The organism is Nostoc sp. NZL (assembly GCF_015714705.1).
GTDB lineage: Bacteria > Cyanobacteriota > Cyanobacteriia > Cyanobacteriales > Nostocaceae > Nostoc > Nostoc foliaceum_A.
On sequence record NZ_WBKL01000058.1, the window covers coordinates 1 to 40,409 of the forward strand.

The following is a 40,409-nucleotide window of genomic DNA, read 5'->3' on the forward strand; positions in this document are numbered from 1 at the left end:
AGGACGGCATTCCCAGTCGGAGACTGGGAACGAGACAATATCTAAAAGCTGGTTATAGACTGGTTTTTACGTTAAGTTGACACCAATGGGCACTGCCGTGCCCCTACGGGTGTACCTCACGTAAACGAGAACCGCTATAAACAGATTGCTAATTGTGCAGCTCTCTAGATACAAAGAAGTTACACTTGGTAATTATTTTTTATTAACTGTTTTAAATATTTTAACTATCTGCTTAACTGTCTTAACTGTCCACTTAACTGTCTTAAATGTCTTAACTGTCTTAAATATCGACTTAATTATTTGCTTAACTGTCTTAACTGTCCACTCGGATTGTTTTATCTGCTATTGCATTTTATTGATAAAGCTGACATTATTTGAAAGTATAGTTAAGCATATTGGTTTTAAGAATCTAGCTTACTTAATGAAAATAATGAAAAAAATTAATTAATTTTTGACTTTAATAAATACATTCTAATTTACTATATTTATCTATCGTATTCATTAGATAGCTAGCTATTTATGCCTTGGCGAGTATTATAAATTATCTTATTTTGGAGATTAAAATCTCATGAAAAACCAAGTATATAGCCAATCAGTCCTGACATTTGATGGTCAAGATGATTATATAGATTTTGGCAAAAACGATTTAGGTGGTGTTTTTGCTCAAGGAAGTTCAGCCTTTACGATTTCAGGATGGGTGAATCCTCATCAGCTAACAGATAAAGCTACTACATACGGGACACGCAATGTTTTTTTTGCCCGTTCTTCAGATCGATATAGTGATAATTTTGAGTTTGGCATCAGTGAATCAGGAAACCTAGATATATACATTGATGAGAATGTTGCGAAGGTTATCAAAACTTTTGGCAATGGAGAATTAACTGTCGGACAATGGCACTTCTTTGCCATTGTTTTTAATAAAGGTCAACTAACCATATATCTTGATGAGCATGAGTATTTTGGCTATTTTACAGGTGACTCTTTAAACAAAGCAACTAGTTCTCTGACTCTGGGTGCAACTTTACACAACAACATATATTTCACAGGTCAATTAGCTAACCTTAGTGTCTGGAATTACCCTTGCCCCCCAGTGGAAATCCAAGGGCATCGCTATCAGCCTCTAGTCGGGAATGAACAAGGATTAGTAGCTTACTGGACATTAAACGAAGGACAAGGGGCAACTATAAAAGACCAGACTGAAAATGGTCATGATGGAAAATTGCGTGGCAATCCCAGTTGGGATTTAGCCCAACTTCCATTTGGAATTACACAATCATCAAACGAAGAACAGACAGCCAGTAGTTCCGAGGAAGGAAAACCTGCGGAAACTGTGGTGCTAGAGGAAGAAAACCAGTTGATTGCAGAGGTTGCCTCCGTTGAAGTAACTGCGATCGCCCAAGCCGACTTGCAGCAAGAGTCCGTTGAGGTTCCCCCAATTGTAGAAACTGGCATTCCAGCCCAGACAACGACTGTAAATCCCAAAGAAAAAAAAGGGACAAAGAAGCAAAGCGAGAAATCTGCCAATATTCCAACTCCCCAGCCAAAGGGAGAGAAAGCCGAAACAGCTAAGGAAAGTGAAGTTCCAGCCGATATCCAACAGCAGGAACAACCGCAAACATCAACTCAGGAGCGATCGCAAAAAACTATGAATACAAAAGCCAATCCCAAATATAAAATTCTCGCTATTGATGGTGGCGGTATTCGGGGCATTATCCCAGCACTGATACTAGCAGAAATTGAAAAGCGCACACAAAAGCCCATTTTTAGTTTGTTCGATTTAATTTCCGGCACTTCCAGCGGAGGAATACTGGCACTCGGATTAACTAAACCCCGATTAGATTTAGAAGCAACTGATACTTCGCCCACCGCTCAATATAGTGCTGAGGATCTGCTGCAAATATATCTTGAGTATGGGGCTGAGATATTTTACGAACCATTCTGGGAACAAGTACTCGGTCAGTTAGAGGACATATTCGTCCAACCAAAATATTCTTCTGAAGGCAGAGAAGAAATTATCAGGCAATATTTTGGTGATACTCCTTTAGAAAATAATCTCAAAGAAGTTTTCGTAACTAGCTACGATATCGAGCAGCGAATTCCGATATTCTTTACAAACAAACTAGAAAAACAACAGACAGAATCGAAAAAGTTTCGCAAGTTATGCGGAGGTTTTACGCTTACAGATGCGGCATTGGCAACTAGTGCAACTCCGACTTATTTTGCTCCCCATCGCGTTGCCAGTTCTCATAATACCAACGGCTTTTATACTTTAGTCGATGGCGGAGTAGTCGCTAATAACCCAGCTAATTTGGCTATTTTAGAAGCACAAATTAGCAAACAAGAAAACAAACAAGTTCTGAATACAGAGGATATCTTATTAGTATCCTTGGGTACTGGTTCATTGACGAGTGTCTACCCTTATGACGAAGTTAAAAAATGGGGACTATTGCAATGGGCAAAACCACTGTTAAATATTGTACTTGACGGTGGGAGCGAAGTAGTAGCTGGAGAATTAGAACGGTTGTTTGAGGCTAAGAATAAAGGTAACAAAAACTCTTATTATCGATTCCAAACATTTTTAAAAAGTGAACTCGAAGCGATAGATAATGCCAAGCCAGAAAATGTGCGGCAGTTACAACTTTTAGGTAACACACTGATTCAAGAAAAAACTCAAGAAATCGATGAGTTGTGTAGTATTTTAACAACATAAATCTGAGGTTTTAAGAATAAGTTATGTAAAACAACCAGGTATTGGAGTTATAGCAAAATGGGGTTTTTAAGTAAACCATCTTATCGGATCGTTGCTATTCCTGGAGAAGGGATTGGGCCAGAAGTTGTGCAAGCTTCCTTAAAAATTCTGCAACACGTCGCTAAAATTGAAGGATTTACCTTGCAGGTAGACTATGGCTGGCTTGGTACAACTGCCTTTGAGAAATTTGGTAGTTACTTCCCTCAAGCCACCGCCGAATTGTGCGATGGAGCCGATGGGATTGTATTTGGTGCAGTTACTAAAGGTGGACTGCTAGAACTCCGAAAGCATTTTGACTTTTTTTGCAATCTTCGCCCAATCCGTAGCGTTAAAAGTCTTCTGCATAAATCTAGCCTTCGACCAGAGAAAATTCAAGAACTTGATATTCTCATTGTTCGAGAACTAGTCAGTGGAATCTATTTTGGCCCGTCTGGACGCTCCTCAGACGAACAAGGAAATTACGGGTACCATACAATGCGCTATTACGATGAAGAAATTCGTCGGATTGCTCGCAAGGCTTTAGAACAAGCGCAATGTCGGCGAGGATTACTCACCGTAGCCCACAAAGAAAACGCCTTACCTCATTTGCCTTGGACTCGTTTAGTTCAAGAAGAAGCTACACAGTTTCCTGGCGTTGTTGTCGAAGCCATGCTGGTAGATAACTTAGCCATGCAAATGGTTCTGAATCCCCAACAGTTTGATGTAATTTTGGCGGGGAATCTGTTTGGAGATATTCTCAGCGATATTGGCGGCGCATTAGTTGGCTCCATTGGCTTATTAGGATCAGCGAGTCTTAACGGTAATGGATTTGGTTTGTACGAGGCCATTCATGGTACAGCCCCAGACATTGCAGGTTTAGGAATTGCTAATCCTCTCGGAACCTTGGAAGCCTGTATTTTAATGCTTCAGCAATGGGGGGAAGTGCAGGCTGCTCAACACATTATTGCAGCGCAAGACCGAATTTTGGCTAAGGGATACCGAACAGCTGATTTGTTTACCGAAGGGGAGGAAATTTTAGTTAACACTGCAACCTTAGTTGGCCTTTTGCTTGAAGAACTTTCAGTGGTGCAACATTCTCAATTAGGAGTACTTCATGAGCCACACAAATAATGTTTTGCACCTTGGAGATGATATCAATACCGATGATATTATTCCTGCTAATCGGGCGACCAATGATCACCCCGATCGCTTAAAAAACTATGCTTTAGAACATGTTATTGGCGAAGGTGAACTGCTGAAATACGATGTGATTGAAGCAGGAGAAAATTTCGGGTGTGGTTCCAGTCGAGAAGTTGCCCCCATTGCCCTGCAAGCTGCGGGAATTAAAAAGATTCGGGCGCGATCGTTCGCCGAAATTTTTTATCGTAATAGCATCAATATTGGACTTTCCCTAGAAATTCTGGGAGAAAAACAGGAGAATCCTGTAGTTGATGCGATCGCAGCAGCAGGTGGATTAATGTCTTTTAATCAGCTGCGCCGTCAGGGACAGATCACCATTCCTCGCAGCCTGACACCGCTACGCCCCATGACTTTAGTAGAAAAACTCTTAGCTAAAGCCTCTGGAAACTCCTACGTTCAGCCAGGAGAGGTGGTTTTTGCTCAAGTCGATTTAGCCTTATCCCATGATGCTGTCGCTGGCCCCGTAGCCAAGACATTTTATAAGCATTATGGAGAAGAGGCAAAGTTATGGGACTCCCAACGGGTAGTTTTGGTAGCCGATCACTTTATCCAAGTCAACGACATCCGTGCTGATGACAAAGCTCATATCATGTATGAACAGATGATTGAGTTTGCCAAAGTCCAAGGATGCCACCTGTTTGATGTGGTTTCCCCAGGCGAAGCAGCAGGCATCTGTCATGTTTTACTCCCAGAAAAAGGGTTTGTCCGCCCAGGAATGGTAATTGCCGGTACAGATTCCCATACCTGCACATACGGGGCATTAGGAGCATTTTCCACGGGTGTAGGAACCACCGATATGGCTAATATTTATGCCACAGGAGATATGTGGATTCGTGTTCCTCCAACTCTAGTATTTGAGTTGTCTGGAACCTTGCCTGTTAAAATCAGTGCCAAAGATATTATCCTATTTATCCTGGGAAAAATCGGCTGTGCTGGTGCAACCAGTAAGGTAATGGAGTTTAGAGGCTCAATCCTCGCACAACTGCCATTTGATGAACGGTTAACTCTAGCTAATATGGCTGTGGAGTGTGGTGCAATATGTGGTTTGATTGTTCCTGACGAAGTAACCCGTGATTATCTAAAAAACCGAGTTTCAGAAGAATTTGTAGAGGTTATTGGCGATGCTGATGCTGAGTACGAAAAGGTTTATCAATTTGACCTCAGTGATTTAGAACCGCAAGTTGCACGTCCCCCAAAACCGGATCAAGTAGTTGCCATTAGTCAGTTAGAAGACATTCCCATTACCAAAGCTTTTATTGGCTCTTGTACTGGGGGTAAACTCTACGATTTAGCTCAAGCAGCCGAAGTTTTGAACGGTCGCCAACTGGCAGACGGTGTAAACTTGTTTATTGTACCTGCAACCGTTGAAATCCGAGAACAAGCCCAAGAGTTGGGCTATCTCGACATTTTTGAACAAGCAGGGGCGCAGATTCTCAAGACAGGTTGTGGGGCTTGTATAAATTCTGGGCTTGGGGTTTTGGCAAAAGAAGAAACAGGAATTTATGCAACCAATCGCAATTTTAAAGGACGCAGTGGCGATCCAACGGGCAAAAATTATTTAGCCTCACCAAGAACAGTGGCTATCTCTGCTGTAAATGGAAAAATTAGCGATCGCTTTGATTAAAGACTGAACTATCAGATCGGGTTGAATTTAGAGATAAAACTCAAAAAATATTAACCCAATCTAAGCGCGAATGACTCTTATTGAGCTTAGTCTAGGTTTTGAGAGAGGTTTCTTTATTTACAAAGATTCCATTCTCGTACCCTTCTTAATGTCTTAACCAAGAAAAAAAGGATTTTAGGTAATTACAATGGACGAAATCGTTAAAAAACTTGCTGGTCTAGGTCTTCCTGGGATAATTCTTGTGATTTTAACAGTCACATCAGCAGGTAGTAATGCTGCTATTGTTGCTGCCCTCACAGCCTTGGGAGGGCCCCTTGGCATCGTTGGAGGTATAGGATTGCTTGGTCTGATAACGGTTGTAGGGGATACTGTAGCGGGATATGGAATTGAAGCTGTTCTCAAGGCTATCTATACAGAACGTAGTAAAACTGAATCCGTGAGATTCCTCCTCAAAGAAATTAAAGATTTACCCATTTCAGAGGAGCTAAAACTCAAACTGAAAAATGAACTGAGTCCAGAAATCAATATTGATGTGGAAGAAGTTCAGCCGCCAAAAACAATTGAAATTGTCGAGGAATAATTTCACTATTAGATTCTTTGAAATTCCAGACACAATGGGATTAAATTAAGTGCGATCGCGCTTAATTCATCTCAACGGAAAAATGGCCTCTGAGTCCGATTGCACCGGAGTAAACCCTCACAGGCCATTATTCAAAATCATATATTTGACTATACCGTGAATTCCATATAAAACTCAGCAACATAATGCTTAACTGAACTATATTATTAAATGAAAAGCCCTAAACCCAGACAAAATAAATTTTTCTAATTACGAATTACGAATTACGAACTACGAATTACGAATTACGAATTATGTTTAAACAATATATTCATCAGTTATTTGAAGCCCAGGTTGCACGAACTCCGCAGGCTGTAGCTGTGGAATTTGGACAGAACCAACTGACATACCAGGAATTAAATATTAAAGCTAACCAACTCGCTCATCATTTGCAAAAATTAGGGGTGGGAGCTGAGGTCTTGGTCGGAATCTGCGTCGAACGCTCCCTAGAAATGATTGTAGCTTTGTTGGGAATTCTCAAAGCTGGAGGCGCATACGTACCACTAGATCCCGCTTATCCAGTCGAACGATTGACCTACATGGTGCAAGATGCTCAAATCTCTGTTTTGGTAACACAAGAAAAATGGTCTAGTTTAATATCTGATTATTCAGGCCAAGTAATTTGTTTAGATACTCAACAGGATGAGATTGCTAACGAGAGCGAGTGCAATCTTTTTAACACAGTAAAACCAAATAATTTAGCTTATGTCATCTACACATCGGGATCAACCGGAAAACCCAAAGGGGTAATGATTGAACATCAATCATTGGTGAATTTTACCCAGATGGCGTTGGCTCAATACAAAATCTCCGCGAGCGATCGTATTCTTCAGTTCACCTCGATAAATTTTGATGTATCCGCAGAAGAAATTTATCCGTGTCTTAGTTGTGGTGCAACTTTAGTGCTGCGAACTGAAGAAATGGCGAGTTCCTTATCATTATTTGTACAGAAATCTCAAGATTGGCAAATAACTGTATGGGATTTACCCACAGCTTACTGGCATTTAATAGTAAATGAATTAGTCACTGGTCAAATAAAATTACCCCAATCATTACGCTTGGTGATTATTGGCGGTGAACGGGCGCTACCAGAACAAGTTAAGATGTGGCTCAAGTTTGTAGGCAATTTCCCTGAATTGATTAATTCCTACGGGCCCACTGAAATTACCGTTGCAGCTACAATTTGCACTTTATCAAATTTGAGTGCAACGCAACTAGAGAGAACAGAAACACCTATTGGCAAACCAATGGGGGATAACATCCAAGTCTATGTATTGGATCAAAACCTTCAAACCGTCCCCACTGGAACAATAGGAGAAATATACATCGGGGGTGCTGGACTAGCACGAGGCTATTTGAACCGCCTAGAATTGACCGCAGAAAAATTTATTAAAAATCCTTTTAACAATTCAAAATTATATAAAACTGGAGATTTAGGACGCTATCTACCAGATGGCAACCTAGAATTTAAAGGACGGATTGACAATCAGGTAAAAATTAATGGCTTCCGCATTGAGTTAGAAGAAATTGAATCCGTTCTCAATCAACATCCCCAAATATCTCAAACCGCAGTCATTGTTCGTGAAGACACCCCTGGAAACAAATGTCTGGTAGCTTATGTTGTCCCCTACCAAAAGACGGAGATTAACTGCACAAATCTGCAAAGCTTCTTGAAAAACAAGCTACCTAGCTACATGGTGCCAACAGTCTTTGTTGACCTAGACGCTTTACCTCTCAACCCCAATGGGAAAATTGATCGTCAAGCACTTCCCGCCCCCAAACTTCAAGAAAACTTTGTCGCCCCTCGTAATGCCCAGGAAGAAACTCTTGCAAAAATCTGGTGCCAAGTTTTCGGCTTAGAACAGATTGGAGTCGATGACAATTTTTTCCAGTTAGGTGGTCATTCCCTAATCGCCACTCAAATTCTGTCTCGGATACGGGATGTTTTTCAAGTTGAGCTATCCTTTGGGCAACTCTTAGAAAACCCAACAATCAACGATTTAGTTAAGATTATTCTCCAGCACCAGCAATTAAAACAGTCATCCCCCTTAGCTAAAATTCAGCCAATTCCACGGGAGGGTTACTTACCTGTTTCCTTTGCCCAAGAGCGGGTATATTTTATTGAGCAATTAGCCCCCTCCATGAGCGCTTACCAATTTCAAGAGAGTTTGCGTTTCAAAGGATATTTGAATATATCTATCCTTGAACAAAGTCTGAGCGAAATTTTGCGCCGTCATGAAATATTCCGCACCACGTTTCCGGCAATAGAAGGAAAGCTGGTACAAGTAATCCACCCTCCTCAAGCAGTTGTTTTAACAGTTATCGACCTGCAAAACGTTCCTAAAGCCGAGCAGGAAGCTGAAGTACAAAGATTAACTGACGAAGCGATTCAAAAGCCTTTTGATATTAGTCAATTACCCTTAATTCGTTGGAAATTATTAAAGTTAAGTGACCAAGAATATGTGTTGGTTCATGTTGAACATCACATGGTGCATGATGGTTGGTCATTCAATTTATTTTTGCGAGAATTATTAACACTATATCAAGCATTCTCTGAAGGTAAACCGTCACCTTTAGCTGAACCCTCACTACAGTTTGCAGATTTTGCCCATTGGCAGCGACAGTGGGTATTAACAGAGCCAGCACAAGCCCAATTGGACTATTGGAAACAAAAATTATCTGGCTGTCCGCCCTTATTAGAATTGCCTAGCGATCGCGCGCGGCCAGCAGAACAAAGTTATCAAGGCGGAATGCTGCGGATGGAGCTTCCCCTAGATGTCTGCGAAGCCCTGAGAAATATGGGTCGTCAAGAAGGCGTAACCTTATTTATGAGTATGTTTGCGGTTTTCGTAACCATGCTCTACCGCTACACAGGACAAGAAGACCTTTGTGTGGGATCTGGGGTAGCTAATCGCCGTTGGCGGGAGACAGAAGGGTTAATTGGCATGATTGTCAACAACATCGTTCTACGCACAGATGTTTCTGGTAATCCCACCTTTCGAGAACTTTTGGCTCAAGTGCGTCAAGTAACGCTAGAAGGTTATAGCAACGAAGATTTACCCTTTGACAAGGTAGTAGAAGCTCTTAAACCAGAAAGGAATCTGAGCTATAATCCACTATTCCAGGTGATGTTCAGCTTTCATGATGCTCTTTTACCTGATTTGAATCTACCTGGATTGACCATCAAACAGCATGAAGCACTCAACAATAAATCAGCCAAATTCGATCTTGATGTTGTGGTTATGCCACGTTCTGAACAACGGGTAGGGCGCAATTCCAAAGACGAAGCCAAAGGAATAGAAACAGAAGGTATAACTCTTGTTTGGGAATATAACAGTGACCTATTTGATGCCGCCACCATCGATCGCATGATGGGTCAATATCAAACATTGGTAGAAGGGATTGTGGCTAACCCCGATCGACGAATTTCCCAATACCCTCTACTAACGCCACAACAGCAGCACCAATTATTAGTTGACTGGAACCAGACTAAAGCAGCTTATCCCCAAGGGAAATGTATTCATCAGTTAGTGGAAGAACAGGTAAACAAGACCCCTGATGCAGTAGCAGTGCAATTTGAGGGGCAAAAACTCACCTATCGGCAATTGAATGAACAAGCTAACCAACTCGCTCACTATCTGAAAAGCTTGGGGGTAAAACCCGATTGCTTAGTCGCAATCTGCATTGATCGCTCCTTAGAGATGATAGTGGGACTGTTAGGAATTCTCAAAGCTGGGGGTGCTTATGTTCCCTTAGATCCCGCATATCCAGCCGAACGATTGAGGGATATAGTTAATGATGCTCAAGTACCAATTCTGGTAACGATGCAGCAATGGGTAACCGTGGAAGCTGAACATTGCCTACAAATGGTTTGTTTAGATACTCAAAAGGCTTTGATTTCAAGCCAGAGTCGAGAAAATCCTGAGTCTAAGGTAGTAGCGAGTAACTTAGCCTATGTTATCTATACATCAGGTTCCACAGGCAAGCCCAAAGGCGTACTGATTGAACATCATTCTTTAGTTAATTTTACGCAAAGTGCGATCGCTGAATATAAACTAACAGAGTGCGATGCCTACGGCGGGCAAAGCCAACGCATTCTTCAATTTGCCTCAATTAGTTTTGATGCCGCCGCCGAAGAAATCTATCCCTGTTTAAGTAGCGGTGGGACACTGGTGCTGCGTAACGAGGAAATGTTGCAGTCTGTGTCAGCATTTATACAGCAGTCAAAAGATTGGGAATTGACAGTATGGGATTTACCAACAGCTTACTGGCATTTGTTAGTAAGTGAATTAGCCAGTGAAAATTTATCATTACCTGATTCATTACGACTGGTTATTATCGGCGGAGAGCGAGTGCTACCCGAAAAAGTTGCAATGTGGCATCAATTGGTGGGCAATAATCCTCAGTTGGTTAATAGTTATGGGCCAACTGAAACTACTGTGGTTGCAACCTTATCTGATTTGTCAGAAAACGCTCTCAATTGTCAGGAAGTATCTATTGGAAAACCTATTAGTAATGTTCAAGTATATGTGTTAGATAAATATTTGCAACCCGTTCCTATTGGAGTACCAGGGGAACTCCATATTGGCGGTGCAGGTGTAGCACGGGGTTACTTGAACCGTCCAGAATTGACCGCAGAAAAATTTATTTCTAATCCTTTTGAGAAAGTAGAAGAGAATAAGTTATACAAAACTGGGGATTTAGTGCGTTATCAACCCGATGGCAATCTAGAATATTTGGGGCGGATTGATTCTCAGGTGAAGATTCGCGGTTTTCGGATTGAACTTGGTGAGATTGAAACAGTCCTAAATCAACATTCCCAGGTGACTCAAGCTGTCGTCATTGCCCGTGAAGATATCCCTGGTAATAAGCGTCTCGTAGCTTATGTGGTTGGAAATCAAGGACAAGTTCAAATTGATGAAATTCGCCAATTCCTCAAACAGAAGTTACCCCCGTATATGGTTCCTTCTGCCTTCGTTACATTGGATCAGCTACCGATTACCCCTAATGGGAAATTAGACTATCGTGCTTTGCCTGCCCCAGATACTTCAGACAGAAATTTAGATTTAGGGGTTGTTGTTCCTCGGACTCCGATAGAAGAAAGATTAGTGGCAATTTGGGCTGAAGTGTTGAGACAAACAAATATCAGCATTTACGATAATTTCTTTGAATTAGGTGGCGATTCTATCATCAGTATTCAGATGATTTCTAAAGCAAATCTTGCCGGGTTACAGTTAACTCCAAAACAACTGTTTCAATATCAAACCATTGCTGAGTTAGCTACCGTTGTCGGCACAACCAGTCAAATCAAAGCGAATCAGGGGTTAATAACGGGTTCAGTACCACTAACGCCGATCCAACATTGGTTTTTCGAGCAAAATTTACCCGATGCTCACTACTTTAACCAGTCAGCCTTGCTAGAAATTCCAGCAGGAACACAACCTGAGTTATTAAAGCAAGTCTTGCAACAATTATTATTGCATCACGATGTACTGCGATCGCGCTTTGTCTTAGAAACGAATCTTCCGCAACAGATTAATGATGCGCCCCAAGAAACAGTGCCTTTCACCATTGTGGATTTGTCGGCACTTTCTCCAGAAGCACAACAAACTGCAATTAAAGCAAAAGATGCTGAACTTCAAGCTAGCCTAAATCTGTCATCAGGCGAAATTGTACGAGTTGCGTTGTTTCATCTGGGGATGAATCAACCAAGTCAGTTACTATTGGTTATCCATCACCTAGTGGTAGATGGGATCTCATGGCGAATTTTGCTTGAAGATTTGGCAACAGCTTATCAGCAAGTTAGCCGTGGCGAAGCAATCAAATTGCCCCCTAAAACTAGTTCTTTCCAAGAGTGGGAAAATCGACTCCAAGAATACAGTAAATCAGAAGCTATTGCCAGAGAACTTGATTACTGGTTATCTAGCTTTGAAAGCAATATTGCTCCTTTACCGATAGATTATCCATTCGAAAAAGAAAGCAATACTTTAAGCTCAACTGATTCTTTTACTCTCTTTTTAAATGAGGATGAAACCCGCGCTCTGCTCCAAGATGTTCCTGCTACTTACAATACACAAATTAACGATATTTTGTTGACTGCTTTAGTACAAAGCTTTAGCCAATGGACAGGAGAAAAATCGTTAGTTGTTGATTTAGAAGGACATGGACGGGAAGACTTATTTGAAGATGTAGACTTGTCCCGTACCGTAGGCTGGTTTACTACCTTATTTCCTATCCAATTAGAACTGAGTTCTGTTGATCAGTTAGGAGATTTAAAATTAGTTAAAGAAAAACTGCGCCGCCTTCCTAAACACGGTATTGGTTATGGTATATTGCGATATTTAAATCAAGATGCGGCAGTTCACAATAAATTCCAGAATTTGCCTCAAGCAGAAGTCAGTTTTAATTATTTAGGTCAATTTGACCAAGTACTATCTGCATCTGCAATGTTTGGATCTGTCAAAGAGTGGAAATCAGAGCAGAGTAAGCGAGGTTATCGTAGCCATCTCTTGGCAGTAAGCGGATTGATTCATTCAGGAAAGCTAGAAATCGACTTTGCTTATAGTGACAAACTTCACAAACGTTCGACTATTGAAAAGTTAGCTTTTGGATTTATGAAAGCATTAAGAAACCTGATTGATCATTGTCAATCAACAGAGTCACAAGGCTATACCCCTTCTGATTTCTCTGCTGCCAAACTTAATCAAAAACAACTTGATAAATTTATAGCTAAAATCAACAAAAAGAAAACTAACCATTAAGTGAATTACTAGTTGAATATCGCAATTTATATACTAAGGTTATGAAAGAAATTGTAATTAACTCTACTCAATCTATTGATGATATTTCTGCTTTAACTGAGCAGGAGCGACATGAAATATTAATTGAATGGAATGATACAAAGGTAGATTATCCTAAGCACTTATGTATACATCAGTTATTTGAAGCACAAGTAGAAAGAACTCCAGACAGTATTGCTGTTGTCTTCAAGGAGCAACAACTAACTTATCAAGAGTTAAACTACCAAGCCAACAAAATAGCAAATTATCTACAAAGTTTGGGTGTAAAACCAGAGGTGCTGGTAGGGATTTGCGTTGAGCGCTCCTTGGAAATGGTAGTGGGATTATTGGGCATCCTCAAGGCGGGTGGAGCTTATGTGCCACTAGATCCAACGTATCCGAAAGAGCGTCTAAGCTTCATGCTGTCAGATTCACAAGTGCAGGTGTTGTTGACCCAGCAAAAGTTCATTGAAGAGTTTGCTGGTAGCGTAACAAAGTTGGTTTGTCTGGATACTGATTGGGAATCGATTAATCACCAGCAAGAGAATCCGACTAGCAACGCTACATCTGAAAATCTGGCTTATGTCATTTATACCTCCGGTTCTACAGGAAAACCAAAGGGAGTAACTGTGCCGCATCGGGCTGTCAATCGGCTAGTATGCAATACCAACTACGTGAACTTTGTGCCTATTGATCGCGTTGCTCAAGCCTCAAATACTTCATTTGACGCAGCTACATTTGAAATTTGGGGATCTCTCCTTCACGGAGCTAGGTTGGTCGTAATTCCTCAGAATGTTGTGCTTTCGCCCCAGCATTTCGCAGCCTACATCCGCAAACAAAGGATTAGTATATTATTTTTGACGACAGCCTTATTTAATCAGTTAGCCAGCGTTGTACCCCACGCATTTAAAGAACTCCGACACTTGCTGTTTGGAGGCGAGGCTGTAGATCCTAATTCAGTCAAAGCAGTTTTAAGGAATGGAGCGCCACAGGGATTGCTACATGTATATGGGCCGACTGAGAGTACAACATTTGCTTCTTGGTATCTAGTGCAGGATATTCCAGAAGGGGCTACAAAAGTGCCGATTGGTCGCCCGATTTCCAATACACAAATCTATATCCTTGACTCCAAACTTCAACCAGTTCCTATTGGTACTCCTGGTGAATTATATATTGGTGGCGACGGCTTGGCTAGAGGCTACCTAAACCGTCCAGAATTAACTAAGGAAAAATTTATTACCCATTTCTTTGAGAAAGCAGAAGGGAGTAGATTATACAAAACTGGTGACTTAGCCCGCTTCTTACCAGATGGCAACATTGAGTTTTTAGGGCGAATTGATCATCAGGTGAAGATTCGCGGCTTCCGTATTGAACTCGGAGAAATTGAGGCGCTTTTGAGTCAACACCCGGATGTACAGCAAGCAGTGGTAATCGCTCGTGAAGATATCCCTGGTGATAAGCGTCTTGTCGCCTATATTGTGCTTAACCAAAAAGTTGATGTGAGCGCGACTACCCTCAAACGCTTTCTTCAAGAAAAGCTACCCTACTACATGGTGCCGGCAGTCTTTGTAATCCTAGACTCCTTGCCTCTCACCCCCAATGGTAAAGTTGATCGTCAAAATCTTCCAGCCTGCGATCGCACGCGCCCCGATTTAGAAGAAAGCTTTGTTGAGCCTCGCAACCCAATTGAAGAGAAATTAGCTGCTATCTGGACTCAGTTATTGGGACTTGATCTAGTTGGAGTCAATGATAATTTTTTCTGTTTGGGTGGTCATTCTTTGATTGTCACTCAGATGCTGTCTCGTCTGCGGGAAGTTTTCTCAGTCGATTTATCTTTTAATCAGATATTTGCCAATCCCACTATAGCTGTTATAGCTCAACTCATTGCCCAAGGTGGCGAAGAATCTCAATGGCAACGTCCAGCTATCAAACGAATTTCCTATGAAGGACTCGTGCCAGTTTCCTTTTCTCAAGAGCGAATATACTTCGTTCAGCAATTAGCACCCGATAACAGCGCCTACCAATTCCAGGCAACGATGGAAATTAAAGGTTCGCTGGATGTTCAAGTATTAGAACGTTGTCTTGGTGAAATTGTCAAGCGTCATGAAATCTTCCGCACAACTTATCAAGAGGTGAATGGTAGGCTATATCAGGTAATTAATCCACATGAACGAGTCAGTTTTGAAGTAATTGACCTCCGGGCAATTCCTGGATATGAGCGGGAAATAGAAGCACAAAAGTTGGTCGATGCAGAAATTCAAACACACCTAGATCTGACTCAACTACCAATAATTAAGTGGGTTGTATTTAAGTTAAGCGACCAAGAATATATATTGACCCATGTTGAGCATCACATGGCTCATGATGGCTGGTCATTTAACGTCTTTTTAAGTGAGTTGGTCGCACTTTATCAAGCCTTCTCTGCGGGTAAACCCTCGCCATTAACTGAACTAAGTTTTCAGTTTGCTGACTTTGCCTATTGGCAGCGTGAATGGGCTAAAACCGCAGAAGCTCAAGCCCAATTAGCTTATTGGCAACAAAAGTTATCAGGTATTCCGCCTCTGTTGGAATTACCTTATGATCGCCCGCGGCCAAAAGAGCAAACTTACAATGGCGATCACGTCAGGATGGAACTGCCCATTGATTTGTGCGAGTCCCTAAGAGTTTTCAGTCATAAAGAAGGTGCAACCTTATTTATGACGATGCTGGAAGCTTTTATAGTTCTGTTGCACCGATACACTGGCCAAGATGATATTTTTATCGGGTCTGCTGTTGCCAATCGCCGGATGCACCAAATCGAGAAGATAATTGGCATGATTGTCAATAACTTGGTTTTACGCACCGATGTATCAGGTAATCCCACCGTTCGGGAATTACTCAACCGTGTACGCAAAGTGACAATGGAAGCTTACGCCAACGAAGACGTACCATTTGATAAAGTGGTAGAGACGATCAGACCCATCCGCAACCTGAGTCACAATCCGCTGTTTCAAGTGATGTTCAGTTTCCATAATTCCGCCAAGCCACATTTGAATTTACCTGACTTGGACATCAGCTTGCATGAACCAGCTAGTAACAAATCTGCGAAGTTTGATATTGATTTCCTAGTCATACCGCGTTTTGAACAAAGTGTACAGCACGGTGCGAAAACGGGAGCGAAAGGAATCACCCTAGTTTTGGAATATAACAGCGACCTCTTCGATGCTGCTACAGTCCAAGCCATGCTAGAACAGTATCAAAAGTTATTAGAAGAGATTGTTGTTAATCCAGAGAAACAGATTGGTAAATTAGCTCTGTTAAATCAATCTCAAGAAAAACTGCTAGAGGAATGGAATCAGACTCATAGGGAATATACTCAGATAGATTGTATTCATAAATTGTTTGAGTCTCAGGTAAAGTTAACACCCGATGCTGTAGCTGTAGAGCAGGATGGTCAACGATTAACTTATCGAGAATTGAGCGATCGCGCCAATCAATTAGCCCACCATCTACAAAGTTTGGGAGTCAAACCAGAAACCTTAGTCGGTATCTGCGTTGAGCGTTCCTTGGAGATGATTGTTGGCTTATTCGGAATTCTCAAAGCTGGGGGTGCTTATGTTCCTCTCGATCCAGCTTATCCTCAAGAGCGACTGGCTGATATTCTCGAAGATACGCAACTGGGCATTCTGCTGACGCAAGAAAGATTTCAGGACAAACTACCAGATTATGCCGGAAAAACGATTTGTTTAGATACAGATTGGGAAATAATTGCTCAACACAGTACAGCCAATCCCATTAGCGAAGTTCAGCCCCATAACCTTGCGTACATTATTTACACCTCTGGTTCTACGGGTAAACCCAAAGGGGTGATGATTGAACAGCGATCGCTAATGAATTTTGTCATGACTGCTACGCATGAATATGGAATTAATGCAAGCGATAATATTCTGCAATTTGCGTCAATCTGTTTTGATACATCTATTGAAGAAATCTTCCCTTGTCTTGCGGTAGGTGCAACCTTAGTGTTACGCACCGAAGAGATGTTGCACTCCAGCGATGAATTTTGGCGGTGTTGCCGAGAATGGCAGTTAACTGTTTTGGATCTTCCCACAGCGTACTGGCACCAGTTAGTAGCAGAACTTACCTCTGAAGATACCCGAATTCCCGAAAGTCTCAGAATGGTGATTATTGGCGGAGAAGAAGCTCAACTCGAAAGAGGAAAGCGCTGGCACAGTAGTATTGCTCACCTCTCCCATCCACCTCAATTACTTAATAGTTACGGGCCAACGGAAGCAACGGTTGTCACTACCTTAAAACGTTTAAGCCCAACAGCCTCCTCTGTCAGCATTGGACGACCCATCAGCAATACTCAGGTTTATGTTTTAGATAAATATCTGCAAGCTGTACCTATAGGAGTTCCTGGAGAGCTGCACATTGGTGGGGCAGGATTAGCGAGAGGATATTGGAAACGTCCTGAACTCACGGCTGAGAAATTTATTGAGAATGCAACCTGCGATCGCCTCTACAAAACGGGTGATTTAGCAAGATTTCGCGCCGATGGCAACCTAGAATATCTCGGTCGAATTGACGATCAGGTAAAAATTCGCGGCTTCCGCATCGAGTTGGGAGAAATCGAAACAGTGCTGAGACAACACCCACAGGTCTTTCAAGCTGTGGTCATTGCTCGTGAAGACATTCCCGGACAAAAGCGACTTGTGGCTTATGTTGTTCCGCACCAGCCGCAACCAACCACCGATGAATTGCGCCAGTTCCTAAAGCAAAAGCTGCCTAATTATATGGTGCCTTCAGCGATCGCGCTGCTGAAAGCTTTACCAATGACTCCGAACCAGAAGGTAGATTACCGCGCCCTCCCAACACCCGAATTTTCACGGAGGGTAGAAGATAACTTTGTTGCGCCCCAAACCTCTATAGAAGAGAAATTAGCGGCAATTTGGTCGGAAATTTTAAGACTAAAACAAGTCGGCATCCACGATAACTTCTTTGAACTGGGCGGAGACTCCATCCTCAGCATTCAGGTAATTTCCCGTGCCAATCAGGCGGGTATCCAAATTGCTCCCAAACAGCTATTTCAGTATCAAACCATTGCTGAGTTAGCTGCCGTGGCAGGAATTACTCGCTCTATCAAAGCCGAACAAGGATTAGTAACTGGCAAGGTGGCGCTAACGCCCATCCAACATTGGTTTTTCGAGCAAAAATTGCCCGAACCTAATTACTTTAACCAGTCAGCACTATTGGAAGTGCCGCCAGATTTGCAACCAGAGCTATTGCAGCAAGCCGTGGAACAATTATTAGTGCATCACGATGCTTTGCGATCGCAGTTTGTACGTCTCCCCTTCTTTACGAGACGCTACGCGAAGGGAGAATCACAGTTTATACAAGAAGGGGAAAACTGGCAGCAGTTTAATGCCCTGGCTCAGGAAGTTGTGCCATTTAGCGTCATCAATTTATCGCACCTGCCGCCAGAAGAACAACAAACAGCAATGAAAGCGGAGAACGCTGAACTCCAAGCTAGTTTGAATCTATCTACTGGGGCGATCGCACGAGTGACGTTGTTTAGGTTAGGCAACAATCAACCTGGACGCTTACTGTTCATCATCCATCACTTAGCAGTAGATGGTGTCTCGTGGCGGATTTTGCTCGAAGATTTGGCTACGGCTTACCAGCAAATCAGCCGTGGCGAAGCTATTAAACTACCACCAAAGACAACTTCTTTTCAATATTGGAGCGATCGCCTGACAGAATACGCACAATCAAAGGCAGTCACAGAGTTGGATTACTGGCTAAGTCAATCTAGTATTCAAGTTACAGCTTTGCCAGTAGACTATCGTTCTAGTAAAGACAATAACACCGTAGCCTCAACTGCTTCTGTGTCACTTTCTTTAAATGAAGAACAAACCCGTGCCCTCTTGCAGGATGTACCCTCTGCATACAACACTCAAATTAATGATGTGCTGTTGACTGCCCTAGCGCAAAGCTTTGCCCAATGGACGGGAGAACGTTCTCTGCTTGTTGATTTAGAGGGACATGGACGAGAAGACTTGTTTGAGGATGTAGATTTGTCGCGGACTGTAGGCTGGTTTACTACCTTATTTCCCGTTCACTTACAGCTAGAAGAAGTTGACTATCCAGGAGAGGTTTTAAAGTCAGTTAAAGAACAACTGCGGCGCATTCCCAACCGAGGGATAGGCTATGGTGTGTTGCGATATTTGTACCCGGATGAAACAATACGCAGGAAACTACAAGCGCTACCCCAAGCACAAGTAAGTTTTAACTACCTTGGTCAATTCGATCAGGTGCTTAAGGCATCTGCTGTATTGGGTTTGGCTCAAGAATTCAAAGCTGAACAGAGTTTACTTAATCAGCGCAGCCACCTATTAGGAATAAGTGGATTTATTCGTGCAGGAAGGCTGGAAATGACTTGGACTTATAGCGAGAAAGTTCATAAGCGAGACACTATTGAACGTTTGGGTTTTGGATTTATGGAGGCATTGCGATCGCTTATTGTCCACTGTCAATCTCCTGATGCGATCGGTCATACACCTTCAGATTTTTCAGCAGCCAGACTCAGCCAAAAACAGCTTGACACATTCCTAGCCAAAATTAACAAAAATAATTAGTCATTGGTCATTTGTCAAGAATCATTTTTTATTCTCCCCACTTCCCAGTCTCCAGTTCCAACTCAGAGGTAGTTTCATGAACAATATCGATGATCTTTATGAACTTTCGCCCATGCAGCAGGGGATGCTGTTTCATACCCTTTATGCGCCAGAATCGGAAGTTTATTTTGAGCAGTTGCTTTGCATCCTCTCTGGAGAATTAAATTTTATTGCCTTCCAGCAAGCTTGGGAACAGGTTGTTGCACGACACCCAATTTTACGCAGTTCCTTTTATTGGAAAGAGATAGAAAAGCCCTTGCAAATGGTGAGTAAGCAAGTGGATCTTCCGTGGGAAAAACTGGACTGGCGGAATTTCACGCCCGATGAACAACAACAGCATCTAGAGGATTTTTTGAAATGCGATCGCCAAAAAGGATTTGAACTGGATGTTGCTCCCCTGATGCGCTTCACTATCATCCAGCTAGAGAACTATACTTACCAATTTATCTGGAGCCATCATCATATCCTCTTTGATGGCTGGTCGATGCAGATTATCCTCAAAGAAGTTTTAGCTTTTTATGAAGCACATCAGCGAGGCGAACATTTACGCCTCCAGTCTGTTCGCCCCTATCGAGAATATATTGAGTGGTTACAGCAACAGGATATCGATCAAGCAAAGAACTTTTGGCAAACAACTCTCCAGGGTTTTGAAACTCCTACTTTTTTGGGAGGGAACAGGGGGCTGGAAACATATAATGAACAAAGTTTTCAATTATCTCAAACGGTAACTGAAAAATTGCAATATGCAGCGCGACAGTACCATTTAACTTTGAATAATTTGGTGCAGGGAGCATGGGCGTTACTAATGTCACGCTACAGTGGGGAAAGCGATGTGGTCTTTGGTGCGACTGTATCCGGTCGTCCACCAACCCTTGAGCAAGTAGACTCGATGGTAGGGCTATTTATCAATACTCTTCCGATAAGGGTAAAAGTTACAAATAAGACAGAATTATTACCCTGGCTCAAGCAATTACAAACCCAAGCATTAGAACAGCAACAGTATGCTTATTGTTCCCTAGCAGAAATTCAAAAGCTCAGTGATATTCCTCCAGGAGTGCCATTATTTGCAAGTATTTTAGTATTTGAAAATTATCCGCTAGATTCTGCTAAACAGGAAACCAAAAAAACTTTAGAAATTAGTCATATTAGTTGTTTTGAACGCACAAATTATCCTTTAACTGTAGTTATTAATCCTGCTTCACAATTGTCTGGCAGAATTGTTTATGATACTAGCCGCTTCGAGGAACAGACAATTGCCCGCATGATTAGACATTTCCAAACATTGCTAACAGGAATGTCAGTTAATTTACAACGAAATATTTCCCAATTATCTTTACTCAGCGCAGATGAAGAAGATCAATTGATTCTGCTAGAAAATCAGCAAGAAATATATTCTATTAATTACAAATGTATTCATGTTTTATTTGAACAACAGGTAGAAAAAACTCCTGATGCAGTAGCAATTGTATATAAGCAACAAAATTTAACTTATCGAGAACTAAATAATCGTGCTAATCAATTAGCCCATTATTTACAATCACTGGGAGTTAAACCCGAAGTCCGGGTGGGAATTTGTGTAGAGCGATCGCTAGAAATGGTAATAGGAATACTGGCTATCCTCAAAGCGGGTGGAGCATACATCCCCCTAGATCCAGCTTATCCTTCAGAAAGACTGGCGTTCATGCTGGAAGATGTACAGATACCGATCTTACTAACGCAAACTCATTTGCAAGATAGGCTCCCAATCAATAATCAAACTGTGGTTAATCTTGACTCAGATTGGAAAATCATTGCTCAACACAAAGAAGACAATTTACATAGCGAAGTTAATCCAGAAAACTTAGCTTATATCATTTATACCTCTGGCTCAACAGGAACACCAAAAGGAACAGAAGTTACCCATCGTAGCATTATTGGTTTTATATTTGGGGTTGATTATATTCACCTTGATGCAGAACAAATTTGGCTGCAACATTCATCAATTTCTTGGGATGCACTAACCCTAGAACTTTGGCCGCCCTTTCTTTACGGTGGGCGTTGTGTACTTTATCCAGATAAAATTCCCACACCAGAAGGCTTAAGCCAGATTATTCAAGAACAAAGAGTTAACATCCTATTTCTAACTACGGCTCTATTCAATCTCATGATTGACATGATGCCGGAAGGTTTGTCAGAAATTAAACAACTGATGTTTGGGGGAGAATCCGTTTCTGTTCCTCATGTTCGTCGCGCCTTAGAATTATTACCGGGAACGCAATTAATTCATGCTTATGGCCCTTCGGAATGTACAGTTTTTACTTGTTGCTACCCGATTCCTAAACAACTTGCTGAAAATGTGCATTCAATTCCTATTGGAAAACCCATCGGCGACAGACAAGTTTACCTACTAGATAAAGATTTGCACAGAGTTCCCCTTGGCGTTTCTGGAGAACTTTATGTGGGTGGGGCAAGTGTTGCTAGAGGTTACTTAAATCAACCAACATTAACCCGTGAAAAATTTATTCTTAATCCTTTTGTTGAGGGAGATAAACTTTACAAAACCGGAGATTTAGCCCGCCGTTTTCCTGATGGAAACCTGGAATTTATCGGTCGAATTGATACACAGATGAAAATTCGCGGCTTTCGCATTGAGTTAGCAGAAATTGAAGCGATTTTACTTCAACATCTTGACATAAATCAAGTCGTTGCCATTGTGCGCGAAGATGAACCTGGGAACAAGTATTTAGTGGCATATCTTATTACCAAGAATAATCAGCCAACACCTAGCAGTCTGCGAAACTTCCTCAAGAAAAAGCTGCCTGATTACATGATTCCCACGGCTTTCGTATTTCTAGAGGCATTACCTTTAACGCCCAATGGTAAAATCAATCACCGTGCTTTGCCTGCCCCAGATACTTCCCAAAGAAATCTAGAGGTTGATTTTGTTGCTCCTCGCACGCCTACGGAACAAGAATTAGCCACGATTTGGACTGAAGTTCTCAAAGTAAAACAGGTTGGAATTCACGATAATTTTTTTGAATTGGGGGGACATTCTTTACTAGCTACCCAAATTATTTCTCGCTTGAGAGAGGTCTTTTCTCTAGATTTTGCTTTACGTTATTTGTTTGAAAATCCCACCATTGCTGAACTCGCCGAAAAAGTGAGCGATCAACAAATTGAGCAAGCAGAGAATGATGATTTAGCAAGTATTTTGCAAGAGGTAGAGCATTTATCAGAACAAGAGGTAACGCAGCAATTATTATTTTGATGATTAAAACTCATACAATAACCTTTATGATACCTAACTTATCTAAAATTGGTGCTCAAATGTCGAGCCTTACAGGTGTTAAGTCCATAGCAAAAGACATTATTGAAACACTACAAACCAAGCAAAAACAAGATTTTATTAATTTAAGTGCTGGAAACATCAATGTATTCGTATTAGCCTGACAGCAAGCGATGAACAAATCGAAACTGCTATGGAACGTTTAGCCGAGGTCATTCAACAGGTTTAGCAACGCAGTAGTTTCAAGAACTCATTTACCGCTATTTCATTATTATCGTCAGGCGATTTTCAACATAATTGTCAGGAATAAAATTATGAGCGATCTACTAAAACGTCTTGAAAATCTTTCACCAGAAAAACGAGAATTAGTCCTACAAAAACTAAAAAAACAACAGCAACTCTTTGGACAGGATAATGACAGGAAAACTCCACTTCTAACACCCACATCGAGACAACAATCTCTTCCTCTCTCTTTTGCACAAGCTCGACTGTGGTTTCTCGACCAACTAGAAGGCGAAAATTGTGCCTATAATGTCCCTTTTTTCTGGCAACTTAGTGGATTTCTGAATATAGCTGCTTTAGAACAAGCTCTTAGAGAAGTTGTTCAACGTCATGAAGTCTTACGCACTAGTTTTGCAGTTGTCGATGGCGAACCAATACAGGTGATTCACGCTCATCCCCAACTGATGATGCAAGTGCTAGATTGGCGACAATTGACAGAAGAAAACCAGTTAAGCAAAGCGCAGCAGTTAGCGACAGAAGAGTTACAACAGCCATTTGACTTATCAAACCCTCCTTTACTGCGGGTAAAGTTGTTGCAACTGACTGACCAATCGCATCTGTTGTTGCTCGTCATCCATCATATTGTTTGTGATGGCTGGTCAATGCAGATATTCAGCCGTGAATTGTTCAGCATTTATAGCGCACTTTGCGCCAAAGAACCGTCTCCATTACCCGAATTATCTCTGCAATATGCCGATTTCGCTCACTGGCAAAGACAATGGCTACAGGGAGAGGTACTCGAAACCCAACTTAATTACTGGCAAAAACAATTAGCCGCAGTTCCACCCCTGTTAGAATTGCCCACAGATAGACCCCGCCCATCAGTTCAAAGTTTCAGAGGGCGTAGTGAGTTTTTAGAACTGAATCAGGATTTAACGCAGAAGTTGAAGCGTTTAAGCCAGGAATCAGGAACTACTCTGTTTATGACTTTACTGACAGTATTTACGCTGTTACTTTCGCGCTACAGTGGTCAAAAGGATATTGTCGTTGGTTCTGCGATCGCTAATCGCAATCGTCGAGAAACAGAATCACTAATTGGTTTTTTTGTCAATACCTTAGCTTTACGTACCAATCTGCAAGGAAATCCAAGTTTCTTAGAATTACTTGAACGAGTCAAGCAAGTAACTCTGGATGCTTATGACCATCAAGATTTACCCTTTGAGAAACTGGTTGATGAATTGGGATTGGAGCGATCGCTCTCTCATCATCCCCTGTTTCAAGTGGCTTTTAGCTTGCAAAATGAAACCCAGCAGCAACTAGAAACCAATGGATTAACTCTGACCCCCTTCAAGTGGGAAAACACAACGACTCTGCTTGATTTGTCGCTGATTTTCCGCGAAACTCCTCAAGGTTTAATAGGAGAGTGGGAATATGCAACCGATTTGTTTGCAGCTAAAACTATTCAACGGATGACGGGACATTTTGCAGTTTTAGTTCAGCGAATTGTCGATAATCCTCAACAACCCATCGATACCCTACCGTTGATTACAGAAGCTGAACGTCAGCAACTGCAAAACTGGAATCAAACTCAAACTGATTACCCCGACGATAAAACTTTGGTTGACTTGTTTGAAGCTCAAGTCGCCAAAACTCCTGATAATCTCGCCTTGGTTTTTGAATCTCAAAGCTTAACTTACCAACAACTCAATCACAAAGCCAACCAACTCGCTCATTATCTAATTCAAAATCACCAAATTCAGCCAGATACCTTAATTGGTATCTGCGTTGAACGGTCTTTAGAAATGATTATTGGTGTACTCGGTATCCTCAAAGCAGGTGGTGCATACCTGCCGATTGACCCTAGTTATCCAGAAGATCGGATTCAGTGGATGTTACAAGATAGTGGAACTTCGGTGTTGTTAACCCAAAGTTTCCTGACAGAAAAATTACCTCTAACTCAACTAGAAAATCCCTGTCAGATAATTTATTTAGATCAGACAGATTTTTCTGAGACGTTAATAGATAATCTCAGTCCAAAAAGTACGCCTGATAATTTAGCGTATGTAATTTATACTTCTGGTTCGACGGGACGACCCAAGGGGGTGATGATTGAGCATCGAGGGTTGACTAATCTGGCTTCTTCTGTGGCTAACACTTTGCAAGTTCAACCCCACAGCCGTTTTCTTCAGTTTGCTTCTTTTAGTTTTGATATTTCTGTTGCTGAAATTGCTCCCACTCTAGCCACGGGTGCTTGTTTATATCTTGCTAAAAAAGACACTTTGTTACCCGGTCAGGGCTTGGTTGATTTTTTAGGCGATCGCAAAATTTCCCACATTATTGTACCCCCCTCCGCTTTATCGGTATTACCTCAAGCGACCTTACCCGATTTGCAAATTATAGGCGTTGGTGGTGAAGCTTGCCCAGCAGAATTAGTAGCACAATGGGCAACTGGGCGAAATTTCTTCAATGGCTATGGGCCTACGGAATCTACAGTTAGTGCGAGTATAGGCGTTTGTGAACCTAATGGCAAAAAACCGCCCATTGGTAAACCGTTATCCAATGTCCGCATCTACATTTTGGATGCTCACAATCAACCATTACCCCCAGGAATACCTGGAGAATTATGCATTGCTGGCGTTGGTTTAGCACGAGGCTATCTCAACCGTCCCGATTTAACCGCCGAAAAATTTATTGAAGTTGAATTATTTGGCAAAATTGAGCGAATTTACAAAACTGGCGACTTGGCAAGATGGGAAGCTGATGGCAACCTTGAGTATCTCGGTCGCATTGACGATCAGATTAAACTAAGGGGCTTCCGAATCGAGCTTGGTGAAATTGAATCGCTATTATTGCAACACCCTTCAGTTAAAGAAGCGGTTGTTATTTTATATGAAACTGATCATAATCCCAGGTTAGTTGGTTATATTACGGCGGCAGAAAAATCCAGCAATTTAGGCAGTCAACTCAAGGATTATCTGAAAATTCGCCTGCCGAATTATATGGTTCCTAGCCAGATTATGGTGTTGGATCAGTTGCCCCTTACACCTAACGGTAAGCTAGATCGCAGAGCGCTACCAGCGCCAGATACAGTCACTTCGACTAACTTTGAAATACCAGTCACGCCAACGGAAGAACTGCTGGCGACTTTATGGCAAAGTCTCCTGAAAGCTAAGTCCGTTGGCCGCCAAGATAACTTCTTTGAATTGGGTGGACATTCTCTGTTAGCAACCCAATTAGTTACCCGCATTCGTGACAGTTTTGGAGTGGAATTGCCTGTCCGCAAGGTATTTGAGCAAAGCATTTTATCTGAGTTGGCAACAGAAATTGACAAAGCATCTTCAGTAATTGCTTTACCTCCCATCACACCACAACCTGAAAATGCTCCTAAAACTCTGTCCTTTGCTCAATCGAGACTCTGGTTTTTAGCCCAACTTGAAGGCACTGGAACCTCGGCTACCTACAATATGTCAACGGCTCTGCAACTTGAAGGCAAGTTGAATATAGAAGCGTTACGTGCAAGCTTTGATTATCTCCTCGATCGCCATCCCATTTTACGCACCTATTTCCCAGCCTTGGAGGGACAGCCGCAAGTAGTCGTCCAAAATCTAGAGGATATAGAAGTACTGGCAATCGCAGATTTACAATCACTTAATCCCCAAACTCAAGCAGAAACTGTACAACGGTTATCAAATACCCACGCCCAAGAACCCTTTGACTTAAATACTGGTCCTCTGTTCAAAGCGAAATTGCTGCAACTAAGCGAACAGAAAAATGTATTGCTCTTGAATATGCACCACATTATTAGTGATGGCTGGTCAATGGGGGTATTTAAGCGGGAATGGGAACAGGCTTATTCAGCTTTTGCTACGGGGGATACTCCAAATTTGTCACCGTTGCCGATTCAGTATAGCGATTATGCAGCTTGGCAGCGCAGTTGGTTACAAGGAGAGATTTTAGAAAATCAGGAAAATTATTGGAAACAACAACTAGGCGATGCTCCCCGATTGCTAGATTTGCCTACCGATCATCCCCGTCCAGCGCAACAAAGTTACGAAGGTGGGCGCGAGGAATATTGTTTGAGTGGCGAATTGACTGAGAAACTCAAAATCGTCAGTCAAAAACACGGGGTTAGTTTGTTTATGACCCTGTTGACGGCTTTTAATATTTTGCTATTGCGTTACAGCCGTCAAGAGGATTTATGTGTTGGTTCTGCGATCGCTAACCGCACCCACAGCCACACAGAAGGGTTAATTGGCTTTTTCGTCAATACATTGGTATTGCGGAGCAAAATCAAGCCAGAGCAAGGATTTAGTCAGTTACTCCAACAAACCCGCCAAACTTGCTTAGATGCTTATGCTCATCAAGATATTCCCTTTGAATATTTGGTAGAACAGTTACAACCAGAGCGCAGTTTGAGCCATAACCCCTTATTCCAAGTGATGATTGTGTTGCAAAACACCGAAGGGGCGGGGACAAATGTTAGTTTACCAGGGCTTGATATTCAATGGTTGGATCAAGATTATCCATTTGCCAAGTTTGACTTGACACTTGACCTTTGCGAAAGGGATGGTCAACTACGCTGTATGTGGGAATATGCCACCGATTTATTTGAAGCAGAAACCATTCGGCGCATGGCGGGACACTTTGAAGTCTTGCTTGAAGCAATCACTGAAAATCCCCAGCAGATGGTCAGTAAGCTGCCCTTGATGACAACAGCAGATATCCAACAACTGCAACTTTGGAATAAAACTAACACCGATTATCCCAAAAATCAGACTTTAGTTACTCTGTTTGAACAACAAGCAGCACAAACGCCCGATAACATTGCGGTGGTGTTTGAAGACCAAAGCCTGAGTTATCAAGAACTGAACCAAAAAGCTAATCAGCTAGCGTATTCTCTATTAGAACTCAAAGCAGAGCAACAATTACCTGATAATCCATTGATAGCGATTTGCGTAGAGCGATCGCCAGAAATGGTTGTTGGCTTGTTTGGTATCCTCAAAGCAGGTGGGGCGTATGTACCAATTGACCCCAATTACCCACAAGAACGCATTCATTTCATGCTCGAAGACTGTGGAGCAAGGGTTTTGCTAACCCATAGTCAACTCAAAGATAAATTAGCGATCGCAAATAAAGAAACTCTCCCCCACCCCGTAGTAGAGACGCGATTAACCGCGTCTCTACCGAAGGTACTATGTTTAGATAAAGATAACTTTGCCAACCAATCTACAGATAACCCAAGTTGCCAAAGTCAACCCAATGATTTAGCTTATGTCATTTACACATCAGGCTCCACTGGGCAACCCAAAGGTGTACAACTACTACACCGTGGTTTAACTAACTATTTGCACTGGGCCAAAGACTTTTATGCAGTAGCGCAAGGGCAAGGTACACCTGTGCAGTCTTCCCTTAGCTTTGATGCAACCATTACCTCTCTTTACCTACCTCTAATTTGTGGGCGTACCACCACCTTAGTAAGAGAAAAACAAGAGATTGAAGCTTTAGCAAACATTGTCAAACAGAACAAACATCTCTCCCTTGTCAAAATCACACCGTCCCATCTGGAAATCCTAAATCAGCAACTCAATGCTGATGCTATGCCAAATCGGGTTAATGCCTTTGTTTTAGGCGGTGAGGCATTACATACCAACCAGATAAGACCGTGGCTGACTCATGCCCCCAATACCCGTTTGATCAACGAATATGGGCCAACAGAAGCGGTTGTGGGGTGTTGTGTCTACGAAGCAACTGGGAAGATGGATCTAATTGGCGATTTATTAATCGGACAGCCAATTGCTAATGCACGTATTTACATTTTAGACAACCAAAACCAACCCCTACCTCCTGGTATTCCTGGCGAACTTTGTATTGCGGGTGCTGGTTTAGCCCGTGGCTATCTCAACCGTCCCGAACTGACAGCAGAAAAATTTATAGAACTCGACTTATTTGGCGAACGAGAACGAGTCTACAAAACCGGAGATTTAGCCAGATGTTTGCCTGACGGTAATTTAGAATATCTGGGGCGAATTGACAACCAAGTAAAACTGCGCGGCTTTCGGATTGAATTGGGTGAAATTGAAGCCTTGTTAGCCAAACACCCGAAAATTCAGCAAGCAGTTGTGATTTTACAAAGAGAAGATGCGATCGCTCAACGCTTGCTAGCTTATATTGTACCCACACCAACAGATAAAGACTTTGAAGATAAAAGTCTGCAAGTTGAACAAGTCGAATTATGGCAACAAGTTTTCAGTGATAGCTATTCTCAGCAACAAACCCCAATCGATGATCCAACTCTGAATCTAGCTGGTTGGAATGATAGCTACACAGGAAAACCCATTCCCCAAGCAGCGATGCGGGAATGGCGAGATACAACGGTTGCCCAAATTCTGGAACTTGAACCCAAACGGATCTGGGAAATCGGTTGCGGGACAGGAATGTTGTTGTTTAAAATTGCGCCCCATTGTCAGCATTATTTGGGTACAGATTTTTCACTTGAAGCGTTGCAGTATATTGAACAACATCTCAAACAGCAGTCTCTTAACGACAAAGTTACTTTAAAAACCAGTGCAGCTAACCAATTTGATGGTATTGAGACCAATGCTTATGACTTGGTAATCATCAATTCTGTTATCCAGTATTTTCCCTCTCTGGATTACTTTTTACAAGTGTTGGAGGGAGTTGTTAAAGCTGTGACAACTCAGGGTTCAATCTTTATTGGAGATGTGCGTAATCTTCAACTACTAGAAGCTTTTCACACCGCAGTCGAGTTTTATCGCGCCCCCGATTATCTGTCAATTAGAGACTTGCGTCAACAGATTAAAAAAAGCATTGACACCGAAGGCGAATTACTAGTTGATCCTGATTTCTTTATTGCCCTAAAACAAAGAATTCCTCGGATTACTCAGGTGCAAATTCAATTACAACGGGGTTATGCTCAAACGGAAATGAGTCGTTTTCGTTATGACGTTGTTTTACACCTAGATCAGACAGATACTCCCGTTGCCGAACCACAATGCTTAGATTGGCAAGCTGAAAAACTTAATTTGGAAACAATCGAGAGAATTTTAACAACTCAGCAACCGGATTTGTTACGCATTAACAATATTCCGAATGCTCGTCTAACCTCAGAAATGGCGCTGTTAGAAGAAATTGCTCAATTAGATAGTACTGTTTCAGATTTAAAAGCCGCAATTGCCCAAGCCAAACCGGGGATAGAACCCGAAGCGTTCCGAACTTTAACGCGAGATTTACCCTATACGGCTTTTATCCAAAATAACCCTACAAATTTTGCTAATTACGATGTTGTTTTTCAACGGAATATCCCCGGACAAGTTACATTGCCACGATTTACTCAAGGAGAAAACTTACAACTCAAACCTTGGCAAGATTACGCAAATCAACCGTTGCAATATCGCACTAATCAAGTTGATCCAACTTTATTAGCTGAATGGCGAGATTTTCTGGTTCAAAATCTGCCTGATTATATGATTCCTAGCCATTTCACTGTCTTAGAAAAACTACCACTAACACCAAATGGAAAAGTAGACCGGAAAGCTTTACCTGCACCCAATGCAACCGTTTCATCAACAGACATTGAATTACCTGTAACCTCGACAGAAAAATTGCTGGCCCAATTGTGGGCGAAGCTGCTTAAATATGCAGCGCTCGCCCGCCATGATAACTTCTTCAATTTGGGGGGTCATTCTTTATTAGCCACTCAACTGTGCTACCGCATCCGCGACATATTCAACGTAGAACTACCTCTGCGTAGGGTATTTGAGTATCCCACCCTCACTGAATTAGCAAATTATCTCGATACCTGCATTTGGATTAATGCCTCCACCGCAGATATGCAACCTTTAAACTCAGACGAAGAGGAAATTGAACTGTGACGCAAGTATGACCTGGAAAAGGATCAATTGCCACTTACAGCAGTAGTCTTTTGTCAAACGAAATCTGAATCTTTTCTTTTTTAAGGAGTATAAAACAATGGAAACCCTTCCTATCAAAATCTACGATGATACCCTGCGCGATGGAGAACAACAAGCGGGCGTTTTCTTCTCTTATCCAAATAAACATCAACTCGCCCATTTAATTGCCCAGACGGGGGTTCATGGAATCGACGTTATGCCCTTTATCTGCGAACAAGAAACTGAACTAGCTAAAACATTAATATCAAAAGGATTGGATGGTCTGATTTTTTCGGCTACCTTAATGAACAAGAAGTTCATTGATCAAGTAAAAGACTGCGGTATTAAGCGAATCGTCATGATCTATGCGCTTTCTGACCGACTACTCTTTTTGAGAGATCCTCAGATCCGTTTGATGAGCGAGTTTCAAGGAAAAACTATTGATGATGACATCCCAGCTAAAGTAATCGATAGAATTCGCCAAAATGCTATTGATTCAATTGTCGAAAATTTGCACTATGCCACAAAGGTTGCAGGACTCACCGTAGACTTTGCAGGCGAGGATACCTCAAGAGCCGATTTTGACTTTTTAGTGCAATGTATCCGCTCTTTTAGTCCTTATATCGAACACTTTATCCTCTGTGATACAGTAGGAATTCTCACTCCAGAAAAGAGCTATGTCTGGCTTAATGACCTGCTCCAATCTACTACAGGAGTAGCATTGGGTGTACACTACCACAATGATATGGGTATGGCTCTCGAAAATACCCTCCAGTCCCTGATGGCGGGAGCAACTTTAATATCGGGTACTTTTTGCGGGATTGGAGAGCGAGCCGGAAATGTTGCCATTGAGCAGGTGTTAAATGGATTGCGAGTCCGCTTTGGAATTGAAGTCAGTGGAATTAATTATGATGCGATCGCAGCAGTAACTAATTACATTGATAAATTAGGAGTTCGTCCCGCTCGCCCTTACTCTCAAGGTGCTCAAAGGCATGAAACGGGTGTTCATATCAATTCTTTGTTGTCTGACTCCAAAAGCTATGATGCTTTTGCTCACAGCACTATAGACGTTATTTTCGGCAAATGGAGTGGAGCTAGTAATTTCCAATATCTGTTTGAAAAACAACTCCACAATCCCCAACCTAGAGAGCAATATGAGAAAATGCGCTCCGCAATCAAATCTCTTGCTATTGAAGAAGAACGTTATTTTACAGCAAACGAAGTGTTGGAGTTATGGAAAAATGGGGCCTTTAATTAATCCGTGCGATCGCGCAGCGTCTCCGTTCGCGCAGCGTCTCCGCCAGGAGAAGGAGAATCGCATTACCTGCGGGAATGAAAAGAAAATTGAACTATGACACAAAAAGAGCAAGTAGTTTCTTTAATGCTGCGTTTGCAGAACATCGGATGCCGAATTTGGGCTGAAGATGATAAATTACGTCTGCGTACAACCAAAAACGCCTTAACTTCTGAACTCAAGCAGGAAATTCAAGCCAACAAAGCAGAGATATTAGCCTTCTTAAATTCTGCCAAAGCCGGATCTGTCATTGCAGAAGAAATTCCAACCTTGCCAGATGATGCCCCAAAGCCCCTTTCCTTTGCTCAACAACGCCTCTGGCTGTTAGCGCAACTCCAAGGGCCATCAGCTAGTTACAATATGCCGATGGTTTTACAACTAGATGGAAACCTCAATATTGATGCTTTGCATTCTAGTTTGGCCTATCTGCTGAATCGGCATGAGAGTCTGAGGATGTATTTTCCCACAGTGACGGGACAACCTCAAATTGCGATCAAAAATTTAGATGACATCGAAGTTTTAACTGTACAAGACTGGCGAAACCTTAATGAACAAATTCCGTCTCCAACTATCCAGCATTTTATCGATGCTCATGTTCAAGAACCCTTTGACTTAAATACTGGGCCTTTATTTAAAGCAAAATTGCTGCAATTCAAACGGCAGAAATATGTGTTGCTCATCAATATGCACCACATTATCAGTGATGGCTGGTCAATGGGAATCTTTGTCCGTGAGTTACGACAAGTTTATACCGCCTTTTCTGAAAGTAAGGCCCCAAAGCTGTCTCCATTAGCTATTCAATACAGCGACTACGCAAACTGGCAACGAAATTGGTTACAAGGAGAAGTCTTAGAAACCCAGATCAAGTACTGGAAAAATCAACTCAGCGATGCTCCCCCATTATTGGAGTTACCTACCGATTATCCCCGTCCAGCATTACAAAGCTACCGAGGCGATCGCGATCGCTATTCCTTACCGCCTGAGTTGACTCTTGCCATTAAAACTTTAAGTCAACAGCAAGGTGCAAGTCTATTTATGACTTTGTTGGCAGCTTTCAGTATTCTGCTTTCTCGTTACAGTCGCCAAGAAGATTTATGTATTGGTTCTCCTATTGCTAATCGCACCCACAGCCAAACAGAAGGATTAATCGGCTTTTTTGTCAATACCTTGATACTACGTAACCAAATCAAACCTGAGCAAAGTTTTATCGAGTTCCTACAACAAACTAGCCAAACTTGTTTAGATGCATACTCTCATCAAGACATTCCCTTTGAGTATCTGGTAGAACAGTTGCAACCAGAACGCAGCATGAGCCATAATCCCTTATTTCAGGTCATGTTAGCACTGGAAAATAACGAAAGTCCCGACCTAAGTTTGCCAGGACTAGAGATTGATTGGCTCCCATTAACCTATCCGTTTGCTAAGTTTGACCTAGCAATTCTGGTCATAGAATCTGATAACCAACTAGATTTAACTTGGGAATACGCCACCGATCTCTTTGATCAGAGCACTATACAAAGGATGGCAGAACAGTTTGAAGTTTTACTGAAGGGAATTGTTGATAATCCTGGGAAACCTATCAATACTCTGCCTTTGATGACAGCGCCCGAACTTCTACAACTGCAACGCTGGAATCAAACGGAAAATGATTATCCCCACGATAAAACTCTAGTTGAGATATTTGAACAACAAGTTGAAAAAAATCCTCATAATATTGCTTTAGTATTTGAATCTCAACAGTTAACTTATCGAGAACTGAATCAAAAAGCGAACCAACTAGCTCATTATCTAATTCAAAATCACCAAATTAAGCCAGACACTTTAATTGGTATCTGTGTTGAACGGTCTTTAGAAATGATTATTGGTGTACTCGGTATCCTGAAAGCAGGTGCGGCTTATGTGCCGATTGATCCCAATTATCCTAAAGAACGGATTGGGTTCGTGTTAGAAGATTCTGGGACATCGGTGTTACTGACGCAAAGTTTCCTATTAGACCAATTACCCCTAGCTAACCTCAAAAAACCCTGTCAGATAATTTGTTTAAATAAGGTAACTTTTGCCGAAGCTTCAAAAGAAAATCCTAGCCCTCAAAGTACGCCTAATAATTTAGTTTATGTAATTTATACCTCTGGTTCGACGGGGCGACCAAAGGGGGTGATGATTGAGCATCGCGCAATTGTCAATTTAAGTTTGGCTTGGGCTGAAACTTTTCAAGTTCAATCCCAAAGCCGTTTACTTCAGTTTGGTTCTTTTAGTTTTGATCTATCTATTGCTGAAATTGCAACTACCTTCGTCACAGGTGCTTGCTTGTATCTTGCGAAAAAAGAAACCTTGTTACCCAGTCAAATCTTAGTTGACTTTTTAGCTGATCACAAAATTACCCACAGCTTTTTATCTCCCTCGGCCTTATCTATTTTACCTTCAGCAACCTTACCCGATTTGCAATCCCTAACTGTTGGTGGTGAAACTTGTTCAGCCGAATTAGTTACTCAGTGGGGAAAGGGAGTGCGTTTCTTTAATTGCTACGGGCCTACGGAATCTACGGTTAATGCTGCGTTAGCTATGCTTGCTGGAGGCATCGCACTCTGTCATCCTAATGGAAAAAAACCACCCATTGGTCAACCATTATCTAATATCCGTATCTATATATTAGATGCTCAAAATCAACCATTACCCCCAGGAATACCTGGAGAATTGTGCATCGCTGGTGTGGGTTTAGCACGAGGCTATCTCAACCGTCCCGATTTAACCGCCGAAAAATTTATCAACATTGAGTTATTCGGTAAACTTGAGCGAATTTATAAAACAGGCGACTTAGCAAGATGGCGAGATGATGGAAACCTTGAATATTTAGGTCGCATTGACGATCAGATTAAATTACGGGGCTTTAGAATTGAACTCGGTGAAATTGAATCGATTTTGTTGCAACACTCATCAGTTAAAGAAGCAATTGTCATTTTATATAAAACTGAGAGCAACCAGAGTTTAATTGCTTATGTAACGGGAATCAACAATGATTTGTCCACCCAACTTAAAAATCATCTTAAATCCCGTCTACCCGATTATATGATACCTGCTCAGATAATTGTATTGGATGAGTTACCTTTAACTCCCAATGGCAAATTTGACCGGAAATCTTTACCTGCTCCAAATGGTGTAGTTGAGGGCTTATATGAATCCCCACGCAACGCAGTTGAACAGCAATTGGCACAAGTTTGGTCTACTGTCCTCGAACATCAAAACATTGGAATTCATGATAACTTTTTCGAATTGGGCGGTCATTCTTTATTAGCTATCAAACTACTCAATAATATTCAACAAGTCTTCGAACAAAAACTTTCTTTAAGTAATTTATTTCAGAATCCTACTATTGCTCAACTCGCAGAACAACTTTGGAACACTGAGGTTCAACAGTCAAATCCCGATTTACTTTCACTCCAACCTCAAGGAAATGCAACCCCTCTATTTATTCTTCCTGGCGCAAACGGACACGGCTTCTATTTTCGAGATTTGGCAATCAATTTAGGAACTAAGCGGCCAGTGTATGGACTCGAAACTCCGGGACGAGATGGCTCTAGCGCACTCCCTGATTCAGTAGCAACTCATGCGAGTCAACTGATTGAGCTATTACGTAAACAGCAAGCTAAAAGTCCATACATATTAGCAGGGTACTCTTCAGGTTGTGCCGTTGCTTTTGAAATAGTTTCCCAACTCGAACAGCAAGGTGAAACGGTGAGTTTACTAGCTATTTTGGACGCTGGACTAGTTTCTAAGCCAGAGTATTTTACTGATAGAGCAGAGCTTGATTGGATTTGGCAATTGATTCGACGAATTGAAGTCTTAAAGGGAGTTTCTTTAGGACTGCAATACGACGATTTAGCGACTCAACCCAATGACCGAGCTAGGTGGGATTTAGCAGCAGGCTATCTATACCGACATAATGTTTTACCGGAGCACTCCACCCTTTCTTTACTCAAAACCAATATGAAAGTGATGAAAGTGCTAACGCTCAATTACGCAAATTATCAGCCTACTCATCGAATTTCTGCCCCCATTGTTTTATTCCGCGCTCAAGAAGTTAAGGAGATTGTTTTGCAAGAACTCCAAGCTATTTCTGATTACGACCTACCCGATTGGGGATGGCAAGCCTATACTCAAAAGCCTGTCAAGGTGATTTCTGTACCTGGAAACCACGGACTTATGCTTTATGAACCCAATGTCAAACTATTAGCCACACAATTACAAGTCTTGATGCTAGAGGGAGCAAAGTAGAGTATTCTGGCTCCTTATTTATCCCACCCTAAAATAATTTTGCGAGAGGTCTAATGGAAACACTTCCGATCAAAATTTACGATGAAACCCTGCGGGATGGAGAACAACAAGCAGGCATTTTCTTCTCTTACCCAACTAAACAAAAACTTGCCCATCTAATTGCTCAAACAGGAGTTGCTGGATTCAACGTTATGCCCTGTGTATGTGAGCAAGAATCTGAACTGACTAAAACATTAGTATCAGAGGGATTTGATAGATTGATTACTGCCGCTACCTTAATGCAAAAGCAGTATATTGATCATGCAAAAGACTGTGGTGTTAAGCGCATCATCCTTTTTCAGGGTCTTTCCGATCGCCTACTCTTTCTACGAGATCCTCAGATCCGTTTGTTGAATGAGTTTAAAGGAAAAACCATTGATGACGATATCCCAGCAAAAATAATCGAGAGAATTCGCCAAAACGCCATTGATGTAATTGTCGAAAATTTGCAGTATGCAACTACGGTTGCTGGTCTCAGAGTAGACTTTGCCGCCGAGGATGCCTCAAGAGCCGATTTTGACTTTTTAGTGCAATGTATCCGTTCTTTTGGCCCTTATATAGAACACTTCATGCTCTGCGATACAGTCGGAGTCCTGACTCCAGAAAAGAGCTATATCTGGATTAACGACCTGCTCCAACGGACAACAGGGGTTGCTTTCGGAGTACACTACCACAATGACATGGGCTTGGCTCTCGAAAATACTCTCCAGTCCATCATGTCCGGGGCTAGTTACGTATCGGGTACATTTTGCGGAATTGGTGAACGAGCCGGAAATGTTGCCATTGAGCAAGTGTTAAATGGGTTGCGAGTCCGCTTCGGAATTGAAGTCAAGGGGATTAACTATGATGCGATCGCTACTGTGACTGATTACATCGAGGAATTGGGTGTTTGTCCAGCTTCACCTTACTCTCAAACTGCTCAACGCCACGAATCAGGTATCCATGTCAATTCTTTGTTTAGCGACCCTCAAAGCTATGCTGCTTTGCCTTACAACAGCATAGAGGTTCTCTTCGGCAAATGGAGTGGAGTCAGTAATTTTCAATATCTATTTGAAAAGCAACTGCAAAATCCTCAACCAAGGAAGCTATATGAAAAAATGCGCTCAGTGATTAAATCTCTTGCTGTTGAGCAAGAACGCTATTTTACAGCCAAGGAGGTATTAGAGTTATGGAAAAATGGAGTCTTTAAATAATCTTTTTTGTCATGTAGTAGCTCGCAGTTCTTGTGGAGTGGGAAAGAATATCTGCGATCTACACTACATCCCACGGCTAAAGCATATAGGTTTTGTTTGCAAATTACTGTACACAACCTAAAAGCATTGCAAAATAAAAGATGTAGTCAATATAGTAAAATACCAAAGTTATTCAGTCAGCCTCAAGAGCCTCAACTGATTTTTACAACATGCAATCTAAAACTGTTCTTAATCAACCCATAAAAAATACTACTTCAGCTCTTACTCAATTTTGGGAGAATGTCAAAGCGATCGCAGGCCCTTACTGGTATCCCACAGAGGCATGGGGACGAGCATTTTCAGATGTGATTCGTGCATGGGGAATGCTCATTCTCTTGATATTATTAATCATCACGCTCGTGGGTGTAACTGCCTTTAATAGCTTCGTTAGCCGCTATTTGGTCGATGTCATTATTGAAGATAAAGATTTTAATAAATTTGTTGATACATTATTGGTTTATGGTGCTGCCCTGATCTGCGTAACGCTCTTAGTAGGATTTACTAAATTTATCAGAAAACAAATTGCTCTTGATTGGTATAATTGGCTAAATAATCAAATTTTAGAAAAATATTTTAGCAATCGTGCTTATTATAAAATAAACTTCAAGTCTGATATTGATAACCCAGATCAACGTCTAGCCCAAGAAATCGAACCTATTACCCGAAATGCCCTTAGCTTTTCAGCTACTTTCCTAGAAAAAGTGCTGGAAATGGCGACTTTTTTAATAATTGTCTGGTCAATTTCTCGATTTGTTGCACTTTGTCTCGTTGTGTATACGATTCTAGGCAATGTGATTGCTGTTTACTTGACTCAAGAATTGAATAAGATTAGTCAAGAAGAACTTGAATTTAAAGCCGATTACAGTTATGCACTGACTCATGTTCGTAATCACGCTGAATCGATAGCTTTTTTTCAGGGAGAAAATCAAGAATCAAATATAATTCAGCGAAGATTTAGTAATCTCATAAAAAGTGCTAAACGCAAAATTGATTGGGAAAGAAACAAGGATATTTTTAGCAGAGGATATCAGGCTATTATCCAAATATTTCCATTTATAGTACTCGGCCCTTTACATATTAGAGATGAAATTGATTTTGGAGAAGTTGGCCAAGCCAGTTTAGCTTGCAATCTCTTTGCTAATGCTCTAGCAGAATTAATCAATGAATTTGGAACTTCTGGACGATTTTCTAGTTATGTTGAGCGTTTGGGTGCGTTTACAGATGCGTTAGAATTTGTTACCAAAGAACCAGAGAAAGTAAGTACTATTAAAACAGTAGAAGAAAACCATCTCGCTTTTGAGAATGTCACCTTACAAACGCCCAACTATGAGCAGGTGATCGTTGAAGATTTGTCATTGTCTGTTCAGCCAGGAGAAGGTTTATTGATTGTTGGGCCCAGTGGTCGAGGTAAAAGTTCTCTGTTGAGAGCGATCGCTGGTTTGTGGAACGCAGGAACTGGTCGTCTGGTGCGACCTTCCTTAGAAGAAGTTTTATTTTTGCCCCAACGTCCTTATATAATTTTGGGAACTTTGCGCGAACAGTTACTCTATCCTAATACGAATCGTGAAATGAGCGATGCAGAACTCAAAGAAATTTTGCAACAAGTTAATCTGCAAAATTTGCTCAGTCGAGTGGATGGTTTTGATACTGAAGTTCCTTGGGAAAATATCCTCTCGTTGGGAGAACAACAACGTCTTGCATTCGCACGGCTATTAGTTACTCGTCCTAGCTTTACTATATTAGATGAAGCAACGAGTGCTCTGGATTTGATTAATGAAGAAAAGTTATATCAACAGTTACAATCAACAAAAACAACTTTTATCAGTGTTGGACATAGAGAAAGTTTGTTTAATTACCATCAATGGGTCTTAGAACTATCGCAAGATTCAAGTTGGCAACTTGTAACCGTTCAGGATTATCGGCTTCAAAAAGCAAAAGAATTTGTCACTAATCCTCCCGAAAATGGTGAAATCACAATAGATGTTTTACCCAATAGTGAATCCCAAAGTCAACCAAAAATATCGACAGAGATAGACACAATCGTAGGGCTTTCTCATAAGGAAATGCAGACATTAACAGACTCTAGCATTAGCACCATCAGGAGCAAGGCTAGCCTTGGTAAGTCCATTACTACTAAAGATGGCTTTACGTACCGCTATGAAAAAGACCCGAAAGTGTTGAAATGGGTAAGAGCTTAATAACTATTCATAGTTTTGAAAATCAAGGTCATGCTAACTAAACAGCAAAAACAACTAATTACTTACGAAACTATTTCAATTTACGAACAAACCTATCAATTACCCGTCCTAAAAAATAAGGGTGTAAAAGCAGTTCAAAAAAATATTCGAGAACGGCAAAGATTAATCAAAGAAGGTGTTAGATATCATCATCATTTTGGGGGAATAATTAAGCGAAAAGAAGAAATAAGCCAGGGAGAAGTTTTTAATGAAATCCAATTATTTATCAAAGATTACAGTCATATCATTGATTTCTTAGAAAGTTATAAGAATAATTATCATGATTTTTTATTAATTCTTGCGGATGATTTAAAAAAATTATTCAAACAGAA

Annotated in this window: 12 protein-coding genes and 2 pseudogenes; all 14 read left to right on the top strand. The window is 41.5% G+C overall.

The genetic code is table 11. The features are described from left to right. Positions 1–568: 568 nt before the first annotated feature. Positions 569–2,710: a patatin-like phospholipase family protein gene (locus F8R90_RS08030; protein WP_196510316.1), complete on the top strand. Its 2,142-nt coding sequence runs from the start codon at positions 569–571 to the stop codon at positions 2,708–2,710. A 57-nt stretch (positions 2,711–2,767) separates the two neighbouring features. Then, complete coding sequence (locus tag F8R90_RS08035; RefSeq protein WP_196510317.1) at positions 2,768–3,859, top strand: isocitrate/isopropylmalate dehydrogenase family protein; 1,092 nt, start codon at positions 2,768–2,770, stop codon at positions 3,857–3,859. Beyond that, the gene (locus F8R90_RS08040; RefSeq protein ID WP_196510318.1) at positions 3,843–5,552 is read left to right on the top strand and encodes an aconitase/3-isopropylmalate dehydratase large subunit family protein; all 1,710 of its coding nucleotides are present in this window, start codon (positions 3,843–3,845) and stop codon (positions 5,550–5,552) included. Before F8R90_RS08035 ends, F8R90_RS08040 begins: the two co-directional genes overlap by 17 nt. A 187-nt stretch (positions 5,553–5,739) precedes the next feature. Continuing rightward, complete coding sequence (locus F8R90_RS08045) at positions 5,740–6,132, top strand: hypothetical protein (protein ID WP_196510319.1); 393 nt, start codon at positions 5,740–5,742, stop codon at positions 6,130–6,132. 293 nt (positions 6,133–6,425) lie between these two features. Beyond that, positions 6,426–12,932 carry a non-ribosomal peptide synthetase gene (locus F8R90_RS08050; protein WP_196510320.1) on the top strand — a complete coding sequence of 2,169 codons (6,507 nt, stop codon included), beginning with the start codon at positions 6,426–6,428 and terminating at the stop codon, positions 12,930–12,932. Positions 12,933–12,973: 41 nt separating this feature from the next. Then, complete coding sequence (locus tag F8R90_RS08055) at positions 12,974–19,567, top strand: non-ribosomal peptide synthetase (protein ID WP_196510321.1); 6,594 nt, start codon at positions 12,974–12,976, stop codon at positions 19,565–19,567. A gap of 76 nt (positions 19,568–19,643) precedes the next feature. Further along, on the top strand, positions 19,644–22,853 hold the full coding sequence (locus F8R90_RS08060; protein WP_196510322.1) for a non-ribosomal peptide synthetase: 3,210 nt from the start codon (positions 19,644–19,646) through the stop codon (positions 22,851–22,853). A 26-nt stretch (positions 22,854–22,879) separates the two neighbouring features. Beyond that, positions 22,880–23,011, top strand: a pseudogene (locus F8R90_RS32755) (valine--pyruvate transaminase); the annotation flags it as partial. Between the two features lie 174 nt (positions 23,012–23,185). Next, a complete protein-coding gene (locus tag F8R90_RS08065; protein WP_196510323.1) occupies positions 23,186–30,985 on the top strand; it encodes a non-ribosomal peptide synthetase in 7,800 nt (2,599 codons plus the stop codon). 97 nt (positions 30,986–31,082) lie between these two features. Next, positions 31,083–32,261, top strand: a complete 1,179-nt coding sequence (locus tag F8R90_RS08070; protein ID WP_196510324.1) for a 2-isopropylmalate synthase — start codon at positions 31,083–31,085, stop codon at positions 32,259–32,261. A gap of 93 nt (positions 32,262–32,354) precedes the next feature. Further along, positions 32,355–36,569: a non-ribosomal peptide synthetase gene (locus F8R90_RS08075; RefSeq protein WP_196510325.1), complete on the top strand. Its 4,215-nt coding sequence runs from the start codon at positions 32,355–32,357 to the stop codon at positions 36,567–36,569. 53 nt (positions 36,570–36,622) lie between these two features. Then, on the top strand, positions 36,623–37,801 hold the full coding sequence (locus F8R90_RS08080) for a 2-isopropylmalate synthase (protein ID WP_196510326.1): 1,179 nt from the start codon (positions 36,623–36,625) through the stop codon (positions 37,799–37,801). A 209-nt stretch (positions 37,802–38,010) separates the two neighbouring features. Next, positions 38,011–40,038 carry an ABC transporter ATP-binding protein/permease gene (locus F8R90_RS08085; RefSeq protein WP_196510327.1) on the top strand — a complete coding sequence of 676 codons (2,028 nt, stop codon included), beginning with the start codon at positions 38,011–38,013 and terminating at the stop codon, positions 40,036–40,038. A 30-nt stretch (positions 40,039–40,068) separates the two neighbouring features. Further along, a pseudogene (locus tag F8R90_RS08090) lies at positions 40,069–40,409 on the top strand (GUN4 domain-containing protein); the annotation flags it as partial.

What these genes read in the sequence shown, in the direction of transcription:
- F8R90_RS08075 (WP_196510325.1), top strand. Translation starts at nt 32,355, where the DNA reads ATGACACAAAAAGAGCAAGTAGTTTCTTTAATGCTGCGTTTGCAGAAC.
- F8R90_RS08040 (WP_196510318.1), top strand. Translation starts at nt 3,843, where the DNA reads ATGAGCCACACAAATAATGTTTTGCACCTTGGAGATGATATCAATACC.
- F8R90_RS08045 (WP_196510319.1), top strand. Translation starts at nt 5,740, where the DNA reads ATGGACGAAATCGTTAAAAAACTTGCTGGTCTAGGTCTTCCTGGGATA.
- F8R90_RS08035 (WP_196510317.1), top strand. Translation starts at nt 2,768, where the DNA reads ATGGGGTTTTTAAGTAAACCATCTTATCGGATCGTTGCTATTCCTGGA.
- F8R90_RS08080 (WP_196510326.1), top strand. Translation starts at nt 36,623, where the DNA reads ATGGAAACACTTCCGATCAAAATTTACGATGAAACCCTGCGGGATGGA.
- F8R90_RS08050 (WP_196510320.1), top strand. Translation starts at nt 6,426, where the DNA reads ATGTTTAAACAATATATTCATCAGTTATTTGAAGCCCAGGTTGCACGA.
- F8R90_RS08070 (WP_196510324.1), top strand. Translation starts at nt 31,083, where the DNA reads ATGGAAACCCTTCCTATCAAAATCTACGATGATACCCTGCGCGATGGA.
- F8R90_RS08030 (WP_196510316.1), top strand. Translation starts at nt 569, where the DNA reads ATGAAAAACCAAGTATATAGCCAATCAGTCCTGACATTTGATGGTCAA.
- F8R90_RS08065 (WP_196510323.1), top strand. Translation starts at nt 23,186, where the DNA reads ATGAGCGATCTACTAAAACGTCTTGAAAATCTTTCACCAGAAAAACGA.
- F8R90_RS08060 (WP_196510322.1), top strand. Translation starts at nt 19,644, where the DNA reads ATGAACAATATCGATGATCTTTATGAACTTTCGCCCATGCAGCAGGGG.
- F8R90_RS08085 (WP_196510327.1), top strand. Translation starts at nt 38,011, where the DNA reads ATGCAATCTAAAACTGTTCTTAATCAACCCATAAAAAATACTACTTCA.
- F8R90_RS08055 (WP_196510321.1), top strand. Translation starts at nt 12,974, where the DNA reads ATGAAAGAAATTGTAATTAACTCTACTCAATCTATTGATGATATTTCT.